We start from the raw sequence: 42,882 nt of genomic DNA on the forward strand, positions 1-42,882 counted from the left end.
ACTGCTGCCTCCCGTAGGAGTCTGGACCGTGTCTCAGTTCCAGTGTGGCTGGTCATCCTCTCAGACCAGCTAGAGATCGTCGCCTTGGTGAGCCCTTACCTCACCAACCAGCTAATCCCATATGGGCTCATCAAATGGCACGTGGCCCGAAGGTCCCACGCTTTGGTTTCTCAACTTTATGAGGTATTAGCAGTCGTTTCCAACTGTTGTCCCTCGCCACTCGGCAGATCCCCATACATTACTCACCCGTCCGCCACTCGTCATCAAGTGCAAGCACTCATGTTACCGTTCGACTTGCATGTGTTAAGCCTGCCGCCAGCGTTCAATCTGAGCCATGATCAAACTCTTCAATTTAAAGTTTGATGCTCAATAACTGTCTCTGACATATTCAAATGAATCTTCAGTGTCACTTATCAAGACTTAATTTTTTAAGTCCGTAGACTTTTAATTTCTTCGTCTCGCAAGTGCCCACACAGATTGTCTGTTTCTTAATTTTTAAAGAGCTGACAGCCTATTTATTCTTAACCTTCCTCAACCTTTTCGCTGATTCAGTTTGCTGTCTCAAGGGCTGCGTATACTACGCTACACCTTCTTATTCGTCAAGATCTTTTTTCTAAAATTTCGATCCCGCTCACTAACTTGCCACTGTCTGATTGCTCATCACTGCGTGTCAGTGGATGCGCATTATAAGCACTTCTTTTTTTCCTGCAAGGGTTTATTACATTTTTTTTGCCGTTTGCAGTTTTTTTGTTCAAGGTGTTTGAAAAATAAACCAATTACCACTTTATTGTTTTAGTATTAATGTTATTTTCTTTTTATAATCTGATTATTTATTTCTATTCTCTTTTATCTTATTCGGTAAATCAGCCAAACTATCAATTACCCAATCTGCTTGCTGTAATGCATCTTCAGTAACGGAATCACCAGTTTTTACTAACACCGTCGTTTTAACACCAGCTCTTTTACCTGATAATAAATCAGATGTTCTGTCTCCTACCATATAGGAATTAGCAATATCTATATTTAACTCTTTAGCTGCCGTTTGAATCATACCCGGATTTGGTTTACGACATTCACAATCATCAATTAATGGATCATGAGGACAATAGTAAATACCATCCAAATCAACACCGCGATCTTGTAACGACCAGTCCATCCACTCAGTCAAAGTATGAAATTGTTGTTCAGTAAATATATTTCTAGCAATACCTGATTGATTAGTCGTAATAACTAACAGAAATCCCATTTTTTTAAGTTCCTGCATTGCTTCAATTGCACCATCAATAAAGTGGAATTTATCAATCGTATGCACATAGTTATAATCCACATTGATAGTACCATCTCTATCTAAAAAAATTGCTGGTTTCATTTTTACTTTTTATTCTCCTTTTTATATAGGATAAAGATTCATTTTTAGTTAACATATAGTAATTGACTTAGATGTCTAGACGTCTTAATATTCATCTATTAATTTTTTCATTTTATATATTATGATACAATTACAACATATTTCGAAAACATTTGAACATAATAAGACACCAATTTATGCTTTAAAAGACATCTCAATTGATGTTCCAAAAGGTAAAATATATGGTGTTATTGGTAAATCTGGAGCCGGAAAGAGTACACTGATTCGCTGTGTTAATCTATTAGAAAAACCAACCAGTGGTCAGATTTTTTTTGATGGACAAGAGATTACTAATCTATCCAATAGGCAATTAATTAAAGTTCGCCGAAAAATAAGTATGATTTTTCAGCATTTTAACCTTCTTTCTTCACGCACCGTATTTGATAATATTGCGTTCCCACTAGAACTTAATAAAACACCTAAAGCAACAATTAAACAAAAAGTAAATGAACTTATTGCCTTAGTTGGTTTAACTGACAAAGCTAATGTTTATCCGGCTAATTTATCTGGAGGACAAAAGCAGCGTGTTGCTATCGCTAGAGCATTAGCGAGTGACCCTAAAGTATTACTGTGTGATGAAGCAACCAGTGCCCTAGATCCTGAAACAACTCGTTCAATCTTAGCATTATTAAAAGATATCAATCAAAAACTAGGACTTACCATTTTATTAATTACTCATGAAATGGATGTTGTAAAGCAAATCTGTGACCAAGTTGCTGTTATCAGTGATGGGCAATTAGTCGAACAAGCTTCTGTGGGTGAAATGTTTTCACATGCAGAAACCGATATTGCACGACAGTTTATTCAATCAACTTTACACCTCAACATTCCGGATGATTATTTAGAAAAATTATCACCTGATTATAAAGAGGGTCTGAATCCTTTAGTCCGTCTAGAGTTTACAGGGGTATCCGTTGATCAACCATTACTATCACAAATTGCTAAAGAATTCGATATTGATAGCAACATTATCAGTGCACAAATGGATTATGCCGGCGGCGTTAAATTTGGGTTAATGTTGGCAGAAATGAAAGGGAAACCGAAAAGTACCGCATCAGCAATACAATTTTTAGAAAAACATAATACCAAAGTAGAGGTACTCGGTTATGCTTGATTTTTTACCTGCATTCAAACCATTTGAATCATTAATGCTTTATTTGTCCCAATTCAGTTTTTGGAAAGACTTTGTCGCATTTTGCTCCTCATTTAACGGCTTTAGTGAAGCCATGCTAATTAAAATAGCACAAGCAACAGATGAAACAATTTATATGGTGGCTTTATCTGGTTTTTGGGGAACGGTTATTGGATTACCTATTGGCATTTTGTTATATACTACCCGTAAAGGACAAATTTTAGAGTATTACGCAGCCAACAGTTTCATCTCATTTTTTACCAATATATTTCGTTCAATACCTTTTATTATCTTGATTGTTTGGATAATTCCTTTTACTGCTTTTATAATGAAATATTTTACTGGATTAGAAACCTATATTGGTAAACAAGCAGCCATTGTACCATTAAGCATTGGGGTAGCACCCTTAATTGCTCGTATGATTGAAAATGCATTACTTGATGTACCTAAAGGTCTTATAGAAGCAGCCCGTTCTATGGGAGCTACTCCACTACAAATCATATATAAGGTTTTATTACCCGAATCGTTACCTATTATTGTTAATAGCATGACTATTACACTTATTACTTTAACAGGTTATATTGCGATGGCAGGTGCAGTTGGGGCTGGCGGATTAGGTCAACTAGCAATTCAATATGGTTACAACGGTTATAAGCCTGCTATAATGAACACAGTTTTAGTTATATTAATTATTATTGTCTTTATAATTCAATTTATTGGCAATATTATTGTTAAACGCGTTACTCATCACTAATATCGGAGAAACTTATGTCAATTAAGAAGCTAGCACTTGTTACCACATTGGTGAGTGCATTTTTTTTAACAGGTTGTGATAATAATAAACAACCATCAACCACAGATAATAAATCTGCAGAACCAACTAAAGTTAGTACCCTTAAAGTTGGAGTAATTTCAGGGCCAGAACAGGAAGTTGCCGAAGTAGCAAAACAACAAGCAAAAGACCTTTATAAACTAGATGTTGAATTAGTTATTTTCAATGATTATGTCACACCAAACCAAGCATTAAACGACGGTTTAATTGATGTTAATGCTTTTCAACATAAACCTTATTTAGATGAGCAAATGAAAGATCGCGGTTATAAATTAATCGTTGTAGGTAATTCTTTTGTTTATCCTATTGCTAGCTATTCTCACAAACTAAAGCCTGTCGATACAGTAGCTGATACAGAGTCTGGTGTTAAAGTCACTTCACCACGTGGTGAAACTTTCTTTATTCCAGCCAATGCAACTATAGCCATTCCTAATGATCCAACTAATTTAGGTCGTGCATTACTGTTATTAGAACACGAAGGCATGATTACTGTCGATAAATCAAAAGGCTTATTACCAACAGTACTTGATATTACCAGCAATCCATATAACTATAAAATAGTAGAACTTGAAGCGCCAATGCTGCCTCGTTCGTTAGATGACGCTCAAGTAGATCTAGCTATTATTAATAACGCTTTTGCTGGTCAAGCTAATTTAACACCAAGTAAAGATGGTATTTTTGTGGAAGATAAAGAATCACCATATGTTAATATTATCGTAGCACGAGATGCCGACAAAGATAATGAAAACATTAAAAACTTTGTTAAAGCATATCAAACTGATGCCGTAGCTCAAAAGGCTGACCAAATTTTTAATGGTGCCGCTATTCGTGGATGGTAAAAATCTACTAATATATTAAGTTTAATAAATTCCGTCGACGGTAGTCGGCGGAAATAACAACTAGAATAAGTTGAATTGCCCATAATTTTGAATCAAACTAAGCAATAACCAATAGCAAACTTAAACATAATGACTTATCCAATTGAGCCTATCGGAATTATTCGCTCCCCTTATAATGAAAAATTTGCTGTCCCAAGGCAGCCTAATTTAGTCCCAGCAGGACAAGGTGAACTACATTTATTACCACCATTTAACGATCCTAACTGTATAAAAGGATTAGAGCAGTTTTCACATTTATGGTTATTATTTCAATTTCACCAAATTGATCCTGAAAAATGGCGTCTGACTGTTCGTCCTCCTCGCTTGGGAGGTAATAAAACCTTAGGTGTATTCGCTACCAGATCACCCTTCAGACCAAATCATATTGGATTATCGGCGGTAGAATTAAAAGACATTATTCTTGAAAAGAAGCAAATAATTTTAAAATTAGGTAGCCTCGACTTAATCGATGGCACTCCAATTATTGATATCAAACCATATCTTCCTTACTGTGATAGTTACCCTGAAGCAGATGCTGGTTATGCACAATCAGTTCCCAAACAAAAATTAACAGTTGAATTTTCAACCACTGCACTAAACCAACTTGCAATATACCAAGCAAATCATCCTAAATTGGCAGAATTAATAATTCAAGTTATTGCTCAAGATCCAAGACCAGCTTACAAACACAGTAATCTTGATCAACAAACTTACGGTATTACTCTGTATCATTTTAATATTAAATGGCAAATAACTAATCAACAAGCAACAGTTATTGATATTGACGAAAATAAGATTTAATGAGTTAATTTTTAATATAAGTTAGAACTATTTAGTATGGTTAAAATTATAATCAATTGATTATAATTAATACTTTTTTTAGGAAAAAATATAACAACAAGTTTTGTAAAGTTTCTTTACAATTTTGTTATCTAAACCATGTAAAATAGGTTGGAAAAATACAATTATTTTGTTAAATTAACGGTGGAATTATTATTCCTATATTTCAATTTTACCACTATAGATGTACTAATCTTAGTGGTATTTTTATTTACTAGCATTAATGATAATTTGTATGCTGTTTATTTTTCAATTCAGCAATATCAATTGCATCAAACAAATAATGTTTTCCGCAATAATCACAATGCATATCAATCTTACCACCTTCTTCATTTAAAATCTCATCAATTTCCTCAGCAGATAATGTCATTAAACTATTTTCACAACGTTGGCGAGAACAAATACATTTGAAGGTAATCTGGTGAGTTTCAAAAAGGCGAACTTGCTCTTGATTATATAAACGATACAGAATTTCATCAGCAGGTAATTGAAATAGCTCATTACCAGTAATTGTTTCAGTCAATGTACTAAGATGTGCAAAGGATTCCTCTGTATTCTCATCATTTGGTAAAACTTGTAGTAAAATGCCGGCGGCTATAGGCTTATTATTATGGACACCTGTTTTCACAAATAACCGTGTAGGTAATTGCTCAGATTGCATAAAATAGTTTTCTATACAACCAATTAAAGTATCTTTTTCTAATCCAACAATACCTTGATAACGTTCACCATTTTTGGGTGTAATAGTAATTACAATATAACCATTACCAACCATCTCTTTCAGTGTAGCATCATCAGCAATTTCACCATTAATTCGGGCAACTCCACGCAATTGTTGCTGATTATTACCATTGACTACTGCAAGTGTGAGCGATCCATCACCTTGTAACTGTACCGCTATATCTCCTTCAAACTTTAAAGTTGCGGTCAATAAACTAGTAACCACCAATAATTCACCTAATAGCTTTTGCACTGCAATGGGGTAATCATGATTATCTAAAATCGCTTGATAGGTATCTTCAAGCCGAGAAATTTCTCCACGAATAGGATGATTATCAAATAAAAATCGATTTAAAGTATCCATTAATTATTATCACTTTGTTGTCGTTCATGTTTAAATTTAAGTAAATTACGCCGTTCCTTTTTATCAGGTTTACGGTCTGGATGTGGCATAGTTAATGCGTTGAGTTTTCGTGCTTCAGCGATTTTCTCTCGTTTAGTAATACTGTCCTCGGTTTCTTGATAAAGTAATTGGGCTTCTATTGCTGGTCGGCGTTGTTCACTAATAGCTAACACTTGAATCGTTTTGAGATCAGAACCTTGACGAAGGGTTAATACTGCACCTACTTCAACAATTTTACTTGGTTTAGTTCGTTGACCATTATAGTGAACCTTACCACCGTCGACCATTTCGCGAGCAAGTGAACGTGTTTTGTAAAATCTTGCCGCCCATAACCATTTATCTAATCTTATTGAATCCATTACTTCCCCTAGTGATATTATTAATCAGCTAATTGAATACTAAAACATCTATATTACCTGAAATATTTTCACAAAAAATATAAGGATTTTTTTCAAAAAATCAATGTTCGCGTGTAATGACATAATCATTGCCATCTGCTGAAAATGTCCCTGAAAAGCCAAATGGTACAATATCACCATGTAGATCAACCGTATAATTTATCGCTTTAGGTGGTTTATTAACTAATTTCCATTCTTCCAACAGTAGACTAGTTACAGCATAAGCATTAAATTTGAATTTCAAAAATTCAGTTAATGAAGGATTAACTGTTGCAATAACCTCCAACATTCCTCCTTGGCTTATTAAAGAACTAAAATTTAATATAGCACAATCATTATCATCAAATTTCATAACTAAATCCGGGTAACGGATATCAATACGATTAATCGATCCGCTTTCTGCTTTAAAAAATAATGAACCAGAATATAATCCGAGTTTTCTATCTTTTACTAACGAAAGGTTTGAACCAGACATTTCAAAATTATTAAAAAAGAAAGGGAACTCAGAATTAGTTCGAATTAACCTACCTGGCAAAATAGTTAATGTATCAATTTCAATCTGGCTAAATATGTCAGGTAATATCAAAGATTCTAATTTCTCAGGTAACTGATAATCAACGTCTGTAAAAGTTATTTGATTTATTTTTAATAAATCATCTTGCCAGCTTCCAGTAAACCTAAAGTTACCTTTACTCCAATTAGCCATTGCTTTTTCTATGGTAACCATATCCTCTTGCGATTTTAATTGTAGTAATACTGATGAAAAAATCTCATTATTCCAAACTATATTTTCTGCATTAAAAGCTAACGAACTCTGCTCGAAATTCCATTGCTTATCATAATTTATATTAGTTGCCTCAATATTACCCTTTTCTATTGATATTGATGGTAACTGAATACTACTATCGAGCATTTTAAATTGGTGAATGGTAAACTTTTTAAAAATTGCCGGTAATTGCTCAATATCAATTTCATCAGTTAATTGAAAATGGACATTATTAATTTTTAACTGGTTAATATCCAAACTATTATCAGCTAATATTTTTAATTTAGCCTCAAAAAAACCATCATTGATATTACCGTTTAAATTAGTAATATAAGTAACACCATCTTGATAGAATCCTTGAACTAATGCCGACTTTATTGAAGTTTGATTATATAAAACTTGCTGTGAGGTTAAATCAAATTGATATTTATTTTGATTTGATAAAGAAAAAGGTTTAACTGAACCATTTACTTGTTGAAGAGAAAACTTCTCCTTTTCGTTATTGATTGGAACATTAACCATGGAATCTATAAGCTTTAACGAATCTGTTGAAATATCATATTTAATCTCACCAGTATCATTAATCACACCATTTATAACGGTAATAGAATTAAAGTGATGCAACTGCCAAATATTATCTTTATCGAGGTCAATAATTAATTTTGGTATAGTTGTTATTTCTTGATTTTTATCGCTGATAACGACATCATCTAATGCTAATTCATAAAAATTGGTAACAGAATAATGTATCTTTCCAATTGAGATCGAGTATGATGTCAATTTAGATAATTGCTGGCTAGCTAGTCGAGCGACAAATGAAGTTGATATCAAAAAATAAGATAGCAAAACCAAAACACTAATAAAAGCCACTAAAGTAATTATGTAAAATCGTAATCGGCGCATAAATTAATTAAATTATTAAAGATTAACTTACCTTAACCCATTATAATTAAAATAGCACCCTTTTTCAGCATAAATGATTTGTGGTTAAGCCAGTTTTACAGTTATTATATCGTCATAGACAATTATGTCTTTAATATAACAAATCGAATCGATTACTATCCCTTTCTTACACAAGATGAGGGCAAGTTATTTTTTATTTACAATAAATAAAACGGGAGCAAACAAAGATGCAACAAATCCCAATGACAGTAAGAGGGGCCGAATTATTACGTGCCGAACTCGAAGAATTAAAAAATGTCAAAAGACCCCAAATTACCGCAGCAATAGCCGAAGCTAGAGCACACGGAGATTTGAAAGAAAATGCCGAATATCATGCTGCTCGAGAACAACAAGGATTTTGTGAAGGACGTATTCAAGAAATTGAAACTAAATTATCACAAGCACAAATTATTGATGTTACCAAAGTAAAAAATACTGGGCGTATTATTTTTGGGGCAACAGTAACTGTCATTAATGTTGATACCGATGAAGAAACTACCTATCAAATTGTCGGTGATGATGAAGCTGATTATAAACAAAACTTAATTTCTGTTAATTCACCTATTGCCCGAGGTTTGATTGGCAAAGAAGATGGCGATACTGTACACATTAAAACGCCTGGTGGTGATGTTGAATTCGATATAGTAAAAGTCGACTATATTTAAGGTTACAATTTGTAATAATACAAAAACAGGGTTATCAGCCCTGTTTTTTTATAACTTTATTTTGGTAAAGTAATTTTTTTGTCTTCACTTGGTCTAAATATGGTAAGGATAGAACCAACTTGTTGTACTGACTCGGCTTTAGTTTCCCGAATGATCGCATCACAAATCAGTTTTTTAGTTTCACGATCTTCTGCTGCGACTTTAATTTTGATTAGTTCATGAAAATTCAAAGCATTTTCAATTTCTGCTAACACCCCTTCGGTAAAACCATTAGCTCCAATCATTACCACCGGTTTTAAATGATGAGATTCACTTTTTAAAAATTGTTTTTGTCTATTAGATAAATTCATTAATTTTTTATCACATTAAGTTGTAATTCTGTTATTTTACCCTTATATATATGAGTAATCAATGAAGTGACCACTTTAACCTTAAGGATTTATTAGTTGTGAGTAATAAAAAACGCTCTGCAAGCTCAACCCGTTGGCTTAATGAGCATTTTAAAGATCGCTTTGTACAGCAAGCACAAAAGAAGGGACTACGCTCAAGGGCTTGGTTTAAACTAGAAGAAATACAAAAAACTGACAAATTATTTAAACCTGGCATTACAGTTGTTGATTTAGGCGCAGCACCTGGTGGATGGTCACAATACGTTGCATCACTCATTGGCAATAAAGGCCGCATTATTGCTTGTGATTTATTGCCAATGGATCCAATTGTTGGTGTGGATTTTTTACAAGGTGACTTTCGCGATGAGACTGTTTTAAAGGCATTACTTGAACGTGTTGGAGATCAAAAAGTACAAGTTGTCATGTCTGATATGGCACCCAATATGAGTGGGCAACCAGCAGTGGATATTCCCAAGGCCATGTATCTAGTCGAACTGGCTTTAGATATGTGTAAAGATGTACTTGCTCCCAATGGTAATTTCATCGTTAAAGTGTTTCAAGGCGAGGGCTTTGAAGAGTACCTCAAAGAGGTTCGTTCATTATTCAAAACTGTCAAAATTCGCAAACCTGAAGCCTCTCGAGCACGGTCACGAGAAGTTTATATTGTAGCAATGGGGATGAAGTAGCCAGTTGCATAATTTTGTAGTAACATTACTTAATATTTTTTAGTCGTAACTGTTAATTTTTATGAGAGGTTTTTCTTTTGAACGACATGGTAAAGAATCTACTGATCTGGGGAATTATCGCTGTAGTATTGATTGCTGTATTTAACCAATTTAGTTCAATATCTAACAGTGGACCTCAAGTCAATTATACCCAATTTAATTCAGACATCGCTAGTGGTAAACTTCAGGAAGTTCGTATTAATGGACGCGAAATTGTTGCCACCACAAAAAGTAATAGTAGCTACGTTACCTACATCCCTTATTTTGATGAAAAATTGATGGATGATTTGGTGGTAAACAAAGTTGCTGTATTTGGCAGTCCTGACGAAAAACAAAGCCTACTAGCTACGATTTTAATTTCTTGGTTTCCAATTATTTTATTAATTGGTTTTTGGATTTTTATGATGCGCCAAATGCAAGGTGGTGGCAAAGGTGGGCCAATGTCAGTTGGTAAAAGCAAAGCTCGCATGCTAACCCCGGATCAAGTTAAAACCAAATTTGCTGATGTTGCTGGTAGTGAAGAAGCCAAACAAGAAGTTACTGAAGTAGTAGATTTTTTACGTGATCCAGGCAAATATCAAAAACTGGGTGGTCGCATTCCAAAAGGTATTTTGATGGTGGGGCCGCCGGGGACAGGTAAAACCTTACTGGCAAGAGCAATAGCTGGTGAAGCTAATGTGCCTTTTTTTAGCATTTCAGGTTCTGACTTTGTAGAAATGTTTGTTGGTGTAGGTGCCTCACGTGTACGTGATCTATTTGAACAAGCTCGCAAACATGCTCCTTGTATCATTTTTATTGATGAAATTGATGCAGTTGGCCGTAAACGTGGTGCCGGTTCAATGGGTGGTCATGATGAACGTGAACAAACTCTTAACCAAATGCTTGTTGAAATGGATGGTTTTGAAGCTAATAGTGGTATTATCATTATTGCGGCAACCAACCGCGTTGATATATTAGACCCAGCTTTACTTCGCCCAGGTCGTTTTGACCGCCAAGTGCAAATCGGTTTACCGGACATGAGAGGTCGTGAACAAATTCTGGCGGTGCATGTTCGTAAAGTTCCGCTAGCTTCTGATGTAGATCTATCTGTGTTAGCTCGTGGTACGCCAGGTTATTCAGGTGCTGAATTAGCTAATTTAGTTAATGAAGCTGCCTTATTTGCTGCTCGTCGTAATAAACGCCTAGTGACCATGGAAGAATTTGAAGAAGCCAAAGATAAAATTAATATGGGTACCGAGCGTCGATCATTAACCATGACTCAAGAACAGCTCATTTCAACCGCTTATCACGAAGCGGGCCATGCTATTGTTGGTTACTTAATGCCAGACCATGACCCTATTCATAAAGTAACTATTATTCCTCGTGGTCGAGCTTTGGGGGTGACTTTCTTCTTACCTGAGGGTGATCGTGTTAGTGAAAGCCGTGAAAAACTCGAAGGCGATATTGCTACTCTTTATGGTGGCAGACTTGCTGAAGAATTGATTTATGGCGTTGATAAAATCTCAACCGGTGCTTCTAACGACATAAAAGTAGCAACTCAATATGCCAGAGCTATGGTAACCCAGTGGGGCTTTTCTGACCGTTTAGGACCTTTGTTCTATGAAATGGATGATAATTCTGCTTATGGTCGTCCTAAAGATATCTCGGATGAAACGGCTCGTATCATCGATGAAGAAGTTAAACTGATTATTGATCGTAACTTTGAAAGAGCACGCAAAATATTAACTGAAAATATGGATGTGCTCCATGCAATGAAAGATGCACTTATGAAATATGAAACTATTGGTTCTAAACAAGTTGCTGATTTAATTGCTCGCCGACCAATTAATGCGCCAGATGATTGGACCGAAAATGACGAAAAAGCGGCAAAGGAAATTCCTAATGAAGGCAGTAACATACCGCCTGAATCGGACAATTAATTTACTCAATGAATAAAAAAACGCGCTCCGGCGCGTTTTTTGTCGGTAGCAACTAGTTGGTTTAATCAATAAATTTATAATGATAAAAACTACACCACAACAAGCATAACACTCTGGTGTTAGTTTCTAATTAAACTTAATTAAATCTAACATTAAACATCTTCATAAAATAAGGCAACAAATTATGGAAATTCGTTTTCAAAATCAGGTAATGGATCTGTCTTTTCCTCAAGTAATGGGTATTGTTAATATGACGCCAGATTCATTTTCTGATGGTGGCGATTATAATAATCTTGATGATGCCATGCGTAGAGTAGATAGTATGATTCAAGCTGGAGCAACATTTATTGATGTTGGTGGCGAATCAACTCGCCCTGGAGCCGCCGAAGTTTCAGTGGATGAAGAACTCAATCGCGTTATTCCTCTGGTTGAAAAAATAGCCCGTTACTTTGATGTCTGGATATCCGTTGATACTTCTAAACCGCAAGTGATTAGCGAAGCAGCTAAAGCTGGGGCTCATTTAATTAATGACATCCGGGCATTAACCGAACCTGGCGCACTTAAAGCAACAGCAAACACCGGCTTACCCGTTTGCATTATGCACATGCAAGGTGATCCTAAAACCATGCAAAATGCACCCCACTATCAGCAAGATATCTTTCAAGAAGTCGATCAATTTTTTGCCCGGCATATTAACCGTTGCATCAATGCCGGAATTGATCGTGAAAAAATCATACTTGATCCCGGTTTTGGGTTTGGTAAAACGCTAGCTCATAACTATCGCCTACTGGCAACTTTAGAGAAGTTTCATCATTTTGATTTACCTCTGTTAGTAGGTATGTCAAGAAAATCGATGATTGGGCAAGTACTAAATGTACCACCTCAAGAACGTATGCTAGGTAGTGTTTCATGCGCTGTTATTGCGGCTATGAAAGGCGCTCATATTATCCGCGTGCATGATGTTAAAGAAACCTTTGACGCTCTCAGAATTGTACAAGCAACGCTCGCTGAGCAAGGGTAGCCATCATATCTTTTTTAGGCTATTTGATTATGATTCTGCGATCATTAGCCTAATATAGTTTTGTATGAGCTAATTGGCAATTTTGTCAAGATATTTCCAAACAGATATACGTTTCAGTATAAAATTACAGGCTAAACTCTGATAAAAGCTATATAACCATTATGACTAGATATTTATTAACTTTTACGAAAAAAATATACCTAGAAAAACTAAGCAACCGACTAAGTTATTATTCATAAATGCCTTAAAACATCGGTTCCTTTGACGGTCTTTAATTAACCATTGCTGATAAATAAACAGCAACACAGTCAACAATAAACCTAAGTAATAAAAAGTAGACAATTGGTTAAGTTGACCAATAATAACTAGGTTAATAACGGTTATGAACTGTAATACACCAATGATTAATTTATCATAATGACCAAACAAAATAGCGGTTGATTTAATCCCAATTTTTAAATCATCATCCCTATCGACCATGGCATACTCTGTATCATAAGCGACAGTCCAACAAATATTAACTAGACAAAGCAGCCAACACGTTAACGGAAACTGCTCAATGGTGGCCGCATATACCATGGGGATGCCCCAACTAAAAGCAATACCTAAAGTAACTTGTGGTAAATGGGTATAGCGTTTCATAAAGGGGTAAATTAATGCCGTCAATAACGCCAAACCAGCAATAAACCATGATAATTTATTTAAAGTGAGTAATAATAGCAGTGCGATAACTAATAAAACCAACAAAGTCCACAAAGCATTTCGGGGGCTTAGAGCACCACGCGCTAATGGACGATTTTTGGTGCGCTCAACATAGCCGTCGAAATGACGATCAGCATAATCATTGATCACACAGCCAGCCGAACGCATTACTATCACACCTAGCACAAACACCAGTATAATATATAACAATGGTTGGCCTGCAAGCCAAATAGCCCAGAGGGTTGGCCAAAGTAATAGTAATGTGCCAATTGGCCTATCCAAGCGCATTAGTTGTAAATAAGCTCGCATTAATCCTATTCATCCTAATAAATCATAAATAAATTATACCGATTAGCGTGTAAGCTGCAATGTCACTCTATGCTAGTTATACAAACTAGATCAAGTGGTTGGCAATAACATTAAATATTGTTCGGCAATTATCGCTAGAGAGCGATAAAATCGGCTTACATCATTGACCTTAAGTCGATCCAAATAAAGTGCAGACCAGATTAGCAAGTGATCAGTAATTAATTGTTGTGCCGCTTCAGGTTTGTTATTTTCAAGTAGAATAGCAAAAGCCATCAACATTAAACCAAACTGATCTTCAGGTTCATTTATACCACTAGTGAGTTTAAGACCTTGTTGTTGTAAAAACTGACGATATCGTTCCTGTGACTCGCCCATTAATAAATGTTCTTCGTCAAGATACACCGATCCCCAAGGAGGGGTTGGCATACTGCCTTGCCCTTCAAATAAGACTGAGTATTGATAATCAAGTTCAGGATTGGTTACTTCATCAGCTAATATTTGGCATTGTTCACTAATAAGTAAACCATTTGACCATTCAGTTAACTGATCAATATGTAACAAAGCAGTAATTAATGGCTTTACCTCTTGACCATTAGGTGGATAGTAAAAAAAAGCACCTAGTAATTTAGCCAATGTAGCACAGGTTGTAATATCCAAACGCACGATCCCTTGATAGTTAATTCATATAGCCATAATTATTTATCATGATTATAAAGGAATTGTCCATAAATTATAAAATGCTATGCGAGCGCAAATTTCACCGACTAAAACACTAACAAAAGCTAGCAAATAAATAATGTTGTTTTTTGGCGTGCGCCAATTATTTAGCACGACTAAAACCAGTGCCAGCACTAATAAGCCACACTCAGCAAACCACCAAAAATGCTGCTCGACCGCAAGCTGTGGGGATATGGCTGTCATCAAATTAACATACGGAATCTTTAATAATAAAATTAGTACGCAACTAATCACAAACACTAAACTACCGATACGATACAACCCTAATAATGCCACCGCAATACTACCTAACGCCAACATCGCCGTATACATCTGAATAGCGGTGTAAACAGTATCCCAGGTTTTCACCGTTGGTAACATATAGGTTAATACAATGGTCCACACAAAAACTAAACTCAAGATAACTAACAAAATTGCGAGTATTTTGGCTAAGTGTGGGATTTGATTAACGCGTTGACACCGTGATTTAATCCAAATAAATTTATTACCTTTATCTTCATGGACAAAATAGCTTAATAAAACACTGGCTAAAGTCACACCAAACAAGCAACCAAAAGTAAAAATTTCATTACTCATCGGTGAGCGGCCAATACCAAAAATAACATTTAAGGCGCGTAATGGCTGCCCTAAATGGAACGAGGCCATAATCATGCCTATTGCCATAAAAACTAAGGCTAAAAAATTAATTTTCTCAATCTTGCGAGTATTATTTGCTGATGATTGGCATAAATAACTTAAGCTACCTAGCAATACCATTCCTGCGGCTAATTGCCCCAATACCGTAAAAAATACCAATGGAAGTTCATGCATAATTATACCTCCTCTGGATTAAGAACTTTGCCATGAGTATCACCCGAAGGTTTAGCTTGTGGGTGAGACTTAATGACAATATTGGGTTTAGTCAACTGCGAATTTGGTAATGGCGCAATATTACATTCAGCGCCATAACGCTGACGCAGCTTGTTTATTTCATCAAAATCTAATGCTCGTTGAGGACAAGACTCGACACATACTGGTTTTAAACCTTCGGCAACACGGGCAAAGCAGCCATCACATTTCGACATCACCCGTTTTTGAGGATCAAATTGTGGGGCGCCATAAGGGCAACGCATTTCACAATAACGGCAACCAATACAAACATCTTGGTTAACAACCACTAAACCATCTTGCTCACGTTTATGCATCGCACCAGTCGGGCAACCTTGCACACAAGTAGGCTCAGAACAGTGATTGCAGGCAATAGATAAGTAATAAGTAAAAATATTATTTTGCCAAAAACCATCAATTTGCTGCCAAGTTCCACCGCCATATTCATAAACTCGGCGGAAATGAATACCTAAAGGGTTATCTTTTTCATCTTTGCAACTAAGTTGACAGGTTTTGCAGCCGGTACATTTTGAGGAATCAATATAGAATCCATATTGCATTGTTATTATCTCCTCTTCCGCTACAATGCCGCTGATACAGTAGATAACGGTTTGATTTCCACTAAATTGGTATGCTGTGGATTCGATTTAGCCAATACACTAGGTCTTAATGAGGTTAAGCGATTAATACAACCACCAATATCAATACCGGCGGCATTAGTCTTTGCCCACATGCCTTGTGGAATAGCAATCACTCCCGGTAATATCCGTGGTGTTACTTTAGCTGGAATATAAAGCCGTCCACGATCGTTATAAACTTCAACTAGCTGACCATGTTTGATGTGTCGTTGCTCGGCATCCAATGGATTAATCCAAATACTATCAGCTACTGCTTCGCGCAGTTGTGGTAAATTACTATAGGTTGAATGACAATGCCCCTTAATATGAAAACCTATAAGTTGTAGTGGGTACTTTGCCCTTTTAGGCTTATCTTCACTACCTTCTACTGCTGGTAAATAAGCAGGAATTGGGTAGAGTTGGTCGCCTTCATCCAGTTCCCATTCATTAGCAATTTTAGCCAACGCTTCCGAGTAGATTTCAATTTTGCCTGATGGTGTATTTAATGGATTGTGAATCGGATCATCCTTAAACGCTTTTAAAGCAATATGAGCATCGCTATTAGCTAATTTACGATCGATAACTCCTTTACCATCTGTTTGCACAAACGGTGGCAAATTAGGTTCTTGCCTTCGTAGTTTTTCATAACAATATTCGATCCACTCGTCTTGGCTCCGCCCTTCTGTAAACTTATCTTTTATACCCATTTTTTCAGCTAATTCGGTAAGCACATCATAAGAAGATCGATTTTCCCAAAGTGGCTTAATTGCTCGTTGCATACGAATAAGATAATTATACGCACCCGATGCATAAGAATTATTAATTAGATCGTTACTTTCGACTGATGATACATCTGGTAACAGTAAATCAGCATATCTTGCTGAAGCCGTCATATGGGTATCCCAAACTAAAATAAATTCACATTTAGATTCATCTTGCAAAATCTGGTGCGTTCGATTGAGATCGGCATGCTGATTACCAATAACATTACTGGCATAACTCCAAATAAATTTAATACCTACATCTAACTTATCTTTTCCTTTTAGATAAGAGTTTTTAGCGGTCATATTAGGTCCATCTTCAATTGCTTTTGTCCATAAAAAGAAAGAGATGCTGGTTTGTATTGGGTTAGGAATAGCCAATCCAGGAACAGGATAAGTCACACTATCTCCCCAAGTACCAATATTTGTGCCACGCTTACCAAATTGCCCTGTTAAAATCGGCAATATCATAATCGCCCGTGTAGTATGCTCACCATTTTGCCAGCGTTGCGGCCCCCAACCTTGAGAAATCCACGCTGCTTTAGCATTAACAATATCCATTGCTAGCTTACGAATTTGTTCGGCTGGAACACCTGTCTTCTTAGCAGCCCATTCTGGCGTTTTTGGTGTTCTGTCATCACCTAAACCCAAAATATACGATTTATAATCACTAAAAGGTGGCGCGCTATCAGGCAAAGAATCAGCATTCCAACCGACACAATATTTATTCAACATGGCATCATCAATTCGATCTTCTTCAAGTAAAGCATAGCCAATAGCTGCGACTAAAGCTGCATCAGTACCCGGAATAATGGGGATCCACTCAGCATGGTAACCAACAACACTTTCACTTCGGCGCGGATCAATAATAATAACTCGAGCCTTACTTTGTTCCAAAGCATTAAAAAGCTCTGTCACTTGGCCACCGCCAGACATACGCGTTTCAGCAATATTTTGACCAAACATCACCACCAAATCAGAATGCTTAATCTGATCGATCAACGATTCTTTGGCATTACCATAAATATAAGGCTGAATAGCCGACATCTGTCCACTTGAGTAGGTACCATGAGAATTCAAAAAACCACCAATAGAACTTAAAAAACGCTTACAGGCATTACGCCCTGGAATATTTGCACCAGTAGTGCCGGTACCATATTGATAATAAATCGCCTCATTCCCATACTTATTAATGGTATATTTGAGTTTATCTGCCAGCAAATTAATTGCTTCATCCCAAGAAATCCGTTTAAATTTACCTTCACCACGTTTACCAATGCGAACCATAGGGTATTTTAAGCGGTCAGGATCATAAGTGCGCCAACGCACCGCCCTTCCGCGAATGCAAGGACGGATTTGATGTTGACCAAATATAGGTTCATCAACACCATCTTCTGAGGATATTTTGGTAATTATATCGTTTTTAACATGGACTTTCAGAGGGCAACGGCTACCACAATTGACTAAACAAGCACTATAAAAAATCTTTTCTTCATTAGTAGGATTTGGAATGGCATCGGCAGCATTATTAGATTCCGCATAAGCAAACGGCAAGTGTAAATTACTGGTTAAAGCAGCAACCCCACTAATTGCCATCGTTTTTTGTAAAAAATCACGACGAGTTATTTTGTTTTCTGACTTGCTCATCTTATTCCCTTATTTTTTATGTGGGATTTATGCATAATGATAATACTATAAAAGCAATAAACAAACCCAAAATCCACAAAAACTACCGTATACATAATTATAAATTTAAATTCATGCATCTTGACGAAAGATTGTTATAATAAGCCCATTTATTTAAATGAACAGAAAAAATATGTCACAATCCAGTTATAATGCCGTTGATATCGAAGTCCTAAAAGGGCTTGATCCGGTGCGACACCGCCCGGGTATGTATACTGACACTACAAGGCCAAACCATTTGGCACAAGAAGTCATTGATAACAGTGTCGATGAAGCGATTGCTGGCTATGCGCGCCAAATTAAAGTCACTTTATTTGAAGATAATTCACTAGAAGTGATTGATGATGGTCGCGGCATGCCAGTTGATATTCATCCGGAAGAAGGTGTACCCGCAATCGAATTATTGCTTTGTCGTCTCCATGCTGGTGGTAAATTTTCCAACAAGAACTATCAGTTTTCTGGGGGGTTACATGGTGTTGGGATCTCAGTTGTTAATGCCCTTTCTAAACGAGTCGAAGTCACAGTAAACCGTGATGGACAAGTTTACCAAATCGCCTTTGAAAATGGTGATAAAGTCGAAGATTTGCATGTAACTGGCACTTGTGGTCGCCGCAATACTGGTACCAAGGTACATTTCTGGCCTGATGAAAAATATTTTGATTCCGCAAAATTTTCCGTACCACGGTTATCACATTTATTAAAAGCTAAAGCGGTACTGTGCCCGGGACTAGAGATTATCTTTAAAGATAAAATCAATAATACCGAAGAGCGCTGGTGTTATGAAGACGGTCTAAAAGATTATTTAATGGAGTCAGTAAGCGGTTACACGCTACTACCGGAAGAGCCTTTTACGGGTAATCATATTGGTGATACCGAAGCGGTGGAATGGGCGCTGCTTTGGATGCCTGAAGGTGGTGAACTATTAACCGAAAGTTATGTTAACTTAATACCAACCATACAAGGTGGTACTCATGTTAATGGTTTGCGTCAAGGATTACTTGACGCCATGCGAGAGTTTTGTGAATTTCGTAATCTCTTGCCACGAGGACTAAAACTGACTGCAGATGATATTTGGGAACGCTGTGCCTATGTGCTTTCGGTTAAAATGCAAGAACCGCAATTTGCCGGGCAAACAAAAGAACGTTTATCATCCAGACAAAGTGCCGCCTTTGTTTCGGCCATTGTCAAAGATGCTTTTAGCTTATGGTTAAATCAAAATGTACAAATAGCTGAATTACTGGCTGAAATCGTCATTTCCAGTGCCCAAAAACGTTTAAGAGCCGCTAAAAAAGTCATCCGTAAAAAATTAACCAGTGGACCAGCTTTACCTGGTAAATTAGCCGATTGTTCTTCTCAGGATTTAAATAGAACCGAACTTTTTTTAGTGGAAGGGGATTCTGCCGGTGGTTCTGCCAAACAAGCTCGTGACCGCGAATATCAAGCTATCATGCCACTTAAAGGTAAGATTTTAAATACTTGGGAAGTTTCCTCCGATGAGGTACTAGGTTCTCAAGAAATCCACGATATTTCAGTGGCTATTGGTATTGATCCTGACAGTGATGATTTAAGCCAATTACGCTATGGCAAAGTTTGTATTTTAGCTGATGCCGATTCCGATGGATTGCATATTGCTACATTAATTTGTGCATTGTTTGTCCGCCACTTCCGGGCTATGGTTGAACAAGGTCATGTTTTTGTTGCCATGCCCCCTCTTTACCGTATCGACCTAGGTAAAGAAGTGCATTATGCTTTAGATGAAGAAGAAAAAGAAGGCATTTTAGATCAACTCAAACGCAAAAAAGGCAAACCCAATGTACAACGTTTTAAAGGCTTGGGTGAAATGAATCCATTGCAATTGCGTGAAACTACAATGGATCCCAATACGCGCCGTTTAGTGCAGCTATCGCTTGACGACACCGAGCAAACAATGGCTTTAATGGATATGTTGCTAGCTAAAAAACGCTCAGAAGATCGCCGTGAATGGTTACAAGAAAAAGGTGATCAAGTTGAACTTACTGTCTAACATAAAGAAAGATTTAGAGGAACAATAATGAGTGAGATTACTCATGATGGAGTAGAAGTTCAATCGCTACGTACCTTTACTGAAAGCGCTTATTTAAACTACTCCATGTATGTGATTATGGACCGAGCCTTACCATTTATTGGGGATGGCTTAAAACCGGTGCAACGCCGCATTGTCTATGCAATGTCAGAATTAGGGCTCAATGCACAAGCGAAATTCAAAAAATCAGCGCGCACCGTAGGTGATGTTTTAGGTAAATATCATCCACATGGTGATAGTGCTTGTTATGAAGCTATGGTATTAATGGCACAACCATTTTCTTATCGCTATCCATTAGTGGATGGCCAAGGTAACTGGGGGGCACCCGATGATCCTAAGTCATTCGCGGCCATGCGTTATACTGAATCACGCTTATCAAAATATGCCGAATTATTATTAGGTGAATTAGGTCAAGGCACGGTTGATTATACCCCAAACTTTGATGGTACCTTGCAAGAGCCGAAAATGTTACCAGCTAGATTGCCAAATATCTTATTAAACGGCACTACCGGGATTGCGGTTGGTATGGCGACTGATATTCCGCCACATAATATTCGCGAAGTGGCTAATGCCGCAATTATGTTAGCCGAAAATCCTAAAGCAACGCTTAGCGAAGTAATGACTCACATACAAGGCCCCGACTTCCCGACTGAGGCCGAAATTATTACCCCACGGGAAGATATAGAAAAAATCTATACTAGCGGTCGAGGTTCTATCCGTATGCGCGCCGTTTGGAAAAAAGAAGACGGCGACATCGTTATTACTGATCTGCCACATCAGGTTTCTGGTGCTAAAATTCTAGAACAGATTGCTTCGCAGATGCGTGCTAAAAAACTACCTTTGATTGAAGATTTACGGGATGAATCAGATCATGAAAATCCTACTCGCTTAGTCATTGTGCCCCGTTCTAATCGGGTTGATTTAGAGCAAGTCATGAATCATCTATTTGCCACCACCGATCTGGAAAAAAGCTATCGCGTAAATATGAACATGATTGGGCTTGATAATCGCCCTGCAGTTAAAGGTTTATTGGAAATTCTAACCGAATGGTTGGAATACCGTCGTAATACTGTTATACGCCGTTTAAACTACCGTTTGGATAAAGTACTCAAACGTCTACATATTTTAGATGGTTTATTGATTGCTTTCTTAAATATTGACGAAGTTATTGAAATCATTCGCCATGAGGATGATCCTAAAACTGAATTAATCAATCGTTTTGCTCTGACTGATATTCAAGCAGAAGCAATTTTAGAATTAAAACTCCGTCATTTAGCCAAACTCGAAGAAATGCGCATAAAAGGTGAGCAAAACGAATTGGCTAAAGAATGTGATCAGTTACAAGCATTATTGGCTTCACCAAGAAAACTCAATACCTTAATTAAAAAAGAGTTACAGGAAGATGCGGAAAAGTATGGTGATGACCGCCGTTCTCCAATCGTTACTCGTAGCGAAGCCAAAGCAATTACCGAACAAGAATTAACACCGTCAGAACCGGTAACCATAGTTTTATCAGAAATGGGCTGGGTAAGAGCCGCTAAAGGGCACGACATCGATCCGGTTAGCCTAAGTTATAAAGCTGGTGATAGTTTCAAAGCAGCAGCTAAAGGCAAAAGCAACCAACCGGTAGTATTTATTGACTCAACCGGCCGTAGTTACGCCATTGAACCTAATACCTTACCGTCCGCTCGTGGTCAAGGTGAGCCACTAACCGGCAAGTTAGCCTTACCAGCGGGTGCTACTGTTGAACATGTACTTATGGCCGCCAATGACGAGCAAAAATTATTATTGGCATCGAATGCCGGCTATGGTTTTATTTGCCAATTTAGTGATTTAGTCGCGCGTAATCGTAATGGTAAAGCAATTATCAACTTACCTAATAATGCTAAGGTATTACCGCCAATTGAGATTATATCTGATGACAGCCTACTGTTATCCATTACTCAAGCCGGACGCATGTTAATCTTCCCGGTAGCAGACTTACCAGAACTTGCTAAAGGTAAAGGTAATAAAATTATCTCTCTTTCTGGTGCGGATGATAACTTATGTTTGATGATGCTAATCACACCGGAAACCGCTATAACCTTGCATGTTGGTAAACGCAAACTTACACTCTATCCTGCTGATTTACAAAAATTTAGAGCAGAACGCGCCCGTAAAGGTACATCACTACCACGTGGTTTACAGAAAATAGATCGAATTGAGGTGAACGAATAATATGTCACTAATTTGGGCAATTATTACCGGCTTTGTATTAAGTCTGGTGTTAAAAACTGGTTGGGGATTTTTTATTGGCTTATTTATCGGGCCAATGCTCTACCAAGCTTTTTGCAATAAATTAACCGAACAAAGGACGCATGCTAACCCGACACTTTACTTAACCGTCGTCTTTGAGGTACTGGGGCATTTAAGTAAAGCCAAAGGCGTGGTTACCCAAGATGATATCAATCTGGCGCGCCAATTTATGGATCGGTTACAACTTGATAGTAATAGTCGACAACTTGCTCAAGATTCATTTAATCGCGGTAAAACTAGTGATTACCCACTTCGTTCCCGTTTAAAAGAACTTTATGCCCAATATCGTTATCGCCGTAACGTTTTAAACATCTTTTGTGAACAACTAATCCAAGCGGCGTTAGTTGATGGTAATTTAGATGAAAAAGAACTACAAATCATCTTCATCGTCGCGGAAGAATTTAATATTCCGCGCCAACAAATGGCAATGTATATCCAAATGATGATGGGGAGCTATCATTTCCATCAACAAGGTTATAGCAACCAACAACGTTATCAATATCAACAGGGTAACAATTATGGTGGCTATCAAAGCCGTTCAGCGGAATCTGATCTACAAAATGCGTATAAAATATTAGGTGTTGAACCTTCAGCAGAAGTTGCAGCCATAAAAAGAGCTTATCGTAAATTGATGAACGAACATCATCCCGATAAATTAGTTTCTAAAGGGCTACCTAAAGAGATGCTTGAAGCGGCTAAAAAACGCGCTCAAGAAATCCAAGCAGCATATGATCTCATCAAAGCCGCTCGCGGTTTTAAATAGAGCTTACAACAATGATGCATTGGCGCTCAATTATCAGAATAGTTGGTTTATTAATTACCTTACTGTCGGTATTTATGCTGATTCCGGCACTGATTGCCTTAATATACCGTGATGGTGCCGGAGCTATTTTTGTGCGTTCTTTTATTGCAGCCCTAATTCTTGGTTGCTTATTATGGTTACCAAATCGTCATCAACACCACGAACTTAACACTCGTGAAGGTTTTTTTATTGTGGTACTTTTTTGGGTTGTATTAGGCACTATTGGCGCCTTTCCATTTATTTTTGATCACCACATTAATCTTAATTTAACTACCGCCTTTTTTGAATCGTTTTCCAGTTTAACTACTACAGGTGCTACAACCATTGTAAATTTAGAACATTTGCCTAAGGCACTACTGTTTTATCGACAACTACTACAATGGCTTGGTGGTATGGGTATTATCGTTTTAGCTGTAGCTATCTTACCATTATTGGGTGTAGGGGGAATGCAACTTTACCGCGCTGAAATCCCTGGCCCACAAAAAGATAGCAAAATGCGACCACGTATTGCCGAAACCGCTAAAACACTGTGGTCGATTTATATATTGCTTACCACTCTATGTGCCATTTGTTTATGGTTTGCTGGCATGGATGTTTTCGATGCCATTTCACATAGTTTTTCTACTATCTCAATGGGTGGTTTTTCCACACATGATAATAATTTAGCTTATTTTAATAGTGCTACTATTAATTATATTGTGACGTTATTTTTGATTTTATCCGGTTGTAATTTTGCCTTACATTTTGCTGCATTAAATGGTTTTTCGCTTAAGGTTTACTGGCGAGATCAAGAGTTTAGAACCTTTATATTTATTTTATTAATTCTAATTGGTATTTGTGGTTTCGTCATTTATTGCTATCAACCACAACGCGAATTAAGTGTCGACAAAATTGTTTTGCAAGTCGTATCGATCGCAGCAACAGTTGGATTTACCGTTGATGATATCAACACATGGCCATCGTCATTACCAATTTTTTTACTGTGTGCTTCATTTATTGGTGGCTGTGCCGGTTCGACTGGCGGCGGATTGAAAGTGGTGCGAGTGCTCCTGCTTTTCATGCAAGGTTCGCGAGAATTAAAACGCCTAATTCACCCTAATGCTATTTACACACTAAAATTAAATCACCGAGTCGTACCAGAAAGAATTATCGAAGCAGTTTGGGGATTCTTTTCCGCATATGTACTGGTTTTCTTAATCAGCCTGTTTATCATTATGACTTCAGGCATTGACGCCACTGACTCTTTTTATATTGTAGCATCATCACTAAATAATTTGGGTGTGGGCTTAGGTAGTGTCAGCGACAATTTTGCCAATGTAAGTGACGCAGTTAAATGGGTAATGGTGGTTGACATGCTATTTGGACGACTGGAAATATTCACCCTGCTAGTTTTATTCACGCCAACCTTTTGGCGAAGTTAATTTTATATTCAAACGCATAGCTCTCCTGAAACATCTTTACATAAATAACAAATTTTATAAATATTTTATTGATTATTTAAACAATTACAGACAGAATTACTGGGCAGCATGTGCTGTTGTTTTAGAGGTAATCACCTGACATATGGAATGGATCATGGATCCTACAATCTGGATTGGTTTATCCACGCTTATTGTACTTGAAATCGTCCTTGGTATTGATAATATCGTTTTCATTGCTATCCTTGCCGAGAAACTTCCTTCTCAGCTACGTGATAAAGCACGCATTACCGGACTTGCTTTTGCGTTAGTTACCCGAATTATTTTATTAATGTTTACCGGTTGGTTAGTCACACTCACCACACCACTATTCTCAGCATTTGATATTAGTTTCAACGCGCGCCAACTGATTATGTTAATCGGCGGTATATTTTTGCTATTTAAAGCAACAATGGAACTTAATGAACGCCTTGAAGGTTCATCACATGAAGATGGTAAACCCAAAAAGACCTCACACTTTTGGACCGTTGTAGCGCAAATTGTGGTATTAGATGCCATCTTCTCGCTTGATTCGGTGATCACCGCTGTAGGTATGGTGGAACATATTCCGGTAATGATTATTGCGGTTTGCATCGCTATAGGCATTATGATGGTTGCCAGCAAGCCTTTGGCTTACTTTGTCAATTCCCATCCCACGATAGTAATTCTCTGTCTAAGCTTCTTGCTAATGATCGGCTTTAGTTTAGTCGCTGAAGGATTTGGGTTTGTTATTCCAAAAAGTTACTTATACGCCGCTATCGGCTTCTCTATCATGATTGAATTTTTCAATCAGTTAGCAATATTCAATCGCCGTAAATTATTAAATAAAAAACCCTTACGCGAACGCACAGCGGAAGCTATTTTACATCTATTAAAAGGTGATGCCGAAGAAGATCCAGACAGCCATACTATCGATTTAGTATCTGATACCACTAAAAAAGTATCAGTTTTCAATCATCAAGAACTGAGTATGGTTGAACGCGTGCTTGGGCTGGCTCAACGTTCAGTTAGTAGTATTATGACCGCCAGACTAGATGTCGATATGGTGAATATCAATGATGATCGCGAAGTTATTTTAAAAGAAATTTTTGATAACCCGCATTCACGTTTAGTAGTTACTGACAATGCTGCAATGGATGAACCTTTAGGTATTATTCAAGTTAATGATTTATTAAAAGATGTATTACAAAATAAGCAACCACTTGATATTAATTCGCTTATCAAACAACCATTGATATTTCCCGAAACTGTCTCATTATTGGTTGCATTAGAACAATTTAAAAAAGCCAAAACCCATTTTGCTTTTGTGGTTGATGAATTTGGTTCAATGCAAGGTGTGGTTTCGGTTACCGACGTAATTGAGACTATTGCCGGCGATTTCCCAACCGAAGAAGAAGATATTGATGCTAAACATGATATTCAATGTCTAAATGATAATAGTTGGATTGCTAATGGTTATATCCCAGTAGAAGAATTAGTACGTTTTGTACCAATAGATATCGATGATAAGCGAGAATATCATACCCTCGCAGGCCTATTAATGGAAAAAGCTCAGCATTTACTTGAAGTGGGCGAAACAATCCAAATTGGTGATTATCTATTTGAAGTACTTGAAACTGAAAGTCACCGTATTGTTAAAGTAAAAATCACTTTGAATAAACTGGATTTACCATCATCGCCATAAGTTATTTTTAAGCCCGCAGTTTGTGGGCTTAAATACTAATATTTAATATTTTTCTCTGATTCATCCCATTTTATATTTATTTCAACCATCACAATAAAATTTAAATGTCAAAAAGACTATCTTTTGATGATTAACATCTTGTTAATTATTAAATTAATAACTTATGTTAGGCCTAGAGGTTTAGTTGATAAAAAAGAAAATTAATATTTTGTAACTTAAATTGAGCTACCTATTGCAAAAGTACTTTGGAATAAAACTTGACCTATATAAATAACTAGCAATAATATCGCTGTTAAATTTTATTTAACTGAGCGATATAAAATCATTGCTCCACATCTTTTTTGTATATTTCTATCTTTTATCAACATGTTGGCAAAGATAGATTTGGCACTTTATATAAATATATAAAACGATAAATGTTCATTATTATTAACCTAAATTGGACCTTAACTCATGAATTCAATATTCGAAAAAATATTTCAATTGCAACAGAAAAAAACAACTGTAGGTACCGAAGTTATCGCCGGATGTACGACTTTCCTTACTATGGTGTATATCATCTTTGTAAATCCGGCTATTTTATCTGCCACTGGCATGGATACCTCAGCGGTGTTTGTACTAACTTGCTTGGTTACGGCTTTTGCCAGTATTTTGATGGGATTAGTTGCAAATTTACCTGTTGCCTTAGCCCCAGCTATGGGACTTAATGTATTTTTTGCTTATGGCATTTGTGGTGCTATGGGTTATTCCTGGCAAATTGGTATGGGGGCAATATTTTGGGGTTCTCTAGTCTTTTTTGCATTATCATTATTTAAAGTTCGCCACTGGTTAATTGAACATATTCCCCAATGCCTACGAGTTGGTATTAGTGCTGGTATCGGGTTATTTATTGCCTTTATGGGTTTCCAAAACATGGGAATTGTGGTGGCATCACCAGCAACATTATTAACCATGGGTAATATCTTATCGTTAAAAGTGTTACTTGGCTCACTTGGCTTTTTCATTATTATTATTTTAGCAGCCCGTAATTTTCATGCAGCGGTATTAATATCAATTTTAGTAGTGACACTATTTGCGTTATGGTTGGATCCGGATATTCATTTCAATGGTATTGCTTCAATGCCACCAAGTGTCACCAACGTGGTAGGGCATGTTGATTTAGCTGGCTCACTTAATATTGGTATTATGGGTGTGATATTTTCGGTTATGATTGTTAGCTTATTTGACTCATCCGGTACCATTTTAGCGTTAACGGATAAAGCAGGGATCTCAGATGAAAAAGGTCGCTTCCCTAAAATGCGTCAAGCATTATTAATCGATAGTTTTAGTTCTTCATTAGGTGGACTATTTGGTACGTCATCAGTATTAACTTATATTGAAAGTTCTGCCGGGATCTCAGTTGGTGGCCGTACAGGCTTAACCGCCGTTGTGGTTGGCTTATTATTCTTAATGGTGACCTTTTTATCTCCACTAGCCCATTTAGTACCAAGTTACGCTACTTCCGGAGCCTTGATTTTTGTTGGTATCTTAATGGTTTCTAGCTTAATACGAGTTAACTGGTCTGATTTAACCGATGCTACTCCGGCATTTATTACCGCCCTTATGATGCCTTTTGCCTTTGCCATCACTGAAGGGGTTGCTCTTGGCTTCATCTCATATGTGGTATTAAAAACTTGTACCGGCAAATTTAAAGAATTGAATTTATGTGTGATTGTATTCGCCCTACTATTCGCATTAAAATTTATCTTTATTGATCATCACTAATCTTAATAAACAAATTTCTATCGCTGAAAAGCGATAGAAATAATCAACAATATTTATTGATATTGAATAAGAAAAAACAAATTAATAAATAACGCTCAATATCTTAAACATTTCAACATTTTTCCCATTAAAGTTATTTACCATAAACAAAATTAATATAAATCAAAATGTTATAAACTAACGAATCTTAAATTAAATTAAAAAAGTGATTATATAAATGGAATTTGATCTAGTTCACAAAAATAAAAAATCATAAAATGCTTAAGAAATTTAATAATTGTTGTAAGTGTGAAAATTCATGCATATTGAGTGAGCCGTTTAGATTATTTTTATCTAAACCTAACTTGATAGGAATGAAATATGAGTACGCATTACAATTCATTATACGTTTTCAGAATCACTCTAGTCGCAACTTTAGGTGGTTTATTATTTGGCTATGACACAGCTGTTATTTCAGGAACAGTTGGATCTATATCAAAAGTATTCGTCGAACCGCAACATTTAAGTGAAACCGCAGCTAACTCATTACTAGGGTTTTGTGTTGCGAGTGCTTTAATTGGTTGTATCATCGGCGGTTTAATGGGAGGATATTTAAGTAACCGTTTTGGTCGCCGCAATTCATTGTTAATTGCAGCGTTTTTATTTTTCATCGCAGCAATTGGTTCTGCTTGGCCTGAATTAGGATTCCGTTCAGTAGAATCAGAGGAAATTCCTTATTATTTATCAGGCTATGTTCCTGAGTTTGTTTTCTATCGTATTGTTGGTGGCATTGGTGTTGGTTTAGCTTCAATGTTATCACCAATGTATATTGCTGAAGTCGCCCCAGCTGAAATTAGAGGTAAACTCGTCTCCTTTAACCAATTCGCAATTATTTTTGGACAACTTCTGGTCTATTGTGTCAATTATGCAATAGCAAGTTCAGGTGATCCAGTTTGGTTAAATATCGTTGGTTGGCGATATATGTTCTTATCATTAGCTATTCCAGCCTTACTTTTCTTTGGATTATTATTTACTGTTCCAGAAAGTCCTCGCTGGTTAACAGCACAAAATAAAATAACCAAAGCTCAAGATATACTATCTCGTATTTTGGGGAATCAAAGGGCTGAACAAGCGTTAAATAGTATAATTAGTTCTTTATCTTCTAATTCTACTAAAAAAAGTAGCCCACTATTAAAATACGGTATTGGCGTTATTATTATCGGAATTTTGTTATCCGCATTTCAACAATTAATGGGTATTAATGTTGTACTTTACTACGCACCGGAAGTATTTAAAAACCTAGGCGCAAGTACAGATTCAGCATTATTACAAACAATTATCGTTGGCGTGATCAACCTATCATTTACCACAATTGCTATTTTTACCGTTGATAAATTTGGACGAAAACCACTACAAATCATCGGTGCTATTGGTATGGCAATTGGTATGATCACATTAGGAACAACCTTCTTCTTACAACTACCAGCAAGTGTTGCTCTTACTTCTATGTTGTTTTATATCGCTTCATTTGCAATTTCATGGGGACCGGTATGTTGGGTATTATTATCTGAAATATTCCCGAATTCCATTAGAGGTAAAGCACTTTCCATTGCTGTTGCCGCACAATGGATTGCCAATTATTTAGTATCTTGGACCTTCCCTATCATGGACAAAAATACTTACCTTGTTTCTCATTTCAACAATGGATTTGCCTACTGGTTATATGGAGCTATCAGTGTACTAGCGGCTATTTTCATCTGGAAATGGTTACCTGAAACAAAAGGAAAATCGTTAGAGGAACTTGAAAAGTTCTGGAATAAATAAGTACAACAGTAAATTAAATTTCATAACCGTATTTAGGAGAATATTATGAAACAGTATTATGACAAAATCGAACGTGTTAACTATGAAGGAACTGAAACACAAAATCCTTTTGCATTTAGGCACTATGATCCACAACAAAAAATATTAGGCAAAACAATGGCTGAACATTTACGTTTCTCCGCTTGTTATTGGCATACATTTTGTTGGGCAGGAACTGACATGTTTGGTACAGGATCGTTTGATTATCCTTGGCAAAAAAATGCTGATCCACTAGTTAACGCCAAAGCCAAAGCGGATGTTGCTTTCGAATTCTTTTACAAATTGAACGTTCCTTTTTATGCTTTCCATGATGTTGACATTGCACCTGAAGGTAATTCAGTTAAAGAATATATTAATAATTTATCGATAATGACGGATATATTCCTAAAAAAACAACAAGAAACTGGTGTAAACTTATTATGGGGAACAGCTAATTGTTTCACCAATCCTCGTTATGCAGCTGGTGCCGCAACCAATCCAGATCCAGAAATTTTTGCATATGCAGCAACTCAAGTTGTGCACGCAATGAATGCTACACATAAATTAGGTGGACAAAACTATGTTCTATGGGGCGGAAGAGAAGGATATGAAACGCTACTAAATACAGACCTACGCAAAGAACGCGAACAAGTTGGTAGGTTTATGCAAATGGTCGTTGAAAACAAACATAAAATTGGATTTAAAGGTACTTTATTAATTGAACCTAAACCACAAGAACCAACAAAACACCAGTATGACTACGATGTAGCAACTATATATGGTTTCTTAAAACAATTTGGCTTAGAAAAGGAAATTAAAGTCAATATTGAAGCAAATCATGCCACTTTAGCTGGTCATACATTCCAACATGAGATTGCATCAGCAATCGCTCTTGATATTTTTGGTTCTCTTGATGCTAACAGAGGCGATCCTCAACTAGGTTGGGATACTGATCAATTCCCTAACAGTGTGGAAGAAAATACCCTTGTCATGTATGAAATTCTAAAAGGTGGTGGGTTCAAAACTGGAGGTTTGAACTTCGATGCCAAAATCCGTCGACAAAGCATTGATAAATATGATGTATTTTATGGACATATTGGCGCTATGGATACAATGGCATTATCACTAAAATGTGCTGCTAAAATGCTTGAAGATAAAACCCTAAATCAAATCGTTCTTGATCGTTATAGTAATTGGGACAAAAAATTAGGTAAAAGTATTTTGCAAGGTGAAATGTCACTACAGCAAATTGCCGAATACAGTCTACAAAATGATATACAACCTAAAGCACATAGTGGACAACAAGAAAAACTAGAAAATATAGTAAATAAGTTTATTTTTGGATAAAAATTATTATTCAGTATAAACATAACAGGACCGTTTTAATAACACGGTCCTTATATACTTATTGTGGAGAACAAATATGTATATTGGTATTGATTTAGGTACATCGGGTGTAAAAGCGATATTAATGGATGAACAGCAAAAGATTATCGCATCTAACACCCAAAAACTGTCTATATCTCGCCCTCATCCTTTATGGTCAGAGCAAGATCCTGCCGAATGGTGGCAAGCAACCAGTTTAGCTATCGAACAATTAAGTAAACAGCACAATTTACAACAAGTCAAAGCTATTGGGCTCAGTGGCCAAATGCATGGTGCAGTATTATTAGACAAACAATCTCAAGTTCTAAGACCAGCTATCTTATGGAATGACGGTCGTTGTGATAAAGAGTGTCAAGAGTTAGAAAGCTCGGTACCGACTTCCAGACAAATCACCGGTAATCTAATGATGGCAGGATTTACCGCTCCAAAAATAAAATGGGTACAAAAATATGAACCCGATATTTTTGCTCAAATAGATAAAGTATTGCTTCCTAAAGACTACATTCGCTTCAAAATGACAGGAAAGTTTGCATCTGACATGTCTGATGCTGCTGGGACAATGTGGTTAGATGTTGAAAAACGAGACTGGAACGATCAACTTTTACAAGCTTGTGGTTTAAATCGACAACATATGCCAGCGCTTTTTGAAGGAAACCAAATTACTGGATATGTTAATGATGATATTGCTAAACATTGGGGAATCAATGAAGTTCCTGTTATTGCTGGCGCAGGAGATAATGCCGCAGGAGCTATCGGTGTTGGTCTTTATCAATCCGGACAAGCCATGTTGTCATTAGGCACTTCCGGTGTCTATTTTGTAGTGACTGATCGCTTTATGAGTAAACCTGAGCAAGCGATTCATAGTTTTTGCCACGCATTACCTGAACGTTGGCATCTAATGTCAGTTATGCTAAGCTGCGCTTCATGCCTTGATTGGGCTTGTAAATTATTAGAAATTAAAGATGTACCAACCCTATTTTCTTTAATTGAAGAAGATCAATCAACAGACAAACCAGCCGTACAATTTTTACCTTATCTATCCGGAGAAAGAACACCACATAATAATCCTATGGCTAAAGGTGTATTTTTTGGATTAACTCATCAACACAATAAAACCGATCTTGCCAAAGCGGTATTATTTGGCGTGACTTATGCACTGGTTGATTGTATCGACGTCATTCATCAATTCGGCATTTCTCCAGAAAAAATTATTATTATTGGTGGTGGCGCAAGAAGTTCATACTGGCGACAACTCATTTGTGACATATCTGGTTATAAAATACAATATTGTGAAGGTGGCGATGTAGGACCCGCATTAGGCGCAGCAAAACTAGCACAAATTGCTTGTAATCCAGACACATCGATTAAAACACTATTACCTGAATTACCAATAGTACAAACTCATCAACCCAATATGGATAATAACCAATATCACCAAAAACAACGAGCCATTTTTAGGGAACTTTATCAAAAACTTATCCCGCTAATGTCTTAATAACAATAATGCAGAATTTCATTATGTTAATGATTTCTGCATGTTATCACAGAGTAGTATTAATTAAACATTATCAAAAATAGTTAACTTAAATTATTTAGCCTTGCTAAGCATTATATTGCTATAACTTTTTTCATTTATTAACAGATAGAAAATATAAATTAATACCTTTATTTATTTAAAAAAATAAGATATGTGACAAATATCTCATAAATAAAATTTCATAAATTTGAAACCAAATTTGGTAATAACAATTCAGAAATAGATAAATTATATTTGAATAATAAATATCAAAGTCCACTTATTTTTGACACGTATTATTTGAATTATCAGTAACCAAAGACTAAGAGAAAAATAAAAATGCCTAAAATAAAAAATCCAATTATACCCGGTATGTCACCCGACCCATCCATTATTCGTGTGGGGAATACCTATTACATTGCCACCTCTACCTTTCATTGGCAACCGTCAATCCAAATTTTTAAATCCAATGATTTATCTAATTGGGTATTAATTGATTATATTTTTAAAAATGGTGAAATAAACTTATCCGGAACCAATACACCAGCCGGCGTATGGGCGCCACATTTATCTTATGATTCAATTAATAAAAAATATTGGTTAATTTATTCACACATGATGAATATGGCTGGAAGGGAGTTTAATGCCGATACCTATGCGATTTGTGCCGATAATATTCAAGGTCCTTGGTCTGCACCTATTTATTTAACTTCTATTGGCTTCGATCCCGCATTATTTCATGATGACGATGGCAAACATTATTTAACTATTTTAGAGTGGGAAACACGTCAAGGACATCAAGCACCTGGTCATATCGTGATAGCTGAAGTTGATTTAACAACTGGCAAATTGATTTCTCCATGGGTACGAGTAACTCAAGGATTTACTACGAGAGGATGTGCTGAAGCACCACAACTGTATAAAAAGGAAAACTATTATTATTTATTAATAGCGGCAGGCGGTACGGGTTATGCTCATGGCATTGAAATAGGACGTAGTAAAAATATTTTTGGTCCTTATCAACCCCATCCATCAGGAGAACCTATCATTACTTCATCCCCTAATCATCTCTTTTCATTGGGAGATCCCGATGCCGGGCATTTTGAAATGTACAACCCTAATTCAGTGATGCAAAAAGCAGGACATGGCTCGCTGGTTGAGACACAAAATGGTGATTGGTATATAGCACATCTTATGTCTAGACCAATAAAAGGTACATTACTCAATCCTCTTGGTCGCGAAACCTCTATCCAAAAAATGCAATGGACAGATGATGGTTGGTTAGTTATGGCGGATGGCTCTAATTTAGCTAAAATGGAATTTGATTCACCAATACCAATCAAAGGTAAAATAACAGATGATGTGATTGATGAATTTGATCAAGCTTACCAATTACAGTTTATGACACCTTATCGACATCAATCCAATACTTGGGTAAATAGTTATGAACGTCAAAGCCATCTAAGGATATATGGGCAAAACTCGTTATTTTCTCAAGTCAATCCATCGATTATGGCCACAAGAGCCACCTCTTTTGATTATCAAGTCCAAACTAAAGTTGAATTTCATCCTGAGCATTATTCACAAACCGCAGGAGTCGGACTTTACTATGATTCAAATAATTGGCTCTATTTACATTTAACTTATAGTGAACAACTAAAAACCACAATCCTGACCATTTTACAAGCAAAACTAGGGGTTAGAATTGAATTTGCCAATCACCGCATTGCAATACCTGACGGTGTTGTCGAACTCAAATTAGCCTATCAACAAGGTATAGTTAAACTGTTCTACAAACTAGACCAAGAGTGGAGATTAATCATTAATGATTTAGATGTGCTTTACTTATCAGATGAAGGTGTAAATGGTGAACCAGGTGAAATTGGTGGATTTACTGGCTTATTTAATTTTATTGCTTCTGTTGATAGCTACCAACATCAATCTTATGCCGATTTTGACTATTACTATGTGATAAATAATCGCTAACATTTAAGGTAGAATATTATGAAAATAACGATTCCAATAACTCGTTTAGTACCTGGGCTGATTATCGGGCCAGCTTCATGGTTAGGTCCATACATTGCAGCCGCAAGCTTATTTTTACCTGCATTAATTCAACAAATTGATGAAAATAACAAGATTCATTTATTAGCACTATTTTCCGCTTGTGGCATGGTAACGGCGGCAATATCCAATATGGTAGCAGGGTATTTATCAGATAGAACACGATCAAAATTTGGTAATCGAACCCCTTGGATTGTTGCCGGCGCAATAGCATTCATGTTATCGATGATATTAGCGTCAACTGCCAATACTATTCCTTTTTTATTGTTTTGTTGGCTATTAGGTCAAATTTCCTTGAATTTTATTGTTGCTCCAATGGTGGCTTGGATAGATTTTGCTGCAAATGATAGAAAAGGTACCGCCTCAAGTGCGTATGGTGGATTAGGAATGGCTTTGGGTAATAATGGATTTACTATTATTGCTGCTATGTTTTTAGGTAATTTTCGGTTTGGCTTTATTGTTTTCGGTGTGATTACATTAATTGGTGTTTTAATTTCAGTTATTATTGTTAGAGAACCTTCTAACCTTAAACAAACCATAAAATATAAATCGAAAAAAAATGAAAATAGATTAAAAAATTTATTAGCAATTTTTCCTAAATGGTCAATTGGTAGAGACTATTATTTAGCGTTAATAGGTAAACTTTTTCAGGGAATAAGTAACTTTGCCATTACCGGATACTTGTTATTTATTATGACTGATTTTATGCATTGTAATTCAGATGAAACTCAAAACTCTATTCAGCTGATTAATATCATTATGCTTATATTTGGTATTTCAATGGGATTTATTGCAGGACCAATATCAGATAAATTAAAAATATTAAAACTACCTGTTGGCTTATCTACTATATTTCTGGGTATTGGTGCAATTAGCTTATCGATTTATCCGAATCATATCGGTATTTTAATTTATGCTTTTGCCGCAGGAATTGGTATGGGTATCTGGAATTCACTTGATAATCTATTAAATTTGCAGGTTATCCCGGATAAAAGTAGAGTTGCATTCTTTTTAGGAATATACAATTTAGGTAATACTATTACTCAAGCTCTTGCGCCAATAATTGCTGCTTGCGTTATTTCACTGTTCGGTTTTTCAGCTATTTTTATAGTTTCATTTATATTTGCAATGATCGGTGGAATTTCTATACTATTTATTCGCTCAGTCAAAAAGTAATATAAAACACAAAAAGAAAGTTGCAGAATCAAAAGCGGCTTTCTTCTTCACCAAAGGTGATATAATTAAGATTCTAATTTACTTCTACTAAACTGAACCTGTTATATATTTATTTCTAAATTTTTTAGGTGTTATTCCATAATTTTTTTTAAATAAAAAATAGAAATACTGTACCGAAGGATAACCACACAGCTCAGATATCGTTTGAATAGATAACGATGACTCAACTAACAGATATTTAGCTTGATTGAATTTTTCTTCATGGATAACGGAATGAATAGTTTTGCCCAACGATTCTTTAAAACGCATTTCTAAATTAGAACGAGATATCTGCATTTCAGAAGTAACTTGTTCTACTTTAATTCCTTTGCAAGCATAATCGCGAATATAATGAATAGCCTGAATAACATAAGGATCTTGTACTGAACGGTAGTCAGTTGAACGCCGAGCTATAATTTTTTTAGGTGCAATGAGTAAAGGGGATTTAGAAATTTTACCTTTAGAAAATTGTTTTTGTAATAACTTAGCAGCATTAAACCCCATTTCTTCTGTGCCTTGTTTAACTGTAGATAAAGAAACCATAGATAAATCATTAATGACTTCCTCATTATCAATCCCAATTAAACACAACTCCTCTGGTATTTTTATTCCTACCCTATCACAAGCTTGCAAAATATGATGAGCTCTTGCATCATTTACAGCAATAATACCTGTATTAATTGGTAATGATCGTAACCATGTTGACAGTTTATCTAAACTTTCTTGCCAAGTATCTAATGAGGTAGCCATACCTTGATAAATAACACCTTCATAACCTTTTTGAGCTAGAAGTTGTTCGAATATTTTTTCTCTAACTCGGGCCCAACGGCAATATCGATTTGGAGGAATACTATAAAATGCAAATTTATTAATACCTTTTGCACATAAATGACTAAAAGCAGTTTCCACAATAGCATAGTTATCAGCAGCTACATAAGGAACATTTGGATAACTTAAATCGTCAGGATAAGAAGTTCCTACTCCAATAATAGGAATATCAACTTTCATCAGTAAATCTTCAATATCTGGATCATCAAAATTGGCAATTATACCATCGCAATCAAAATTAAAACGAATATTAGCGTCATAGCGCATTGTTTCAGAAATATAAATATTCCAATGGATATTATTTGATTTCAAAAAAGCACCGATTCCTTTAAGAATCTGACGATCATAAATATTATTGGCATTAAATAATAATACAACTTTATAAGATTCACTTTCCATGCTCATTATTTCTACGCAACTAATAAATTCAATCTTTCCAGTATAATATTAACTTGATATTAATGTGAAAAAATTAGATCAATTTTGCATTTTTTTTAATTTTTGCTATCTAGATCACTTAATAATAACGTGACTAATTCTCCTTATGAACTAATAGAATAGTTGTTCTCTAAAATTTATAGGATTCAATTTCTAAATAGTGATAAACCCCAATCCTTCTCTTTGGTAAAAGATATTGCCTAACTAAAAAATATAACTATTATTTGCTTAAAAATAAAACTATATTCATAGTATTTAACAGTACAAACAACTAACGGTAATACTTGACATTATCCCCCTTGAGGTCTAGAATCTTGCGACCCAAAACTTATATATTTAGGTTCTGGGCTACAGTTATTAATTACGAATCTACAAAGCAATTTTAAATTTATTTTTATTAATCAGGAGCTTATTAATGGCAACAATTAATCAGCTGGTACGCAAACCAAGAGCACTAAAGGACGTGAAAAGCAATGTTCCTGCGCTTGAAGCATGCCCGCAAAAACGCGGTGTTTGTACTCGTGTTTACACGACTACACCGAAAAAACCAAACTCAGCATTACGTAAAGTATGCCGTGTGCGCTTAACCAACGGTTTTGAAGTTACTTCATACATCGGCGGTGAGGGTCATAACTTACAAGAACATAGCGTGATTTTAATCCGCGGTGGTCGTGTTAAAGATTTACCTGGTGTTCGTTACCATACTGTTCGCGGTGCATTAGACTGCGCAGGTGTTAAAGATCGCAAACAAAGCCGTTCTAAATACGGTGTGAAACGACCTAAAGCTTAATGGAACTCCGTTAAGTAAGGCCAAACTATATAATTCCATTTAACTCATTTGAGTTTTGGGTAAACCTGAAAAATTTATAACATAATAAACGGAGTATTCCAATGCCACGTCGTCATGTTGTCGGTCAAAGAAAAATTTTACCTGATCCGAAATTCGGTTCAGATTTGCTGGCGAAATTTGTAAATATTTTAATGGTAGATGGTAAAAAATCTATCGCAGAATCAATCGTATATTCAGCTCTTGATAAATTAGCTGAGCGTAGTGGGAAAGACCACTTAGCAGCTTTCGAAGTTGCCCTAGATAACGTAAGACCAACTGTAGAAGTTAAGTCTCGTCGCGTTGGTGGTTCTACATACCAAGTTCCTGTTGAAGTGCGTCCGGTTCGTCGTAATGCACTAGCAATGCGTTGGATTGTAGAAGCAGCACGTAAACGTGGCGATAAATCAATGGCATTACGCCTAGCGAATGAACTTATGGATGCTTTTGAAAACAAAGGTACCGCAGTTAAAAAACGTGAAGACGTTCATCGCATGGCTGAAGCTAATAGAGCGTTTGCACACTATCGTTGGTAATTCTGACACTGGTAACAGTGCCTTGAATTAAGACTGATAGCCCTTATATGCTTTCAGTCGCCCTAAATGATATTTTATTAAGCAAACGATTCTAAATAGAGGATTAATATGGCTCGTACAACTCCTATAGCACGCTACCGCAATATCGGTATCAGTGCTCATATTGACGCAGGTAAAACAACTACGACCGAACGTATTTTGTTTTACACTGGTGTAAGTCACAAAATTGGTGAAGTTCATGATGGCGCAGCTACCATGGACTGGATGGAACAAGAACAAGAACGTGGTATTACTATCACTTCTGCTGCAACAACTGCTTTCTGGTCAGGTATGGGACAACAATTTGAACCACACCGAATCAATATTATTGACACCCCAGGACACGTTGACTTTACTATCGAAGTAGAACGTTCTATGCGTGTTCTTGATGGTGCAGTTATGGTTTACTGTGCGGTTGGTGGTGTGCAACCTCAATCTGAAACAGTATGGCGTCAAGCAAACAAATATAAAGTTCCACGTATCGCATTCGTAAACAAAATGGACCGTATGGGAGCTAACTTCTTACGTGTTGTTGAACAAATCAAAACACGTTTAGCGGCAACTCCAGTTCCATTAGTATTACCAATCGGTGCTGAAGAAGGTTTCACTGGTGTGGTTGATTTAATTAAACGTAAAGCAATTAACTGGAGTGACGCTGATCAAGGCGTAACCTTTACTTATGAAGATGTTCCTGCTGACATGGCTGCGCAAGTTGAAGAATGGCGTGCTAACTTAGTTGAAGCAGCAGCAGAAGCTAGCGAAGAGTTAATGGAAAAATACCTTGGTGGTGAAGAGTTAACTGAAGAAGAAATCAAAACAGCATTACGTGAACGCGTACTTGCTAACGAAATCATCTTAGTAACTTGTGGTAGTGCCTTTAAAAACAAAGGTGTTCAATTCATGCTTGACGCAGTAATTGAATATTTACCGGCACCTACTGATGTTCCAGCAATTAAAGGTGAATTACCAAATGGCGAAGCAGCAGAACGTCATTCAAATGATGATGAACCATTCTCATCATTAGCGTTTAAAATTGCTACTGACCCATTTGTTGGTAACTTAACTTTCTTCCGTGTTTATTCTGGTGTGGTTAACTCTGGTGATACAGTTCTTAACTCAGTTAAAGATAAAAAAGAACGTTTTGGTCGTATCGTACAGATGCACGCTAACAAACGTGAAGAAATTAAAGAAGTTCGCGCTGGTGACATTGCTGCAGCAATTGGTCTTAAAGATGTGACTACAGGTGATACTCTTTGTGCTGAAAGTGCACCAATCATTCTTGAAAGAATGGAGTTCCCTGAACCAGTAATTTCTGTTGCAGTTGAACCAAAAACTAAAGCTGACCAAGAAAAAATGGGCCTTGCTTTAGGTCGACTAGCACAAGAAGACCCTTCATTCCGTGTTCATACTGATGAAGAATCTGGCCAAACAATTATTTCTGGTATGGGTGAACTACACTTAGAAATCATCGTTGACCGTATGAAACGTGAATTTAAAGTGGAAGCCAATGTTGGTAAACCACAAGTAGCTTACCGCGAAACAATTCGCAATGAAGTGGAACAAGAAGGTAAATTTGTTCGTCAGTCTGGTGGTCGTGGTCAATATGGTCATGTATGGTTAAGAATCAAACCATTAGAAGCTGGTGGTGAAGGCTATAAATTCAACAACGAAATCGTTGGTGGTGTAGTACCTAAAGAATACATCCCTGCGGTTGATAAAGGTTGTCAGGAACAAATGAAAAATGGTGTTCTTGCTGGTTATCCGATTGTTGATGTTGAAGTCACTATCTATGATGGTTCATACCATGATGTTGACTCATCAGAAATGGCATTTAAAATTGCCGGTTCAATGGCATTTAAAGATGGCTTCATGAAAGCTAAACCTGTGCTTTTAGAACCGATTATGAAAGTAGAAGTTGAAACACCAGAAGATTATATGGGTGACGTAATCGGTGACTTAAACCGTCGTCGCGGTATGATTGAAGGTATGGAAGACACTGCAACTGGTAAAACAGTAAAAGCACAAGTGCCACTTTCAGAAATGTTTGGTTATGCGACAGACCTACGTTCACAAACTCAAGGTCGTGCTTCTTACTCTATGGAGTTCTTGAAGTACAATGAAGCACCAACAAATATTGCAACAGCAATTATTGAAGCTCGTAAAGCAAAATAATTTTTATATAAATAAAGTAACACTTCCCTCATCGAAAAGAGGGAAGTGAGTTAATAAAGGAACATTAAGATGTCTAAAGAAAAATTTGAACGTACAAAACCCCACGTTAACGTTGGTACAATCGGCCACGTTGACCATGGTAAAACAACTTTAACTGCTGCAATCACAGCTGTACTTGCTAAAAAATACGGCGGTCAAGCTCGTGCATTCGATCAAATCGATAATGCACCGGAAGAAAAAGCACGTGGTATTACCATCAATACTTCACACGTTGAATACGATACACCAACTCGTCACTACGCCCACGTAGACTGCCCGGGCCATGCTGACTATGTTAAAAACATGATCACTGGTGCAGCGCAAATGGACGGTGCTATTTTAGTAGTAGCAGCAACTGATGGTCCTATGCCACAAACTCGTGAACACATTCTATTAGGTCGTCAAGTAGGTGTTCCATACATCATCGTATTCTTAAACAAATGTGATATGGTTGATGATGAAGAATTATTAGAATTAGTTGAAATGGAAGTGCGTGAACTTCTAACTCAATATGATTTCCCTGGTGACGATACACCAGTAATTCGCGGTTCTGCGCTAAAAGCGTTAGAAGGCGATGCAGCATGGGAAGACAAAATTGTAGAATTAGCAGAAGCATTAGACAGCTATATTCCGGAACCACAACGTGATATCGATAAACCATTCTTACTACCAATTGAAGACGTATTTTCAATTTCAGGACGTGGTACAGTGGTAACCGGTCGTGTAGAACGTGGTGTAATCAAAGTCGGTGAAGAAGTTGAAATTGTTGGTATCAAACCGACAGCAAAAACAACTTGTACTGGTGTTGAAATGTTCCGTAAATTACTAGACGAAGGCCGAGCAGGTGAAAACGTTGGTGTATTACTACGTGGTACTAAACGTGAAGAAATCGAACGTGGTCAAGTATTAGCAAAACCAGGTTCAATCACACCACATACAGATTTTGAATCAGAAGTATATATCTTAAGCAAAGAAGAAGGTGGTCGTCATACTCCATTCTTCAAAGGATACCGTCCACAGTTCTACTTCCGTACAACTGACGTAACTGGTACTATCGAATTACCAGAAGGCGTAGAAATGGTAATGCCTGGAGATAACATCAAAATGACAGTATCATTAATTCACCCAATCGCAATGGCAGACGGTTTACGTTTCGCTATCCGTGAAGGTGGTCGTACTGTTGGTGCTGGTGTTGTTGCTAAGGTTATTAAATAATTTAG

34 protein-coding genes and 1 rRNA gene are annotated in these 42,882 nt (G+C 36.6%); 23 read left to right on the top strand and 12 right to left on the bottom strand.

The features are described from left to right. Both A9G12_RS10380 and gmhB read right to left on the bottom strand, forming a co-directional pair. Positions 1-354: ribosomal RNA gene (locus A9G12_RS10380) — 16S ribosomal RNA — on the bottom strand; the annotation flags it as partial. 472 nt (positions 355-826) lie between these two features. After that, a complete protein-coding gene (gene gmhB / locus A9G12_RS10385) occupies positions 827-1,369 on the bottom strand; it encodes a D-glycero-beta-D-manno-heptose 1,7-bisphosphate 7-phosphatase (RefSeq protein ID WP_065565787.1) in 543 nt (180 codons plus the stop codon). A 121-nt stretch (positions 1,370-1,490) separates the two neighbouring features. Between gmhB and metN the strand changes: the two genes are divergently transcribed. From metN to tsaA, 4 genes are all read left to right on the top strand, one after another. Next, positions 1,491-2,522 carry a methionine ABC transporter ATP-binding protein MetN gene (gene metN, locus A9G12_RS10390; RefSeq protein WP_065565788.1) on the top strand — a complete coding sequence of 344 codons (1,032 nt, stop codon included), beginning with the start codon at positions 1,491-1,493 and terminating at the stop codon, positions 2,520-2,522. Between the two features lie 112 nt (positions 2,523-2,634). Beyond that, complete coding sequence (locus A9G12_RS10395; protein WP_065565815.1) at positions 2,635-3,294, top strand: methionine ABC transporter permease; 660 nt, start codon at positions 2,635-2,637, stop codon at positions 3,292-3,294. 14 nt (positions 3,295-3,308) lie between these two features. Beyond that, complete coding sequence (gene metQ, locus A9G12_RS10400) at positions 3,309-4,211, top strand: methionine ABC transporter substrate-binding lipoprotein MetQ (protein ID WP_065565789.1); 903 nt, start codon at positions 3,309-3,311, stop codon at positions 4,209-4,211. A 126-nt stretch (positions 4,212-4,337) separates the two neighbouring features. Beyond that, positions 4,338-5,051, top strand: coding sequence for a tRNA (N6-threonylcarbamoyladenosine(37)-N6)-methyltransferase TrmO (tsaA, locus tag A9G12_RS10405; protein ID WP_442903486.1), 714 nt, complete (start codon positions 4,338-4,340; stop codon positions 5,049-5,051). 259 nt (positions 5,052-5,310) lie between these two features. On the opposite strand, the gene hslO is transcribed toward tsaA, so the two are convergent. The 3 genes from hslO to A9G12_RS10420 all read right to left on the bottom strand — a co-directional run bounded on the left by hslO (position 5,311) and on the right by A9G12_RS10420 (position 8,157). Beyond that, positions 5,311-6,174 (bottom strand): Hsp33 family molecular chaperone HslO, encoded by an 864-nt coding sequence (hslO, locus tag A9G12_RS10410; RefSeq protein WP_065565791.1) that lies wholly within the window; start codon positions 6,172-6,174, stop codon positions 5,311-5,313. Next, entirely contained in the window at positions 6,174-6,572 is a 399-nt protein-coding gene (gene hslR / locus A9G12_RS10415; protein WP_065565792.1) for a ribosome-associated heat shock protein Hsp15, read from the bottom strand. Before hslR ends, hslO begins: the two co-directional genes overlap by 1 nt. 100 nt (positions 6,573-6,672) lie before the next feature. Then, on the bottom strand, positions 6,673-8,157 hold the full coding sequence (locus A9G12_RS10420; protein ID WP_141674157.1) for a hypothetical protein: 1,485 nt from the start codon (positions 8,155-8,157) through the stop codon (positions 6,673-6,675). Positions 8,158-8,507: 350 nt separating this feature from the next. Here A9G12_RS10420 and greA point away from each other — a divergent pair, with 350 nt between their 5' ends. Then, positions 8,508-8,984: a transcription elongation factor GreA gene (gene greA, locus A9G12_RS10425; RefSeq protein ID WP_065565794.1), complete on the top strand. Its 477-nt coding sequence runs from the start codon at positions 8,508-8,510 to the stop codon at positions 8,982-8,984. A gap of 56 nt (positions 8,985-9,040) precedes the next feature. Here the strand turns inward: greA and yhbY are convergent, their stop codons facing one another. Then, on the bottom strand, positions 9,041-9,334 hold the full coding sequence (yhbY, locus tag A9G12_RS10430; protein ID WP_065565795.1) for a ribosome assembly RNA-binding protein YhbY: 294 nt from the start codon (positions 9,332-9,334) through the stop codon (positions 9,041-9,043). Positions 9,335-9,432: 98 nt separating this feature from the next. Between yhbY and rlmE the strand changes: the two genes are divergently transcribed. The 3 genes from rlmE to folP all read left to right on the top strand — a co-directional run bounded on the left by rlmE (position 9,433) and on the right by folP (position 13,038). Continuing rightward, positions 9,433-10,059 carry a 23S rRNA (uridine(2552)-2'-O)-methyltransferase RlmE gene (rlmE, locus tag A9G12_RS10435; protein WP_065565796.1) on the top strand — a complete coding sequence of 209 codons (627 nt, stop codon included), beginning with the start codon at positions 9,433-9,435 and terminating at the stop codon, positions 10,057-10,059. 77 nt (positions 10,060-10,136) lie between these two features. Further along, entirely contained in the window at positions 10,137-12,017 is a 1,881-nt protein-coding gene (ftsH, locus tag A9G12_RS10440; protein ID WP_176701761.1) for an ATP-dependent zinc metalloprotease FtsH, read from the top strand. Positions 12,018-12,201: 184 nt separating this feature from the next. Then, complete coding sequence (gene folP / locus A9G12_RS10445; RefSeq protein ID WP_065565797.1) at positions 12,202-13,038, top strand: dihydropteroate synthase; 837 nt, start codon at positions 12,202-12,204, stop codon at positions 13,036-13,038. 183 nt (positions 13,039-13,221) lie between these two features. Here folP and ubiA read toward each other — a convergent pair whose 3' ends face one another. The 5 genes from ubiA to A9G12_RS10470 form a co-directional block, all read right to left on the bottom strand. Continuing rightward, complete coding sequence (gene ubiA / locus A9G12_RS10450) at positions 13,222-14,049, bottom strand: 4-hydroxybenzoate octaprenyltransferase (RefSeq protein ID WP_065565798.1); 828 nt, start codon at positions 14,047-14,049, stop codon at positions 13,222-13,224. A 90-nt stretch (positions 14,050-14,139) separates the two neighbouring features. Next, positions 14,140-14,706 (bottom strand): TorD/DmsD family molecular chaperone, encoded by a 567-nt coding sequence (locus A9G12_RS10455; protein ID WP_176701762.1) that lies wholly within the window; start codon positions 14,704-14,706, stop codon positions 14,140-14,142. Positions 14,707-14,757: 51 nt separating this feature from the next. After that, positions 14,758-15,597: a dimethyl sulfoxide reductase anchor subunit family protein gene (locus A9G12_RS10460; protein WP_065565799.1), complete on the bottom strand. Its 840-nt coding sequence runs from the start codon at positions 15,595-15,597 to the stop codon at positions 14,758-14,760. Between the two features lie 2 nt (positions 15,598-15,599). Continuing rightward, complete coding sequence (locus tag A9G12_RS10465) at positions 15,600-16,214, bottom strand: DMSO/selenate family reductase complex B subunit (protein WP_065565800.1); 615 nt, start codon at positions 16,212-16,214, stop codon at positions 15,600-15,602. A 20-nt stretch (positions 16,215-16,234) separates the two neighbouring features. Continuing rightward, positions 16,235-18,679 carry a DMSO/selenate family reductase complex A subunit gene (locus A9G12_RS10470; RefSeq protein WP_065565801.1) on the bottom strand — a complete coding sequence of 815 codons (2,445 nt, stop codon included), beginning with the start codon at positions 18,677-18,679 and terminating at the stop codon, positions 16,235-16,237. Between the two features lie 172 nt (positions 18,680-18,851). On the opposite strand from A9G12_RS10470, the gene parE reads away from it, so the two are divergent. From parE to A9G12_RS10525, 11 genes are all read left to right on the top strand, one after another. After that, positions 18,852-20,741 carry a DNA topoisomerase IV subunit B gene (gene parE, locus A9G12_RS10475; protein ID WP_065565802.1) on the top strand — a complete coding sequence of 630 codons (1,890 nt, stop codon included), beginning with the start codon at positions 18,852-18,854 and terminating at the stop codon, positions 20,739-20,741. A 27-nt stretch (positions 20,742-20,768) separates the two neighbouring features. Continuing rightward, positions 20,769-22,997, top strand: a complete 2,229-nt coding sequence (gene parC / locus A9G12_RS10480; RefSeq protein WP_065565803.1) for a DNA topoisomerase IV subunit A — start codon at positions 20,769-20,771, stop codon at positions 22,995-22,997. Between the two features lies 1 nt (position 22,998). Continuing rightward, entirely contained in the window at positions 22,999-23,838 is an 840-nt protein-coding gene (gene djlA / locus A9G12_RS10485) for a co-chaperone DjlA (protein WP_065565804.1), read from the top strand. A gap of 14 nt (positions 23,839-23,852) precedes the next feature. Next, positions 23,853-25,298, top strand: a complete 1,446-nt coding sequence (locus A9G12_RS10490) for a TrkH family potassium uptake protein (protein ID WP_065565817.1) — start codon at positions 23,853-23,855, stop codon at positions 25,296-25,298. A gap of 142 nt (positions 25,299-25,440) precedes the next feature. Further along, positions 25,441-27,018, top strand: a complete 1,578-nt coding sequence (locus A9G12_RS10495; protein WP_065565805.1) for a TerC family protein — start codon at positions 25,441-25,443, stop codon at positions 27,016-27,018. Between the two features lie 453 nt (positions 27,019-27,471). Then, a complete protein-coding gene (locus A9G12_RS10500) occupies positions 27,472-28,782 on the top strand; it encodes an NCS2 family permease (RefSeq protein ID WP_065565806.1) in 1,311 nt (436 codons plus the stop codon). Between the two features lie 360 nt (positions 28,783-29,142). Further along, positions 29,143-30,585 (top strand): D-xylose transporter XylE, encoded by a 1,443-nt coding sequence (gene xylE / locus A9G12_RS10505; protein ID WP_065565807.1) that lies wholly within the window; start codon positions 29,143-29,145, stop codon positions 30,583-30,585. Positions 30,586-30,630: 45 nt separating this feature from the next. Beyond that, positions 30,631-31,950 carry a xylose isomerase gene (gene xylA, locus A9G12_RS10510; protein WP_065565808.1) on the top strand — a complete coding sequence of 440 codons (1,320 nt, stop codon included), beginning with the start codon at positions 30,631-30,633 and terminating at the stop codon, positions 31,948-31,950. A 76-nt stretch (positions 31,951-32,026) separates the two neighbouring features. After that, complete coding sequence (gene xylB, locus A9G12_RS10515) at positions 32,027-33,484, top strand: xylulokinase (RefSeq protein ID WP_065565809.1); 1,458 nt, start codon at positions 32,027-32,029, stop codon at positions 33,482-33,484. 360 nt (positions 33,485-33,844) lie between these two features. Then, positions 33,845-35,491, top strand: coding sequence for a family 43 glycosylhydrolase (locus tag A9G12_RS10520; RefSeq protein ID WP_065565810.1), 1,647 nt, complete (start codon positions 33,845-33,847; stop codon positions 35,489-35,491). 18 nt (positions 35,492-35,509) lie between these two features. Next, positions 35,510-36,745 (top strand): MFS transporter, encoded by a 1,236-nt coding sequence (locus A9G12_RS10525; protein WP_218056638.1) that lies wholly within the window; start codon positions 35,510-35,512, stop codon positions 36,743-36,745. A gap of 87 nt (positions 36,746-36,832) precedes the next feature. Here the strand turns inward: A9G12_RS10525 and A9G12_RS10530 are convergent, their stop codons facing one another. After that, positions 36,833-38,011, bottom strand: coding sequence for a XylR family transcriptional regulator (locus A9G12_RS10530; protein WP_065565812.1), 1,179 nt, complete (start codon positions 38,009-38,011; stop codon positions 36,833-36,835). Positions 38,012-38,465: 454 nt separating this feature from the next. Between A9G12_RS10530 and rpsL the strand changes: the two genes are divergently transcribed. The 4 genes from rpsL (at position 38,466) to tuf (ending at position 42,877) form a co-directional block, all read left to right on the top strand. Continuing rightward, complete coding sequence (gene rpsL, locus A9G12_RS10535; protein ID WP_065565813.1) at positions 38,466-38,840, top strand: 30S ribosomal protein S12; 375 nt, start codon at positions 38,466-38,468, stop codon at positions 38,838-38,840. 101 nt (positions 38,841-38,941) lie between these two features. Next, positions 38,942-39,412, top strand: coding sequence for a 30S ribosomal protein S7 (gene rpsG, locus A9G12_RS10540; protein WP_065555758.1), 471 nt, complete (start codon positions 38,942-38,944; stop codon positions 39,410-39,412). Positions 39,413-39,520: 108 nt separating this feature from the next. Beyond that, positions 39,521-41,623 carry an elongation factor G gene (fusA, locus tag A9G12_RS10545; RefSeq protein WP_065565814.1) on the top strand — a complete coding sequence of 701 codons (2,103 nt, stop codon included), beginning with the start codon at positions 39,521-39,523 and terminating at the stop codon, positions 41,621-41,623. Between the two features lie 69 nt (positions 41,624-41,692). After that, complete coding sequence (gene tuf, locus A9G12_RS10550; RefSeq protein ID WP_065564247.1) at positions 41,693-42,877, top strand: elongation factor Tu; 1,185 nt, start codon at positions 41,693-41,695, stop codon at positions 42,875-42,877. Positions 42,878-42,882: the final 5 nt, after the last annotated feature.

This window comes from Gilliamella sp. wkB112 (genome assembly GCF_001690685.1).
GTDB lineage: Bacteria > Pseudomonadota > Gammaproteobacteria > Enterobacterales > Orbaceae > Gilliamella > Gilliamella apicola_J.

Excerpts from the sequence above, each read along its gene's own strand:
- gmhB (WP_065565787.1), bottom strand. The coding sequence starts at position 1,369 with ATGAAACCAGCAATTTTTTTAGATAGAGATGGTACTATCAATGTGGAT.
- metN (WP_065565788.1), top strand. The coding sequence starts at position 1,491 with ATGATACAATTACAACATATTTCGAAAACATTTGAACATAATAAGACA.
- A9G12_RS10395 (WP_065565815.1), top strand. The coding sequence starts at position 2,635 with ATGCTAATTAAAATAGCACAAGCAACAGATGAAACAATTTATATGGTG.
- metQ (WP_065565789.1), top strand. The coding sequence starts at position 3,309 with ATGTCAATTAAGAAGCTAGCACTTGTTACCACATTGGTGAGTGCATTT.
- hslO (WP_065565791.1), bottom strand. The coding sequence starts at position 6,174 with ATGGATACTTTAAATCGATTTTTATTTGATAATCATCCTATTCGTGGA.
- hslR (WP_065565792.1), bottom strand. The coding sequence starts at position 6,572 with ATGGATTCAATAAGATTAGATAAATGGTTATGGGCGGCAAGATTTTAC.
- greA (WP_065565794.1), top strand. The coding sequence starts at position 8,508 with ATGCAACAAATCCCAATGACAGTAAGAGGGGCCGAATTATTACGTGCC.
- yhbY (WP_065565795.1), bottom strand. The coding sequence starts at position 9,334 with ATGAATTTATCTAATAGACAAAAACAATTTTTAAAAAGTGAATCTCAT.
- folP (WP_065565797.1), top strand. The coding sequence starts at position 12,202 with ATGGAAATTCGTTTTCAAAATCAGGTAATGGATCTGTCTTTTCCTCAA.
- ubiA (WP_065565798.1), bottom strand. The coding sequence starts at position 14,049 with ATGCGAGCTTATTTACAACTAATGCGCTTGGATAGGCCAATTGGCACA.
- A9G12_RS10460 (WP_065565799.1), bottom strand. The coding sequence starts at position 15,597 with ATGCATGAACTTCCATTGGTATTTTTTACGGTATTGGGGCAATTAGCC.
- A9G12_RS10465 (WP_065565800.1), bottom strand. The coding sequence starts at position 16,214 with ATGCAATATGGATTCTATATTGATTCCTCAAAATGTACCGGCTGCAAA.
- A9G12_RS10470 (WP_065565801.1), bottom strand. The coding sequence starts at position 18,679 with ATGAGCAAGTCAGAAAACAAAATAACTCGTCGTGATTTTTTACAAAAA.
- parE (WP_065565802.1), top strand. The coding sequence starts at position 18,852 with ATGTCACAATCCAGTTATAATGCCGTTGATATCGAAGTCCTAAAAGGG.
- parC (WP_065565803.1), top strand. The coding sequence starts at position 20,769 with ATGAGTGAGATTACTCATGATGGAGTAGAAGTTCAATCGCTACGTACC.
- djlA (WP_065565804.1), top strand. The coding sequence starts at position 22,999 with ATGTCACTAATTTGGGCAATTATTACCGGCTTTGTATTAAGTCTGGTG.
- A9G12_RS10490 (WP_065565817.1), top strand. The coding sequence starts at position 23,853 with ATGCATTGGCGCTCAATTATCAGAATAGTTGGTTTATTAATTACCTTA.
- A9G12_RS10495 (WP_065565805.1), top strand. The coding sequence starts at position 25,441 with ATGGAATGGATCATGGATCCTACAATCTGGATTGGTTTATCCACGCTT.
- A9G12_RS10500 (WP_065565806.1), top strand. The coding sequence starts at position 27,472 with ATGAATTCAATATTCGAAAAAATATTTCAATTGCAACAGAAAAAAACA.
- xylE (WP_065565807.1), top strand. The coding sequence starts at position 29,143 with ATGAGTACGCATTACAATTCATTATACGTTTTCAGAATCACTCTAGTC.
- xylA (WP_065565808.1), top strand. The coding sequence starts at position 30,631 with ATGAAACAGTATTATGACAAAATCGAACGTGTTAACTATGAAGGAACT.
- xylB (WP_065565809.1), top strand. The coding sequence starts at position 32,027 with ATGTATATTGGTATTGATTTAGGTACATCGGGTGTAAAAGCGATATTA.
- A9G12_RS10520 (WP_065565810.1), top strand. The coding sequence starts at position 33,845 with ATGCCTAAAATAAAAAATCCAATTATACCCGGTATGTCACCCGACCCA.
- A9G12_RS10525 (WP_218056638.1), top strand. The coding sequence starts at position 35,510 with ATGAAAATAACGATTCCAATAACTCGTTTAGTACCTGGGCTGATTATC.
- A9G12_RS10530 (WP_065565812.1), bottom strand. The coding sequence starts at position 38,011 with ATGGAAAGTGAATCTTATAAAGTTGTATTATTATTTAATGCCAATAAT.
- rpsL (WP_065565813.1), top strand. The coding sequence starts at position 38,466 with ATGGCAACAATTAATCAGCTGGTACGCAAACCAAGAGCACTAAAGGAC.
- rpsG (WP_065555758.1), top strand. The coding sequence starts at position 38,942 with ATGCCACGTCGTCATGTTGTCGGTCAAAGAAAAATTTTACCTGATCCG.
- fusA (WP_065565814.1), top strand. The coding sequence starts at position 39,521 with ATGGCTCGTACAACTCCTATAGCACGCTACCGCAATATCGGTATCAGT.
- tuf (WP_065564247.1), top strand. The coding sequence starts at position 41,693 with ATGTCTAAAGAAAAATTTGAACGTACAAAACCCCACGTTAACGTTGGT.